57 protein-coding genes (1 of these 57 running past the window's edge) are annotated in these 57,671 nt (G+C 40.2%); 27 read left to right on the top strand and 30 right to left on the bottom strand.

The window, feature by feature from the left end; translation table 11 throughout:
- A protein-coding gene (locus tag KV40_RS36025) for an ATP-binding protein (protein WP_052055340.1) crosses the window boundary here: on the bottom strand, positions 1 to 2,449 show its 5' portion. 1,352 nt of this gene lie to the left of the window's left edge; the window shows 2,449 of its 3,801 coding nt (coding positions 1-2,449); it begins with the start codon at positions 2,447 to 2,449; its stop codon lies off the left edge, out of view.
- A gap of 167 nt (positions 2,450 to 2,616) precedes the next feature.
- Between KV40_RS36025 and KV40_RS04270 the strand changes: the two genes are divergently transcribed.
- On the top strand, positions 2,617 to 5,199 hold the full coding sequence (locus KV40_RS04270; protein ID WP_036478327.1) for a M1 family metallopeptidase: 2,583 nt from the start codon (positions 2,617 to 2,619) through the stop codon (positions 5,197 to 5,199).
- Positions 5,200 to 5,387: 188 nt separating this feature from the next.
- On the opposite strand, the gene KV40_RS04265 is transcribed toward KV40_RS04270, so the two are convergent.
- On the bottom strand, positions 5,388 to 6,032 hold the full coding sequence (locus tag KV40_RS04265; protein ID WP_036478326.1) for a phosphoribosyltransferase: 645 nt from the start codon (positions 6,030 to 6,032) through the stop codon (positions 5,388 to 5,390).
- 17 nt (positions 6,033 to 6,049) lie between these two features.
- Here KV40_RS04265 and KV40_RS34610 point away from each other — a divergent pair, with 17 nt between their 5' ends.
- On the top strand, positions 6,050 to 6,211 hold the full coding sequence (locus KV40_RS34610; protein ID WP_156113936.1) for a hypothetical protein: 162 nt from the start codon (positions 6,050 to 6,052) through the stop codon (positions 6,209 to 6,211).
- 17 nt (positions 6,212 to 6,228) lie between these two features.
- On the opposite strand, the gene tal is transcribed toward KV40_RS34610, so the two are convergent.
- The 3 genes from tal to KV40_RS04250 all read right to left on the bottom strand — a co-directional run bounded on the left by tal (position 6,229) and on the right by KV40_RS04250 (position 8,636).
- Positions 6,229 to 7,380 carry a transaldolase gene (tal, locus tag KV40_RS04260; RefSeq protein ID WP_036478325.1) on the bottom strand — a complete coding sequence of 384 codons (1,152 nt, stop codon included), beginning with the start codon at positions 7,378 to 7,380 and terminating at the stop codon, positions 6,229 to 6,231.
- 258 nt (positions 7,381 to 7,638) lie between these two features.
- Positions 7,639 to 8,121 carry a peroxiredoxin gene (locus KV40_RS04255; RefSeq protein WP_036478324.1) on the bottom strand — a complete coding sequence of 161 codons (483 nt, stop codon included), beginning with the start codon at positions 8,119 to 8,121 and terminating at the stop codon, positions 7,639 to 7,641.
- Between the two features lie 47 nt (positions 8,122 to 8,168).
- A complete protein-coding gene (locus KV40_RS04250) occupies positions 8,169 to 8,636 on the bottom strand; it encodes a hypothetical protein (protein ID WP_052055339.1) in 468 nt (155 codons plus the stop codon).
- A gap of 579 nt (positions 8,637 to 9,215) precedes the next feature.
- On the opposite strand from KV40_RS04250, the gene KV40_RS04245 reads away from it, so the two are divergent.
- Both KV40_RS04245 and KV40_RS04240 read left to right on the top strand, forming a co-directional pair.
- Positions 9,216 to 10,412: a site-2 protease family protein gene (locus tag KV40_RS04245; RefSeq protein ID WP_072013772.1), complete on the top strand. Its 1,197-nt coding sequence runs from the start codon at positions 9,216 to 9,218 to the stop codon at positions 10,410 to 10,412.
- Positions 10,413 to 10,475: 63 nt separating this feature from the next.
- Complete coding sequence (locus KV40_RS04240; protein ID WP_036478322.1) at positions 10,476 to 10,991, top strand: hypothetical protein; 516 nt, start codon at positions 10,476 to 10,478, stop codon at positions 10,989 to 10,991.
- Between the two features lie 162 nt (positions 10,992 to 11,153).
- Here the strand turns inward: KV40_RS04240 and KV40_RS04235 are convergent, their stop codons facing one another.
- Complete coding sequence (locus tag KV40_RS04235; protein WP_036478321.1) at positions 11,154 to 12,251, bottom strand: ATP-grasp domain-containing protein; 1,098 nt, start codon at positions 12,249 to 12,251, stop codon at positions 11,154 to 11,156.
- Positions 12,252 to 12,389: 138 nt separating this feature from the next.
- Here KV40_RS04235 and KV40_RS33085 point away from each other — a divergent pair, with 138 nt between their 5' ends.
- The 3 genes from KV40_RS33085 to KV40_RS04225 all read left to right on the top strand — a co-directional run bounded on the left by KV40_RS33085 (position 12,390) and on the right by KV40_RS04225 (position 14,682).
- Positions 12,390 to 12,551 carry a DUF2256 domain-containing protein gene (locus KV40_RS33085; protein WP_072013771.1) on the top strand — a complete coding sequence of 54 codons (162 nt, stop codon included), beginning with the start codon at positions 12,390 to 12,392 and terminating at the stop codon, positions 12,549 to 12,551.
- Positions 12,552 to 12,704: 153 nt separating this feature from the next.
- Positions 12,705 to 13,661, top strand: a complete 957-nt coding sequence (locus KV40_RS04230) for an isoaspartyl peptidase/L-asparaginase (RefSeq protein WP_036478320.1) — start codon at positions 12,705 to 12,707, stop codon at positions 13,659 to 13,661.
- Between the two features lie 211 nt (positions 13,662 to 13,872).
- Entirely contained in the window at positions 13,873 to 14,682 is an 810-nt protein-coding gene (locus KV40_RS04225) for a PhzF family phenazine biosynthesis protein (protein ID WP_036478319.1), read from the top strand.
- 69 nt (positions 14,683 to 14,751) lie between these two features.
- Here the strand turns inward: KV40_RS04225 and KV40_RS04220 are convergent, their stop codons facing one another.
- Together KV40_RS04220 and map are read right to left on the bottom strand one after the other, a co-directional pair.
- The gene (locus KV40_RS04220) at positions 14,752 to 15,528 is read right to left on the bottom strand and encodes a phytanoyl-CoA dioxygenase family protein (protein ID WP_081942753.1); all 777 of its coding nucleotides are present in this window, start codon (positions 15,526 to 15,528) and stop codon (positions 14,752 to 14,754) included.
- A gap of 22 nt (positions 15,529 to 15,550) precedes the next feature.
- Complete coding sequence (gene map / locus KV40_RS04215; RefSeq protein ID WP_036478318.1) at positions 15,551 to 16,405, bottom strand: type I methionyl aminopeptidase; 855 nt, start codon at positions 16,403 to 16,405, stop codon at positions 15,551 to 15,553.
- Between the two features lie 330 nt (positions 16,406 to 16,735).
- Here map and KV40_RS33080 point away from each other — a divergent pair, with 330 nt between their 5' ends.
- The gene (locus KV40_RS33080; RefSeq protein WP_036478317.1) at positions 16,736 to 16,894 is read left to right on the top strand and encodes a YqaE/Pmp3 family membrane protein; all 159 of its coding nucleotides are present in this window, start codon (positions 16,736 to 16,738) and stop codon (positions 16,892 to 16,894) included.
- A gap of 108 nt (positions 16,895 to 17,002) precedes the next feature.
- Here the strand turns inward: KV40_RS33080 and KV40_RS04205 are convergent, their stop codons facing one another.
- Entirely contained in the window at positions 17,003 to 17,257 is a 255-nt protein-coding gene (locus KV40_RS04205; protein WP_036478316.1) for a hypothetical protein, read from the bottom strand.
- A 236-nt stretch (positions 17,258 to 17,493) separates the two neighbouring features.
- Here KV40_RS04205 and KV40_RS04200 point away from each other — a divergent pair, with 236 nt between their 5' ends.
- Positions 17,494 to 18,090 carry a hypothetical protein gene (locus tag KV40_RS04200; protein ID WP_052055337.1) on the top strand — a complete coding sequence of 199 codons (597 nt, stop codon included), beginning with the start codon at positions 17,494 to 17,496 and terminating at the stop codon, positions 18,088 to 18,090.
- On the opposite strand, the gene KV40_RS04195 is transcribed toward KV40_RS04200, so the two are convergent.
- Positions 18,091 to 18,879, bottom strand: coding sequence for a glucosamine-6-phosphate deaminase (locus KV40_RS04195; protein ID WP_036478315.1), 789 nt, complete (start codon positions 18,877 to 18,879; stop codon positions 18,091 to 18,093). It lies immediately after the preceding gene.
- A gap of 162 nt (positions 18,880 to 19,041) precedes the next feature.
- On the opposite strand from KV40_RS04195, the gene KV40_RS04190 reads away from it, so the two are divergent.
- Positions 19,042 to 19,398, top strand: a complete 357-nt coding sequence (locus KV40_RS04190; RefSeq protein WP_036478314.1) for a hypothetical protein — start codon at positions 19,042 to 19,044, stop codon at positions 19,396 to 19,398.
- 151 nt (positions 19,399 to 19,549) lie between these two features.
- Here the strand turns inward: KV40_RS04190 and KV40_RS04185 are convergent, their stop codons facing one another.
- Positions 19,550 to 20,851 (bottom strand): phosphatidylserine/phosphatidylglycerophosphate/cardiolipin synthase family protein, encoded by a 1,302-nt coding sequence (locus KV40_RS04185; protein WP_253274162.1) that lies wholly within the window; start codon positions 20,849 to 20,851, stop codon positions 19,550 to 19,552.
- Between the two features lie 216 nt (positions 20,852 to 21,067).
- On the opposite strand from KV40_RS04185, the gene KV40_RS04180 reads away from it, so the two are divergent.
- The 3 genes from KV40_RS04180 to grxD all read left to right on the top strand — a co-directional run bounded on the left by KV40_RS04180 (position 21,068) and on the right by grxD (position 22,546).
- A complete protein-coding gene (locus KV40_RS04180) occupies positions 21,068 to 21,661 on the top strand; it encodes a hypothetical protein (protein WP_052055336.1) in 594 nt (197 codons plus the stop codon).
- Between the two features lie 138 nt (positions 21,662 to 21,799).
- Positions 21,800 to 22,048 carry a BolA family protein gene (locus KV40_RS04175; RefSeq protein WP_036478313.1) on the top strand — a complete coding sequence of 83 codons (249 nt, stop codon included), beginning with the start codon at positions 21,800 to 21,802 and terminating at the stop codon, positions 22,046 to 22,048.
- Between the two features lie 174 nt (positions 22,049 to 22,222).
- Positions 22,223 to 22,546, top strand: a complete 324-nt coding sequence (gene grxD, locus KV40_RS04170) for a Grx4 family monothiol glutaredoxin (protein WP_036478312.1) — start codon at positions 22,223 to 22,225, stop codon at positions 22,544 to 22,546.
- A 60-nt stretch (positions 22,547 to 22,606) separates the two neighbouring features.
- Here grxD and KV40_RS04165 read toward each other — a convergent pair whose 3' ends face one another.
- A complete protein-coding gene (locus KV40_RS04165; RefSeq protein WP_036478334.1) occupies positions 22,607 to 22,855 on the bottom strand; it encodes a DUF6761 family protein in 249 nt (82 codons plus the stop codon).
- A gap of 257 nt (positions 22,856 to 23,112) precedes the next feature.
- On the opposite strand from KV40_RS04165, the gene KV40_RS04160 reads away from it, so the two are divergent.
- Positions 23,113 to 23,886: a response regulator transcription factor gene (locus KV40_RS04160; RefSeq protein ID WP_036478311.1), complete on the top strand. Its 774-nt coding sequence runs from the start codon at positions 23,113 to 23,115 to the stop codon at positions 23,884 to 23,886.
- 17 nt (positions 23,887 to 23,903) lie between these two features.
- On the opposite strand, the gene KV40_RS04155 is transcribed toward KV40_RS04160, so the two are convergent.
- A complete protein-coding gene (locus KV40_RS04155; RefSeq protein ID WP_036478310.1) occupies positions 23,904 to 24,662 on the bottom strand; it encodes an ATP-binding cassette domain-containing protein in 759 nt (252 codons plus the stop codon).
- 104 nt (positions 24,663 to 24,766) lie between these two features.
- On the opposite strand from KV40_RS04155, the gene KV40_RS04150 reads away from it, so the two are divergent.
- Positions 24,767 to 25,510, top strand: a complete 744-nt coding sequence (locus tag KV40_RS04150) for a hypothetical protein (protein ID WP_036478309.1) — start codon at positions 24,767 to 24,769, stop codon at positions 25,508 to 25,510.
- 161 nt (positions 25,511 to 25,671) lie between these two features.
- Here KV40_RS04150 and KV40_RS04145 read toward each other — a convergent pair whose 3' ends face one another.
- The 8 genes from KV40_RS04145 to KV40_RS04110 form a co-directional block, all read right to left on the bottom strand.
- Entirely contained in the window at positions 25,672 to 26,160 is a 489-nt protein-coding gene (locus KV40_RS04145) for a pentapeptide repeat-containing protein (RefSeq protein WP_036478308.1), read from the bottom strand.
- Between the two features lie 330 nt (positions 26,161 to 26,490).
- The gene (gene rfbB / locus KV40_RS04140; protein WP_036478307.1) at positions 26,491 to 27,585 is read right to left on the bottom strand and encodes a dTDP-glucose 4,6-dehydratase; all 1,095 of its coding nucleotides are present in this window, start codon (positions 27,583 to 27,585) and stop codon (positions 26,491 to 26,493) included.
- A gap of 104 nt (positions 27,586 to 27,689) precedes the next feature.
- Positions 27,690 to 28,763, bottom strand: coding sequence for a glucose-1-phosphate thymidylyltransferase (locus KV40_RS04135; protein WP_036478306.1), 1,074 nt, complete (start codon positions 28,761 to 28,763; stop codon positions 27,690 to 27,692).
- A gap of 10 nt (positions 28,764 to 28,773) precedes the next feature.
- Positions 28,774 to 29,655 carry a dTDP-4-dehydrorhamnose reductase gene (gene rfbD, locus KV40_RS04130; protein ID WP_036478305.1) on the bottom strand — a complete coding sequence of 294 codons (882 nt, stop codon included), beginning with the start codon at positions 29,653 to 29,655 and terminating at the stop codon, positions 28,774 to 28,776.
- A complete protein-coding gene (gene rfbC, locus KV40_RS04125; RefSeq protein ID WP_036478304.1) occupies positions 29,652 to 30,197 on the bottom strand; it encodes a dTDP-4-dehydrorhamnose 3,5-epimerase in 546 nt (181 codons plus the stop codon). Before rfbC ends, rfbD begins: the two co-directional genes overlap by 4 nt.
- A 127-nt stretch (positions 30,198 to 30,324) precedes the next feature.
- Positions 30,325 to 30,714, bottom strand: a complete 390-nt coding sequence (locus KV40_RS04120; RefSeq protein ID WP_036478303.1) for a type II toxin-antitoxin system VapC family toxin — start codon at positions 30,712 to 30,714, stop codon at positions 30,325 to 30,327.
- Positions 30,711 to 30,938 carry a type II toxin-antitoxin system Phd/YefM family antitoxin gene (locus KV40_RS04115; protein ID WP_036478302.1) on the bottom strand — a complete coding sequence of 76 codons (228 nt, stop codon included), beginning with the start codon at positions 30,936 to 30,938 and terminating at the stop codon, positions 30,711 to 30,713. The genes KV40_RS04120 and KV40_RS04115 overlap by 4 nt, the downstream gene beginning before the upstream one ends.
- 79 nt (positions 30,939 to 31,017) lie before the next feature.
- Positions 31,018 to 34,200: an alpha-mannosidase gene (locus tag KV40_RS04110; protein WP_081942751.1), complete on the bottom strand. Its 3,183-nt coding sequence runs from the start codon at positions 34,198 to 34,200 to the stop codon at positions 31,018 to 31,020.
- 243 nt (positions 34,201 to 34,443) lie between these two features.
- Between KV40_RS04110 and cruF the strand changes: the two genes are divergently transcribed.
- The 6 genes from cruF (at position 34,444) to KV40_RS04080 (ending at position 39,772) form a co-directional block, all read left to right on the top strand.
- Positions 34,444 to 35,337: a gamma-carotene 1'-hydroxylase CruF gene (gene cruF, locus KV40_RS04105; RefSeq protein WP_036478301.1), complete on the top strand. Its 894-nt coding sequence runs from the start codon at positions 34,444 to 34,446 to the stop codon at positions 35,335 to 35,337.
- 3 nt (positions 35,338 to 35,340) lie between these two features.
- Positions 35,341 to 36,528, top strand: a complete 1,188-nt coding sequence (gene cruG, locus KV40_RS04100; protein WP_036478300.1) for a 2'-O-glycosyltransferase CruG — start codon at positions 35,341 to 35,343, stop codon at positions 36,526 to 36,528.
- A gap of 108 nt (positions 36,529 to 36,636) precedes the next feature.
- The gene (gene ebsA, locus KV40_RS04095; RefSeq protein ID WP_036478299.1) at positions 36,637 to 37,011 is read left to right on the top strand and encodes a type IV pilus biogenesis protein EbsA; all 375 of its coding nucleotides are present in this window, start codon (positions 36,637 to 36,639) and stop codon (positions 37,009 to 37,011) included.
- A gap of 29 nt (positions 37,012 to 37,040) precedes the next feature.
- Positions 37,041 to 38,126 carry a phosphotransacetylase family protein gene (locus KV40_RS04090; protein ID WP_036478298.1) on the top strand — a complete coding sequence of 362 codons (1,086 nt, stop codon included), beginning with the start codon at positions 37,041 to 37,043 and terminating at the stop codon, positions 38,124 to 38,126.
- A 128-nt stretch (positions 38,127 to 38,254) separates the two neighbouring features.
- Positions 38,255 to 38,452 carry a heavy-metal-associated domain-containing protein gene (locus KV40_RS04085; RefSeq protein WP_036478297.1) on the top strand — a complete coding sequence of 66 codons (198 nt, stop codon included), beginning with the start codon at positions 38,255 to 38,257 and terminating at the stop codon, positions 38,450 to 38,452.
- Between the two features lie 120 nt (positions 38,453 to 38,572).
- Entirely contained in the window at positions 38,573 to 39,772 is a 1,200-nt protein-coding gene (locus KV40_RS04080; RefSeq protein ID WP_036478296.1) for a murein transglycosylase A, read from the top strand.
- Between the two features lie 499 nt (positions 39,773 to 40,271).
- Here KV40_RS04080 and KV40_RS04075 read toward each other — a convergent pair whose 3' ends face one another.
- A complete protein-coding gene (locus tag KV40_RS04075; protein WP_036478295.1) occupies positions 40,272 to 40,616 on the bottom strand; it encodes a hypothetical protein in 345 nt (114 codons plus the stop codon).
- A 346-nt stretch (positions 40,617 to 40,962) separates the two neighbouring features.
- Between KV40_RS04075 and KV40_RS04070 the strand changes: the two genes are divergently transcribed.
- A complete protein-coding gene (locus tag KV40_RS04070; RefSeq protein ID WP_036478294.1) occupies positions 40,963 to 42,189 on the top strand; it encodes a glycosyltransferase family 4 protein in 1,227 nt (408 codons plus the stop codon).
- A 196-nt stretch (positions 42,190 to 42,385) separates the two neighbouring features.
- Here the strand turns inward: KV40_RS04070 and psbQ are convergent, their stop codons facing one another.
- The 4 genes from psbQ to KV40_RS04050 all read right to left on the bottom strand — a co-directional run bounded on the left by psbQ (position 42,386) and on the right by KV40_RS04050 (position 45,401).
- Positions 42,386 to 42,859, bottom strand: coding sequence for a photosystem II protein PsbQ (psbQ, locus tag KV40_RS04065; protein ID WP_036478293.1), 474 nt, complete (start codon positions 42,857 to 42,859; stop codon positions 42,386 to 42,388).
- A gap of 64 nt (positions 42,860 to 42,923) precedes the next feature.
- Positions 42,924 to 43,784: an alpha/beta fold hydrolase gene (locus KV40_RS04060; protein WP_072013770.1), complete on the bottom strand. Its 861-nt coding sequence runs from the start codon at positions 43,782 to 43,784 to the stop codon at positions 42,924 to 42,926.
- Between the two features lie 72 nt (positions 43,785 to 43,856).
- Positions 43,857 to 44,480 carry a TIGR04282 family arsenosugar biosynthesis glycosyltransferase gene (locus KV40_RS04055; protein ID WP_036478291.1) on the bottom strand — a complete coding sequence of 208 codons (624 nt, stop codon included), beginning with the start codon at positions 44,478 to 44,480 and terminating at the stop codon, positions 43,857 to 43,859.
- A 162-nt stretch (positions 44,481 to 44,642) separates the two neighbouring features.
- Positions 44,643 to 45,401, bottom strand: coding sequence for an SDR family oxidoreductase (locus KV40_RS04050; RefSeq protein ID WP_036478290.1), 759 nt, complete (start codon positions 45,399 to 45,401; stop codon positions 44,643 to 44,645).
- Positions 45,402 to 45,540: 139 nt separating this feature from the next.
- On the opposite strand from KV40_RS04050, the gene KV40_RS04045 reads away from it, so the two are divergent.
- The gene (locus KV40_RS04045; protein ID WP_036478289.1) at positions 45,541 to 46,464 is read left to right on the top strand and encodes a LysR family transcriptional regulator; all 924 of its coding nucleotides are present in this window, start codon (positions 45,541 to 45,543) and stop codon (positions 46,462 to 46,464) included.
- Here the strand turns inward: KV40_RS04045 and KV40_RS04040 are convergent.
- Together KV40_RS04040 and murF are read right to left on the bottom strand one after the other, a co-directional pair.
- Positions 46,461 to 47,111 carry a transglutaminase family protein gene (locus KV40_RS04040; protein WP_253274161.1) on the bottom strand — a complete coding sequence of 217 codons (651 nt, stop codon included), beginning with the start codon at positions 47,109 to 47,111 and terminating at the stop codon, positions 46,461 to 46,463. The genes KV40_RS04045 and KV40_RS04040 overlap by 4 nt on opposite strands.
- 40 nt (positions 47,112 to 47,151) lie before the next feature.
- The gene (murF, locus tag KV40_RS04035) at positions 47,152 to 48,504 is read right to left on the bottom strand and encodes a UDP-N-acetylmuramoyl-tripeptide--D-alanyl-D-alanine ligase (RefSeq protein ID WP_036478287.1); all 1,353 of its coding nucleotides are present in this window, start codon (positions 48,502 to 48,504) and stop codon (positions 47,152 to 47,154) included.
- 228 nt (positions 48,505 to 48,732) lie between these two features.
- Between murF and KV40_RS04030 the strand changes: the two genes are divergently transcribed.
- Positions 48,733 to 50,040 (top strand): hypothetical protein, encoded by a 1,308-nt coding sequence (locus tag KV40_RS04030; protein ID WP_036478286.1) that lies wholly within the window; start codon positions 48,733 to 48,735, stop codon positions 50,038 to 50,040.
- A 108-nt stretch (positions 50,041 to 50,148) separates the two neighbouring features.
- On the opposite strand, the gene KV40_RS04025 is transcribed toward KV40_RS04030, so the two are convergent.
- Positions 50,149 to 51,216, bottom strand: coding sequence for a TrkA family potassium uptake protein (locus tag KV40_RS04025; protein ID WP_036478285.1), 1,068 nt, complete (start codon positions 51,214 to 51,216; stop codon positions 50,149 to 50,151).
- 193 nt (positions 51,217 to 51,409) lie between these two features.
- On the opposite strand from KV40_RS04025, the gene KV40_RS04020 reads away from it, so the two are divergent.
- From KV40_RS04020 to KV40_RS04010, 3 genes are all read left to right on the top strand, one after another.
- Positions 51,410 to 52,687 carry an aspartate aminotransferase family protein gene (locus tag KV40_RS04020; RefSeq protein ID WP_216595520.1) on the top strand — a complete coding sequence of 426 codons (1,278 nt, stop codon included), beginning with the start codon at positions 51,410 to 51,412 and terminating at the stop codon, positions 52,685 to 52,687.
- Positions 52,688 to 53,079: 392 nt separating this feature from the next.
- Entirely contained in the window at positions 53,080 to 53,811 is a 732-nt protein-coding gene (locus tag KV40_RS33075; protein WP_052055335.1) for a lysozyme, read from the top strand.
- A 140-nt stretch (positions 53,812 to 53,951) separates the two neighbouring features.
- Positions 53,952 to 55,826: an EAL domain-containing protein gene (locus tag KV40_RS04010; protein WP_081942750.1), complete on the top strand. Its 1,875-nt coding sequence runs from the start codon at positions 53,952 to 53,954 to the stop codon at positions 55,824 to 55,826.
- Between the two features lie 220 nt (positions 55,827 to 56,046).
- Here the strand turns inward: KV40_RS04010 and KV40_RS04005 are convergent.
- On the bottom strand, positions 56,047 to 57,671 hold a 1,625-nt coding region (locus KV40_RS04005), incomplete at its 5' end, for an ATP-binding protein (RefSeq protein WP_156113935.1).

The raw sequence follows: 57,671 nt of genomic DNA, 5'->3' as shown, positions 1-57,671 counted from the left end.
GAATTGTCACGGTAAAGGTCGTACCGCGATCGACTTCGCTGCTCACCTCAATTTCACCCCCTTGAAGTTTCACCAGTTCTCGTACCAGAGATAAACCAATACCCGACCCTTCAGAACTACGTCCCTGTCTTCCCTGAATTTGATAAAAGCGATCGAAAACATGAGGTAATTCTTCAACATCAATTCCGATCCCCGTATCCCTAACGATTAGTTGTACTCGATCTTCTGGAGTGGCTTGCAAAGAAACAACAATAGTTCCCTCTTGGGTAAATTTAAAGGCATTAGAAAGCAGATTCAAAACAATTTTTTCCCACATCGAACGATCTATATAAACCAACTTTGGTAAGGGGGGACAATCGACCACAAATTCTAATCCTCCATCCTCGATCGCCGAACGAAAGGTGCTTGCCAGTTCTGCCGTATAAGTAGCTAAATCTGTAGGTTCGTAGTTGGCTTGCAGTCGTCCTGCTTCCACGCGGGAAAAATCCAGCAGAGTATTTACCAATTTAAGTAGGCGTAAACTGTTACAATGTGCTAACTGTAGCCGTTCTCGTTGTGGTTCGGGTAGGGGATAGTTGAGATCTTTTAAGGCATCTTCTAAAGGAGCGAGTAATAAGGTCAGGGGAGTACGGAATTCATGACTGATATTACTAAAAAAAATAGTTTTGGCGCGATCGAGTTCTGCTAGGTTTTCGGCACGATCGCGTTCTTTTTCCCGCTCTGCTTGTTCTCGAACTCGTTGAATTTCCAATTCCCGTAAAGCTGCTTCGGCTTGTTTGCGCTCGGTGATATTACTGGCTGCTCCGAACCACTCAATAATTTCACCTTGCTCGTTCAGCATGGGGATGGCACGCGAGAACGTCCAGCCGATCTTGCCATTCTGTTGAATAACTCGATGTTCTAACTCAAACTGACTCTTGGTTCGGATTGATTCTTGAATGGTAGCCCATACCAGCGATCGCTCTTGTTTGGGAATATAGGTTTCTATCCAGGTTTGGCTTGAGTGCTTGGTACTGACAAGGAAGTTTTTGCCTTCGAGGCTATACATCTCATGCCAATCTGCACTCATTTTGTAGATTAGATCCGAGCCAGCAGTGACTAATAAGCGAAATTTTGTTTCGCTCTCGTGTAGGGCTGTTTTAATTTGCCACCGTTCGATCTCATCGGCAGCTTGACGCGCCAGTAAATCGAGAAACTGTAATTCGCGCTCTGTCGGTCGGTGGTGTTTGCACCAATGAGTTGAAAACATCCCGATGGGTTTACCCGAACGGGAGATTAGGGGGGTTGACTGCGACGAATAAAATCCCGCTTCTAGGTGCATTCGCAGCGAGCCATCGGGGTCTTCGCTGGCTGGCACATCGAAATCTATAAAAGTGCGATCGCCCTCTGCCAGGGCAATGCCACAAGGAGTCTGGGAATTGGCGTTGACGCGATAGAAATGTTCGGTCATGGTGCGCTCAAAACCTTGAGTTGCTAGTAGCAGAAGATCTTCGGTTTCTTCATCCAAAATTTGTATCGTTCCCGCATCGGCTTTCGTTAGAGCAATTGCCGTTGCCACAATTTCGTCGTAAAGCACCTGAATATTATTTTCAGTAACCAGTCGCGTGCTTAAATCGTGCAGCAATTGTGTAGCTTCAAGGTCTGCCTTCAAGACTGCTTCAGCTTGTTTGCGCTCGCTGATGTCGTAAGAAACCGCAAGCACGGCATAAATCTCACCCTGTGAGTCACTTAGGGGAGTTCCACGAGAGATATAGGTAGAGCCATGAGCGTTGTGTTCCCAGGAGAATGTCTTCCCTGCTAGAACCTGACGATATAATTCCTCATATTTGCTGGTTAATTCGGGGGGAAGTGCCTCAAAAATTGTGCGCCCAACCAGATCTTCGGGTTTAAATCCCGCAGTGTAAAGAGCTTCGCCTTCGGCAAGTAAATAGCGCAGATCGCGATCGACAACAAACACTGCTCCGACTGGCAAATTCTCGATCGCCTGAAAATTAAATCCACTTTCAATTTGCCTTTCCGAACGCTGCTGTGTCTGACTCGTACTGTTGGCGATCGCTTCGCTGGTGGATTGCTCCATCGCCCCTTGCAAAGAGTTGCAGAGTTTATCTGGGGTAATTCGCTCTTTTATTAAGTAGTCTGCCGCCCCTGCTTTGAGAAAGAGTACGGCTATTTCTGCATCGTCAATACCGATAGCGATAATTGGCGGACAACTTTGCCCCATCTGAGTTTTGAGCCATTTTAGTACTTCCAAGCCAGAGGACTCTGGGCGATCGGACTCTAAAATAATAATATCGATCCGATCTGTCTGGCACAGAGCTAAAATTTGCTCGTCAGATGATGCGCTTAAAAAGCGATACTCAGATTTATCATCTTGCTGTAACGAGTGCTGGTACTCTTTAACATCTCCCACACCAGCGACGAGCAAAACTGTTCGAGCGGACTTTACCATTGCGGATACCAGTGCAAACTAGATGACCAAAATTGTTTTGGCTCTATATCAAATATTAGTAGGTAAACAAAATTGTATAAAAGTCAATTTATTAGTACGTAGCAATCGAACTGGTTTACTCGATATCTTTATAAGCAGTAGCTCTAATAAAAATTGCCTAAATATTTATGTCGCACAATTATTCTTATTTTGATGTTGAAGAACGTCCCTCTTTTGAACTCCCAGGGGCAAAACCGCACTATAATCCCGATCGCCCAGGACAGGTAAATCATATTAAATTAGATTTGGAGTTAGATATACCCCAGAAAAGTTTTGCGGGAACCTGTACCATTACTATAACTCCAATACGTTCTGGTATCGAACAGCTAACTCTCGATGCAGTAGATTTAGAAATCGAATCGGTTTTAGTCGATGAAGTAAGTCAGAATTTTGACTATGACGGCGAACAAATAAAGATTGACTTATCCCAACCGACCACTACCGAAGCAGTAAAAGTAGCGATCGCCTATAAAGTAGAACAGCCACAACGAGGACTTTACTTTATCAGCCCTACCGAACACTATCCCAACAAACCCACTCAGGTATGGACGCAGGGAGAGGATGAGGACTCCAGGTTTTGGTTTCCCTGCTTTGACTATCCAGGACAGTTAGCTACCTCCGAAATTCGCGTCCGCGTTCCCCAAGAATACATGGCAGTATCCAACGGGGAATTAGTCAACACCGAAACTGTCGGCAAAGACAAGATCTATCACTGGCACCAACAGCAGGTTCATCCTACTTATCTAATGACTTTGGCGGTAGGAGACTTTGCCGAGATTAAAGATAAATGGCGCGATATTCCCGTTAACTATTACGTAGAGAAAGGACGAGAGGCAGATGGCAAACGCAGCATGGAAAAAACGCCGCGCATGGTCGAGTTTCTCTCTAAGAAATACGGCTATGACTATCCCTATCCCAAATACGCTCAAGTTTGCGTTGATGATTTTATCTTTGGCGGGATGGAGAATACTTCCACTACTCTGCTTACCGATCGCTGTTTGTTAGACGAACGGGCAAAGATCGACAATATGCGTACGGAAAGTTTGGTGTTGCACGAATTAGCGCATCAATGGTTTGGCGACTTGGTAGTAATCAAACACTGGTCGCACGCCTGGATTAAAGAGGGTATGGCTTCTTATGCCGAAGTTTTTTGGACGGAAGCCGAATACGGCAAAGACGACGCGGCTTATTATCTGTTAAATGAAGCCCGTACCTATATCGAAGAAGACAGTTCGCGCTATCGTCGTCCCATTGTTACTAACGTCTATCGCGAGGCGATCGAACTTTACGATCGCCATCTCTATGAAAAAGGTGCCTGCGTCTATCACATGATTCGCGCAGTATTGGGAGATGAACTATTCGATAAAGCCATTCAAACTTTTGTAAACGACAATGCCCATCGGACAGTAGAAACCATAGATTTATTGCGGGCGATCGACAAAGCCACTGGCTATAATTTATCACCTTTATTCGATCGCTATGTCTTTCGCGGCGGTCATCCCGATTTTAAAGTAGCCTATAGTTGGGATGGGGATAGCAATTTAGCCTGTATAACCGTAACTCAAGAACAGGCTAAAAAAGAACTTTCGGGTAGCAACAGCGAACTATTCGATCTTAAAATTTCACTTGCTTTTGGCTATATTGGCGATAAAAAACCAAAACTACAACCTTTTAGCCTCCGCATCCATCAAAAAGAGCAAAGCTTCTATTTTCCTTTAGACAAAAAACCCGACTTTATTAGCTTTGATGTAGACAATAACTGGCTAAAAACCGTCAATTTACAGTATCCCGTTACCGAACTTAAAAATCAACTGCAACACGACCCCGATCCGATTTCTCGTATCTATGCTGCCGCAGCACTTACTAAAAAAGGCGGTTTGGAAATAGTCAAAGCTTTAGGTAAAGCTCTGAAAAGCGATCGCTTCTGGGGTGTAAGGGTAGAAGTTGCCAAACAACTCGGTAAAATTAAACTCGACCAGGCTACCGAAACTTTAATGTCTGGGCTAAATGATGCCGATGCCAGGGTGCGTCGCGCCGTTATCGAAGCTTTGAGTAATTTTAAGAATGCTTCTTGCTACAACACGATCGCCCAATGCCTAAATAAAGGTGATGCCAGTTACTACACTGAAGCTGCCTGCGCTCGTAGCATAGGGGGAATGGTAGCAGGTAATCTCAAAGAAAAACAGTCTGAGGCAATTTCCCTACTGCAACAAGTCTTAGAAAATCGTGGAGGTTGGAATGAAGTAGTACGTTCAGGCGCGATCGCTGGCTTGAGCAAAATGAAAACCGTTCCCGAAGCGGTAGATATTATTAGCGAATACACCAAACCTGATGTACCGCAGCCTTTAAGACTCGCGGCAATTCGTTCTTTGGGTACGGTTTCTACGGGTCAAACACCCGACAAAGTTGGGGCAATTTTAGAACGCTTAGAAGCCATTGCGGGGGAATCTTTCTTTTTAACTCAAGTAGCAGTAGTTTCGGCTTTGAGTCAGATGGAAACTTCTGGCGCGATCGCGATTCTCAATGCCCTGGCAGCACAAACTCCCGATGGTAGGGTACGCCGTAGGGCAGAAGAAGCCGTTACCAAAGTGCAGAAAAATTTGGGTTCGGATAAGGCAGTTAAAGAGTTACGCCAAGAACTCGATTTGCTCAAACAAGATAATCAGGAATTGAAAAGTCGTTTGGAAAAATTAGAAGCAAAAGAACAGTGAGCAATGAACAATGAGCAATGAGCAATGAGCAGTCAGCAATGAACAATAAAGTTTAACTACTTATTGTTAAATATTAATGTTTCAATGTTCGTAGAGCGTGAAAACAAAAAAAAGTTTGTATCAACATTTTCTGTTTTCACTGCTTTCACTGCTTTCACTGCTTTCACTGCTTTCACTGCTTTCACTCTTTAACTTCTTGCTGCTGCTCGTTCCAGTAGATCGATAATTTCTGCATCTTCTGTGGGTGAAAACTGCTTGTAGCAAAGCCCAACGGCAAAAAACTGCTCTGGTGTTTCAGCACAGACGACTCGATCTGCTCCAATTAAATGTTTATCGCAAGTTTCGGGAGCCGATACCGCTACAGCAGCTACAATTTGTTGGGGATGCTGCTGTCTTATCGCGGTTACGGCAGCACGCATAGTAGCACCAGTTGCCAAACCGTCATCAACCAAAATTATAATTCGTCCTTCGACATCTAATATAGGGCGATTGTGTCGGTAAACTCGTTCGCGACGTAGTAATTCTCGTTCTTCTATAGCGATTACTTTAGAGATTGCCTCTTTACTTAAATTTTTTTGGGCGATTAGTTTTTCATTTAAAATACAAATGCCACCACTGGCGATCGCGCCCATTGCTAATTCTTTATTTCCAGGAACGCCTAATTTACGTACTAAAAAAACATCTAATGGTGCATCGAGTGCTTTAGCAACCTCAAAAGCAACAGGAACGCCACCACGCGCCAAACCAAGTACCAAAACATCACGATTGTTGGCATACGCCGTCAACTTTTCAGCTAGCCGTTGTCCTGCATCGGTTCGATCTTGAAATAACATGATAGTTTTCGCGTGATTTGACAGGCGACGATTGGTTTTTGTCTACCGAATATATACTTCCAAACAAGTCAAACTTCAACGATTTAATTTTACCAAGAGAAGATAAAGCTGGCGATCGACAAAATCCCACCTTTAGTAAAGATGGGATAGTTAATGTCTGCTTTGCTAACTGCGTTTAACAGTCAAATTAAAGAAACTAAACTGGAGATAGCTGCTTGACTTTACTTTCTAAAGTTTGTTGCAGAGAATCAAAGGGTTTGATAAATTTATCGATTCCTTCTTCGAGAAGTTCGTACATCACTTCGTCTAAATCAATCTCAACGTCTGGGTCTTTAAGACTTTCCAGCAAGCGATAGGATTCTTCTACGTTAATTTCAATGCGATTAGCAGCAGGATCGCAGTGGTCGGCACAGGCTTGCATAGTATCGGGTGGCATGGTGTTTACCGTATTGGGTGCAACCAACTCATTGACGTACATCACGTCACTATATTTGGGATTTTTGGTGCTGGTACTCGCCCATAAAAGTCGCTGTAGGTTCGCGCCTTTCTCTTTCAAGGCTTGCCAGCGATCGCTTTTAAGAATTTCTTGCTGCTTTTGATAGGCTACTTTAGCGTTGGCGATCGCAACTTTACCTTGTATTTGCTGCAAACGAGATTCTTCACCTAAATTTTCTGTACCAATATTCTTTAGCCTTTCATCGATGCGATCGTCGATTTTAGTATCGATGCGGCTGAGAAAGAAGCTGGCGACTGAAGCAATCTTATCAATCGGCTGGTTTTTAGCCACTCTATCTTCTAAACCTCGAATATATGCCCAGGCAGCATTTTCATAGCTCTCTACTGAAAACAATAGAGTAACGTTGACATTGATACCTTGAGAAATTACTCTTTCCACTGCGGGAAAACCTTCGGGTGTTCCAGGTATTTTAATCATTACATTGTCGCGATCGATAGCTCGATAAAAGCGTAATGCTTCTTCTACCGTACCTGGAGTATCTCTGGCTAAGCGTGGAGAAACTTCAATACTTACATAGCCGTCGAGTCCTCCCGTCTGTTCGTAAATCGGACGAAACAGATCGCAAGTATGGCGAATATCGTCAAAGATTAAAGACTCATAAATTTCGCTTACCGACTTACCTGCTTTAACACCTGCTTCAATGTCGGCATCGTAAATTTGATTGCCAGCAATTGCTTTTTCAAAAATGCTGGGATTGGAGGTAATTCCCCGTATTCCGTAGTCTTCAATCATCTGTTTTAGTTCTCCAGACTCAATCAGACTGCGGTTGAGATTATCCATCCAAATGCTTTGTCCGTAGTTATCGATTTCTAAAAGTGGATTATTAGTCATGGTTTATAATTTTTTAAAGGGAATAGGCAACAGGCAATAGGCAATAGGGATTCGTGACAAGTTAAGGGACTACGCTGTCTGTCAATCGGTTCGTAGCTATAAACAGTAATCTTTTGTAAGACATTATTTAATACGCAACGCCTATCGCCTTTTTATTTGGAAAAAGTTTAAGGCTGTAAGTTTAATTTCTTGCTCAAAAACTAGAGCCTCAAACCTATAAATTCAAGTAGTGGCATTTCTACTCAAACGACTATCAAACTACAGTTTGGCTAATACTTTTTCGGCGGTGCTGGCTTCTACTTCGCCCATTTTGTCTACTTCTAATTCCTTCACTACACCATTTTCTACTATAGCTGCATAGCGTTGCGATCTAATGCCAAAGCCCATATCACTCATGTCGGCTTCCATACCCATCGCTTTTGTAAACTTAGCGTCGCTGTCGGCAAGCATCATTATTTTGTCGTTGGCATTTGTAGCTTTGCCCCAAGCATCCATTACGAAGGGATCGTTGACAGAAACACAGGCAATAGCATCTATATTATGCTGTTTAATCTGTTCTGCTTGCCGAACGAAGCCTGGTAAATGATCGTTGGAACAGGCAGGAGTAAACGCCCCCGTAACTGCTACCAGCACTACTTTTTTATCAGAAAATAGTTTGTCGGTAGATATCTCTTCTGGCTCTCCAGAACTTAGCAATGATAGGTTTGTAGAAGGAACGCGATCGCCTACAGAAATACTCATTATTGTTGCTCCTAAATTAAATTTATGTAAATGTAATTGCTTTTTGTTTATGATGCTTTGTTGTCCAAACCAATGTTAAAGGTAACTTCGCGAACCCCTGGTATAGATTTTGTTTGTTCTACTAGATCGTGTGCGGTATCTTTATCTTTTACTCTTCCTGTCAGTCTTACCGAACCACTAGCCACACCAATCGTGACACTATCACCAGCGTAATCTCTAATGCTTTGTTCGATGGTTTCATTATCGACGGGCATTTGTTCGGCAGTGGTTTGCTCTACATGCTCCAAACCGCTATAGTGACTGCCATCGGGAGTTAGTTTGAGATCTTCTTCAAACTGTTGCTGTTCTTCTGTTAGAGCGCGATCGTTAGCTCCTAAAGCTGCGATATTGGTTGTTGCTAGGGCAGGTAAACTAGTAAAGTAAGTTATTAGAGTTACTGCTATTAAAACTGCTAGAGAACTTGTCAAACGTTTAATATTACCAAAACGGTAAATTGCCGCGATCGCTACAGTCAAACAAATAAATAGATAAAAGTCATTTAATATCTCTCTCCAATTTTTACTCTTTTTTTATTACTCAAACAACTACTGCTCTAAATCGAATATTTTCAAAATTTGGCAGCATAAAATCTTTGCTTGAATAAAACAAATAATTTTATAAAAAAGTTTTAGTCTATTTATTTTTATTGCAGAATACTTACTGAGATTATTCATCCTTCGGAAGATAGGGAAAACAGCGAACAACGAACAGCGAACAGAAATAACTGATAACTGCTTATTGATATTTGCTCACTGCTCATTGCTCATTGATGAATCCACCATAAGGTAGACGAGAAGTAAATCCAAATTCAGTTAGCTTGAACTTAAGAAAAGTTAATTCAAATTAAACTGACAAGCGATTGCAAAACTTATTTATTTTATTTATTGGTGTGTCGATATATACCTCGTAAAACTTATTAGCAAAGTTTAAAATTTAACTTTTAAGTTTAATAACTAGTAATTTAATTAATTGGCTTTTAATAGCGCGATCGCTTCGATTAACAAAAAATAAGTATTAGCTTTAAAAGCACTGAAAACTATTTATATGGAGGAATAATGCAAGGATTTAGATTAGCTTCGATTTTCGGTTTTGAAATTCGTGTCGATCTCTCATGGCTGCTGATTTTCTTTTTAATCTTATGGACTCTAACGGCAGATTTGTTTCCCTTTAACTATCCAGGATTAAACAACAGCACTTACATAGTCATGGGTACGGCAGGAACGCTGTTGTTTTTCACCTCTTTATTACTACACGAAATTTCGCATTCACTGGTAGCAAAGGCTAAAGATATTCCCGTAGAAGGAATCACTTTGTTTGCCTTTGGCGGTGTATCTCGCACGCGGATGGATGCCGAAACCCCAGGAGATGAGTTTCAAATTGCAGTGGTAGGTCCATTAACTAGCCTGGCACTATCTGGGTTGTTTGCTCTAGTTTCTTATTTTGGACAGAGTAACGGTTGGAATATTGCCGTAACAGGAGTAGCTTCTTACCTTGCCTGGATCAATCTGGTTCTGGCTATTTTTAACCTCCTACCAGGATTTCCTCTCGATGGCGGACGGTTGTTTCGTTCGACGGTCTGGAAATTTACCAATAACCTGAAAACTGCTACTCGCGTCGCTTCAATTGGCGGTAGAATCTTAGGTTTTGGCTTAATTGCTTTAGGCTTCTGGCAGTTATTTAGTCCCGTACCTAATTTGATTGGTGGACTATGGCTAATTTTGATTGGCTGGTTTTTAAACAATGCCGCAGCAACCAGTTATCGAGAATTAGTACTTCGTACTATGCTAGAAGGTTCTCGCGTCAAAGAAGTAATGACCCTGCAACCAGAAACAGTACCAGCCGACCTAAACTTAGAAGAATTAATGGATAATTACTTTTTCAATCGTTACTATCAATCTTTTCCCGTAATCGAAAGCGATCGCGCCATTGGTATGATTACTCTCAATCAGGTAAAAGGAGTAGCGAGACAAAAATGGACGCAGCACACAGTAAAAGAGATGATGATTCCCATTGAAGAAAATATTGCCATCGAACCGCAAAAAGACATGACTACTGCTTTAACTCAAATGCAGGAAGCGCGATCGCGTCGGTTATTAGTTATGGATAATGGCAACCTGGCGGGTATTATCTCGGCAACGGATATTGCTAACTGGCTACGGCGACAGCAAGAATTTGGCGATACTCTACCGAAAAAAGTCTTTAAACGACCTCAAAGACAAGAAGCCAGTCAAATTCCCTCTAGCCAAACATAAATTTTTTAGGCAACTATCTTAATAAATTTCAGTTTACTCTCGATCGCAAATCTCATTATGATTATGAATTATCTCATTGCAGTTTTAGAAACCAAACAAGAAGCAGATTCTGCTTCTTATGCTTTAGAAAAAGAAGGCATACCCAAAGAAAAAACAACTATTCTCGGTGAAGGTTATCAAAGTGCCGATGAATTTGGCTTAATTAATCCCAATCAACAAGCTAAAAAGGGAGCAAAAAAACTAGTTTACTGGCTCATTCCCTTTGGCTTTGCCGCAGGTTACGCTTTTAATGTGTTAACTGGCATTCAAATTTTCCCAGGAGATAACTCTTTAATCGACCATATAACTGGTGGCGTTTTAGGGGCGGCTTCTGGTGCCTTCGGAGCTTTTGTCGTCGGTGGTGGCGTAGGCTTGACTACAGGTAGCGGCGATGCTCTAACCTATCGCAATCGTCTCAATGAAGGTAAATATATAGTTGTCGTTAAAGGTACGGATAGTTTGGTTCGTCAGGCAACTAGAGTCTTGCGTCAATTTGAACCCGAATACATTCAGGGATACGAAGAACCTGTAAATGCTTGATTTCCCTCTGTTTGAGACAAAATAGCCAGTAAATTATCAATGAGCAACGATCGTTTGACAACGAACAATGAGCAGCGATCGATAAACAATTGTTATTTAGCGTTTGAACTATTGAGTTTTAATCGATTGTTCCCTGTTCATTGCTCATTGTTCATTGGTGAATTACTCCAATCTTTCTTTTAAACCTTGTCTTAATTTGTCTTGTTCGTCGAGGGAACCTGCAAGCAACACGGCAATTTTGCCTACTAGTATGCTGCCCCAGTTAACTAAAATTACCCCAGTTTTTTGAGCGGGATCGTATTCCAAGCCTTTAAGATTTAAATCTTCAAGAGATTTGTGATTGCTAGTAAATGTCTCGCTAGACCAACTATCGATGTTTAGCTTTCGCGCTATTCCCGTAGGATAACTCGCGCCGTTAAATCGCGGGTTGCATTCGATCGCATAGTACTGTGTTTTATCTTCTTTATCTATTACCGCCACGTCAAAAGCAAATATTTCTCTCATGCCTTTTTCTGCCATCCAGTTTGCCATCGGCTCGACTATATCCCAAGGTTGATAGGCTGTAGGATAGCGATTGCCTTGATGGGCAAAACCATCTAGTATTTGCTCGGTTGCGACTAAAGGTTCGACTCCTGCTTTGGTAATTTGATATTGAAGATTTAAAAATCTCGGTGTAACTACTTCTTGTTGCAACTGTAAGGGTATATCGTCAGCTAGATTTGTAAGTGCTTCATCTAATTCCTGGCGATCTTCGCAGCGATAGATACCTACCCCGTCAACGGATACTGCTGGTTTGAGATAGCAGGGATAGGGAATTTTATCGTTACTCAATAGCTGCGCTTTAGTTGAGGCACAAATTGTGAGTGGTACGGGTACGTTTAATTCTTCTGCCAAACGAATAAAATTGTTTTTAGAATTAATAAATTCAACTACCATTTTCCACTCTAGATAGCCATCGCTAGTCTCTCGGTCGGAATCGAGCATTTCATCACAAAAAATAAATACCGAGGTTTCGCGATCGGGGTAGTCTTTAAATTTCTGAAATGACACATCCCAAATTGGGTTTTGGCTATGACTCAAACCAATATTGTCATAGTGAGAAGTAATTGCTTGCCACTGGCTTTTTAACTCTGGATGAAGTTGAATTATATCTTCTGGTTCGGTCATACCTAGCACTCTACCCGAATAAAGATAGTTGCCTGAAACGGCATCATGGGTACAGTGCATGATGTCGTGATTAAAAATTTTCTTTCGAGACATTATTAAAATTGAAATGAAATAATACTAATATTACTATTTCAACTTCTCTTAGATATATTACGTAGGTTGTAGCGAAACAAACACTTTAAATCGTTTCTATTCTATTTATAAGTCCCAATCAAATTTTAGTTACTAAATATGGCGCGACAAGGTTCAAAATCAGATTTACCAAGCAAAGTTTGTCCCGTTTGCGGCAAACCCTTCACCTGGCGCAAAAAATGGGAAAAATGCTGGGATGAAGTGAAATATTGTTCGGAAAGATGTCGTCGCCGCAAATCTGGGAAGGTCGATCGCGCCTAAAAATCATTTTTGCTGGCAAGCAAGTAGTTATTAATACATCAAATATTGCTAAAATCGAAAACTATTGTAAAGATAGTCGAGCAATATTATTTTAGCTGACATTCAATTACAACAATATATATACTCTATTGATTCAAACTTAGAAAATTAACTATGTCCGATCGGATACAGCCCAAATTAATTATTCATGGTGGCGCAGGTGCTCGACTTCAGAGTGAAGAAGGTGAAATTGTAGTTCGCGAAGCACTACATTCTATTATCGAAAAAATTTATCCTATGCTACTCGACGATGCTAACGCTATGGATGTAGTAGTAAGAGGATGTCAATTATTAGAAGATAGACAAATATTTAATGCTGGTACTGGTTCTGTGTTGCAATCTGACGGACAAATCCGTATGAGTGCTTCTTTAATGAATGGGATCTCACAGCGTTTTAGCGGTGTGATTAACGTCTCTCGCGTAAGACACCCGATTGACATTGCTAAATTTTTGCAAACCGATGACGATCGCGTGCTTTCCGATTATGGCGCGGCAGAACTATTAAGAGAATTAAATACGCCCATTCACGATCCTCTAGTAGATATTCGCCTTAAAGAGTGGATGCAGGAAAGATACGACCATTTTCAACATGAAATGGCGGGTGTAGTAGCAGAACCAGAACTGACAATACCCCACGAAGCGAGAAAAGGTACTATAGGCGTAGTAGCTTTGGATTCATCGGGGCAAATTGCCGCAGGTACTTCAACTGGAGGTAAGGGTTTAGAACGAATTGGCAGAGTTAGCGATTCGGCAATGCCAGCAGGAAATTACGCCGATGCCTTGGCAGGGGTTAGCTGTACGGGAATCGGTGAAGACATCATGGAAGAGTGTCTGGCGGCAAGAATCGTGATTCGCGTTACCGATGGTCTATCTCTAAACAAAGCGATGAAAAAATCTTTGCAAGAATGCCGCGATCGCCATAGAGAGTTAGCTGCAATTGCTCTAGCTGCCGATGGTACGATTGCCTGGGGTAAAACCAGCGAAGTTTTACTTGCGGCATACCATGACGGCGAAAAAATTGGCGATACTCTTAAGTGGAGCAAAAAGAAAGAGCTTATTGGTTATCTTTAACTGCTTCGCTTCCGAAGGCACCTTTAATTAATAGTTCATAATTACTCATTATTCGTTATTAATTAGGTCTGCCTTCTTTTATTACGTCTAATGTGAATTTAAAATTATGGCATTGTTGAATTGGAATACTGCGATCGCATTTTCAGAGCTCATCATGAGATAAACTTTCTACTTATAAAGCTAACGGCTAATAGCTAACCGAAGGTTAATAATGGGACAAAAAATAATTCAAGTTGACGCTTTTAGCGATCGCGTCTTTAAGGGAAATCCTGCCGCAGTCTGTATTTTAGAGCAACCCGTAACCGAAGAATGGATGCAGTTAGTCGCCAGAGAAATGAATCTTTCCGAGACTGCTTTTTTAAGTCCCGTCCGAGATGGTTATAATTTACGTTGGTTTACCCCTACTACAGAAGTTCCTCTCTGCGGACATGCAACTTTAGCTAGCGCACACGTAATTTGGACAGAGGAGAAGCGAGCGAGCGATAGTTCGATTCATTTTTATACTAAAAGCGGTTTGTTAACTGCTAATTACAAAAATAAATGGATTGAGTTAGATTTTCCCGTCAATCATTCTCAGAAAGTAGCAACACCTCAAGAATTAGCTACAGCTTTAGGACTCCCTGTTAAAAACACCTTAATTAATTCCCTCGGTTATTTAGTCGAAGTCGAGTCACCAGATTTGGTTAGAAATATCCAGCCCAATTTTGCCTTACTTAAAACTCTGACTACCTCCGATGTTATCGTCACCAGTAAAGCAGAAACCGATACAGAATACGATTTTGTTTCGCGCTTTTTCGCACCTGGTTTGGGCATTGATGAAGATCCCGTAACGGGTGCGGCGCATTGCTGTCTGGCTCCTTTTTGGCGCGATCGCCTGGGAAAAGACGAATTATTAGCATACCAAGCTTCTAGTAGAGGTGGTACGGTCAAAGTTAAGTACAGTGGTGGCGAGCGTGTGTTACTTGGCGGACAGGCAGTTACCGTAATGCGCGGTGAGTTATCGATAAACAATGAGCAATGAACAATCGAAACCAACTTTACAAATAGTGCATGGAAACAGAAATTTTAACAACGGAGAATAAATCATTTATTAAAAGCGATCGAATTGAGGATGATACACTTCGCGAAAGAAATGCCGATGTTTGGGAGCTAGTTTTTTAATAACCTCTGGTGGAACATCTGGTTTATGGTGGCGTACATTAATATGGTTGTAGGCGCAAAAAATTGCCACTCTAGGATTATGAGGATTTTGCCATAAGTCAGCCGAATGACGCACTGCTTCTGAAAAAATAATTAAAGATCCAGGAGGGCAACTATAGCTTTCCCACAGTCCCGAATCTCGCGCATCGATACTAGCTAAAGGACTGCTACGGATGTTGTAGTTAGACTTATGACTGCCAGGAATAAAACAAGTCCCTCCTTTGTCTGGTAAAACTTCCGTAAGTTCCCAAACTACTCGCGTCATCCCTGCATAAATACGCCCGTGTTGAAAGTTATAAGCATAATTAGGATTGGTAGTGAGTCCTCCAGCATGAGGCTTCCATTCTCCTTCTCCCCGTTCTCGATAGTTAAGAAAAACATTTTCCAAACGAATTTTTTCTGTATCGCGATCGATAACGTCACGCAGTACGCTCATTACCGCAGGATGGTCGATTAGTTCGGCAAAAGCACCCCCAGGCAAACAACGCTGATGTGGTGGTAGAGAATCAGGATCGTTTCGCTGTCGCAAAACAAATTTTTTAAGTTTCTCTACCTCCGCTTTATTTAATACAGCAGGCTTGACTAAATAGCCTTTGAGATCGAAAACAATGCGATCGTGTTCGTTGGTAGTTTCTTTTTTAAAAGGATTTAAGTTAGAAACTTTCATTATGGTTTTTCTAATTTACTATTTAAACTTTATTGCGATCGCTCAAAATTTCGTAGCCGTTAGCGGTAACTAATACGGTATGCTCGAACTGAGCAGAAAGATTGTTGTCTACAGTAACTACCGTCCAGCGATCGCGCAGAGTTCTAGTATGTTTCGAGCCAGCATTAACAATGGGTTCGATCGCCAGAGTCATTCCCGCTTTTAATTTAACGTTGGGGATGCGATCGGTACGAAAGTGAAATACGGAGGGAGCTTCGTGTAAATTTTTTCCCACTCCATGTCCTGTAAAGTTTTCCACGACGCTATAACCATTAGTTTTGACACAATCTTCGATCGCTCCCGCAATATCGAGTAAATAATTACCCGCTTTTACCTGTTCGATCCCCTGATAAAGAGCTTCTTCAGCTACTCTAATTAATTTCTCGGCACTTGCAGACACTTTTTCTACACCAATAGTAATGCAGGAGTCTCCATGAAACCCTTCGTAATAAGCACCCGTGTCAACTTTTAACACGTCTCCTTTGCGAATGACTCTTTTGGGACTGGGAATACCGTGTACGACTTCATGATTGAGAGAGACACAAATCGAACCTGGGAAACCATAGTATCCTTTAAAACTTGGAGTCGCTCCCATGTCGCGAATGCGACCTTCGGCATAGGTATCTAAATCTGCTGTTGTCATTCCTGGTTTGACGATGTCGGCAATTTCTTTAAGAACAGTGGCGACAATAAAAGATGAATATCGCATCTTCTCAATTTCTGAAGCTGACTTGAGATAAACTCGTCGGGGATTGCGATCTAGAACTGGCAGTCCGTACTGCTTGGATTTTGTTGTAGAGGTGCGTTTGGGAAATAGCAAATCGGTAAAAATGTTCATTTAAAGCTTGCTCCTATCAAAACCTAAAAGTATCAGGAAGGGATTTTGTCGGTATTTAATAGTGTAGACTCGATTGCTGCTGGTTCTCGATCCGAGCTAGCGATATTATCGATCTTTAAATATAAATACAGTAATGTTCTTAGCGATTGCCAGGCTTGTTTCTCGACCGACGCAGACAAAGCAAGATACGTATTTTAGATGAAAAGTATTTTTAAATAGTAAGAGAGCAAAAAAATACTCTATCCTTAAGAGTGATGGAAAACAAACTCAAATCGGCTAAGATCGCTGTATAGTTTCCTATAAATTGTAATTTACGGAGCAAATACGATCGTGGATATTGTTAGAATCATTCTCGCCATTATTTTTCCACCTTTAGGAGTATTTTTGCAAGTAGGAATTGGTACGGATCTATTACTAAATATACTTCTAACTCTATTAGGCTATATTCCTGGAATCATTCACGCCGTTTGGATTATTGCTAAAAAATAAACTTATCGGGTACAAACATTTAACATTTTAGTTTTCTACTAGCGATCGCCTGAATGCCAAGCTTGTGAAAATAGCTAATGTTTAAAAGGCGTGGGGCGATCGCGTTACCTATAATTCTGAGGTTGTATCGGGGCTTATGGTGCTTCTCGCTTGTTCTGCTGGTAGTTTATCATTGTCAACCAAATCGCTCAGTTGTTCGATTTCAACTCCAATTTTTTGACAAGCTCGAACCAGGTTTTGTTTGAATGCCTCGGTATCATCTCCATATCCGCACTGTTTGGCTGCCACGGACAAACCGCTTTCAGCATTGGCTTTAGCACAGTCAATTAGTTCTACTCCCTGAAGCTGTTCTGGTGCAGTCATGTTTTTAAGCTTGAATATTTATCTTAAGAATTTTATTTTAACTATAAAAGAGACAGTTTGAAAATTGAATATAATTCATTATCGGATTGAGATCTTACTCAACCCGATCGCTTGTTTTATTTCATATTTTTATAAGAAATATATCTAGCAATAGATGGAGAATTATATATATTTCATGCAAAATACAAATAGAAACAATAGATATTTATCAAATATTTAAAGCGATTATTTTCCTTATGAATACTAATAAACCCAAAAATATTAGCCACAAAGTTTCGGCAATAGCTTCTGCTACTACAATTTTATTGGGTGGATTTTTGCTGACTGCGCCTACAGGAGTTGCCCGAGAAGCAGAGCAAATAAAATTAGCTCAAAATAATACTGTTGTAGCTAATAGCGCCCAACAAGAAACTTTATATCTCAATAACGACAAGACATACTCTTATAATTTAGTAGCTGCTGAAAGAACGACAATTGATGGTGTTACCGTCCCTGCGGGAGCAACTATTGTTGGCAAATACGTTCCAGCAGACGGCGGTTTGCAATATGTTGCCGAAGCAGTAACTTATGACCAGTACAGCTACTCAATTAACGCGACTTCCCAGGTAATTGAAGACGTAAAAGATCCGCGCGATCGCTCTGCTGGCTCGATCGCTAAAGATGCTGGTATTGGTGCCGCAGGCGGTGCGATATTAGGAGAAGTTTTAGGCGATGAAGCTAACGTAGGAGAAATTGTTGGTGGTGCAGCAGCAGGTGCGGCAGTAGGTAACGTTACTGCTGATAGAGTTGTGGTTATCGAACCAAATACTCCAATTACTCTCTACAGCTATTAATTATAATAAGCTTGCAGCATCGCGGTCTAACAATAGCGTTGCCTGGGGTTGCTGCCGTAATACTGTAGCGGGAACGGAGGTAGAAATTGGCTCCTGTAGCATGGTTTTGATAATTTTAGCTTTTCTTTTTCCTCCCGCCAGGCAGATAATTTTCTTCGCGGCGCAAATTGCAGGAATAGTTAGGGTAAAGGCGTAGCGAGGAACAGTTTCACTACCAGAAAAATAACCGCTATTAAGCTGCTGTTGACGAGTTTGAGATTCTAATCTTACTAGCTTTATAGTTTGAGAGTCTTGAAAATTAGCCACCGTCGGTTCGTTAAATGCTAGATGTCCGTTCTCACCAACGCCTAAAATACAAAGATCGATCGCCTGTCGTGCGATTAACTGACTGTAGCGATCGCATTCAGCTAACGGCTCTAGCGCATCCCCTCGAATGTAGTTAAACTGCGCCTCCTTGACTTTTTCGTCTACTTCTCGACGTAAATAATAACGAAAGCTGCTCCGATGCTCCGCGCTAATTCCCAGGTATTCATCTAAATGAAAAAAAACTACTCTAGACCAGTCTAGTTGGGTAGAGTTAGTTAAGCTATCTAAAAACTGTAGTTGAGAATTTCCCGTAGCTAAAATAATTCTGACTCGTTCTTGTTTGGTTAAGAGCGAGAGTAAATAATCACGGACAAAGTTAGCAGCATCGGTAGCCAGGTCTAAAGAAGAATTATAAATTCTTACAGAAAGCTTGTTAGCTTGAAACTGTTTGATGGTGAGAGATGAAGCGGCAAAATTTTCCATACTCAACAAAGTTAATTTTTAAAACAACCAAACCACGACTGCCTTCTAATAAGCGCAGCCTAAAATGCTACTAAAGATAATGTTGTTTGGATAAGATATAGGTAATTATTGTAGCGATCGGCTTTAGATTATCTCAAACTTCTCAAACAAATTTTTTATAAGATGGCTATTCTTTACGAAGACGAAAGTGTTATCTGCGACGATGAAGCAATATCTATTAAGGGGTATTATTCTCCCTTTGGAGAAGATAGAAAAATTCCTTATAGCGAAATTCACAATATCAAACTGCAAAAACTGAGTTTTTGGTCGGGTTTGGCACAAATATGGGGCAAAGGTAGCGGAACTATAAAAGGCGATCGCGCCAATCGTACCTATTGGTCTACTTTCGATCCCAAACGTATATTTGGTGGAAAAGCGATCGCTATCGACGAAGGAAGTCTGGTCAAGCCATTGATTACCCCTGAAGACCCAGATGAAGTTTATCGTATTTTAAGAGCAAAAACTCTGGAGCAAGCTTAAACGAGGGAAGAAGGAAGAGGTTCGATGGAAGAAGTTTGCTCGCCGTGACGAAATAAATAATTTTAAAGAATCAACCGCACTTAAGTCGCTGTCTGGCTATCTGGTTTTCTACTTTTACAGGTAAACCTAAAGTAGCCGAGTTGTATAGACGCTAGAACTCTTGCTGAAACTGTTTGGCTACTGTGGGATTATTAATAATCAGCACCGTTTCGTCATTAATAAAGTTGGCACTAGGCGACCAATTTTGCGAACCAGTAATAACTATTTTTTCATCGACTAGAGCAAATTTATGGTGTAGCTTATCGCCTAAAGCCAGTTGTGGTATGCCAATAGATTGGATGGAACTTTGCCAGGGACGATTATCGACTTGCGGTTTGCAGCCGTTTCTCAGTTCGACACCGAGCATATCTAATGCCGAACTATAGTAACGAAAGGCAAATCCAGGATCGAAGACGGTTTCTATATTTACTCTTTGATGCAGTGATTCTAAAATATTAGCTAGTTTTTGGTCGCTGAATACAAACAAGGCTAAGTCGATTGAAGATGTAGCTCGTTCCAGAGTTTTACCAATTAAACCGTTAGTAGTCGAACTCCAATCTTGAGTCGGTGAAGTCGGGGAAAATTGTACGATCGCCTGAGTATTTTCCCAGTTTAAAGTTTGGGGCAATCTTTTAGGCTTATCCAAACCAAATTTGCTATCTCTACTTTTACCCATACCGTCACCCCACATATAGTCAAATTCTTCGACAAACAAATTGGCTAATGGCGCATTATCTATGGTTAATAAATGATTGACGTTTCCCTGAGTTTGAGGATTGGCAAAATCTCCGTGAATGCCGCTTAGGGTAAAGTTAGCCGAACCAGTAATAATTTTTTGGCGATCGATAATTACCAGTTTGTGGTGCATCAAACCACTACCTTTCGAGCCATCGGCAGTATCGTCAATAACAGGTATACCTGCCTGGCGCAGAACGATCAAAGCATCTCCCGTAGCAATTTCTTTCTCGCTCAAACGTCCATTTTTATCGCTATCGGCTAAAGCAATAAATTCTTCATAGCTACGGCGATCGCGTCCGTCCAAACGATTTATTTCAGCTTGGCTTATTTCACTTAGGGGACGACTGTAATTATTATCTAAAATTACTCTCACCCGAACTCCAGAACGCTGTTTGTTTGCCAGAGCTAATGCAATTTGAGGCAAGCGAAATTCTTGAACGGCAAGATCGATTGTCGAACGAGCCGCATTGATTTCGTCAATTACGATTGCTTCTAAATTATCTCCCTGACGCTCTATCTGACGATAGGGATCTTGATAATGAGTGCTTTCTCGATGATTGAAATATACTCGAATAAATTTATCTTGCTTGAGATTGTTAGATAGTAAAGTTGTTTGTTGACAACCAGCAAGCCAAAACGCCAGTATGCAGAGAATAGCTGTCCGATAGAGATACATTAGATCGGTTTTGTCTATTTGTCGGTTATTGACTTTACCAAGATAACCTCAATTTAGAAGCGATCGCAGATTCTTTATAAGAAACAAAACTATCTTTTTATCGTCTATCTTTGAGCCAATAAACAAATGAAAGCTATCTTCAAGATTCGGTGATAAGATACCTGAAGTTTTTAGATTCTGATTTTCACAATCGAAAAAAGTAGTAGAGATAAGTATATGTCAAATTATAAGATTTTTGGCTGTGGTATGGGTTTTTTGGGGATTTTGACCGCGCTATTTCTAGCAAATCCTCTTTTGGCACAAGAACCTGCTGCACCAATAGAAGAAACCGCTCCTCCTAGTACTTCTCCAGAACCAGCAACTCCTCCAGTAGATTCGACCACCGAGCCTCCCAAAGACAGTATCCTCAGTTTGCAGGGAGGTCAAAAACTGATGAGCGAAGCAGATGCAGCTATAAATGCCCAACAATATGATGTAGCAGCAGATAAATTACAGCAGGCTCGTCAGGTTTTCAATCAGCTATCTAATTTCTATTTGCAACTATTTGATAGCTTTTCGGGTATTGATAACCGTATAGCCGAATCTCAGCGTCAAAAAGCTTTAGAAACGGGACAAATGCGAGATAATGCCACTTATCAGCTAGCTTTAGTCCATCGCGCTCAAAACCAAGCCGAATTGTCAGTTCCCTTATTGATTCAGGTGATAAATTCCCAAAACCCCCGTAGTGAATTAGGAGCCAAAGCCTATCAGCAACTGTTTGAAATCGGCTTTGTCGAAGAACCGCCATCTGGTTCCGAGTCTGGTAGTTAATTGGCGACATTTTTGAGTCGGCAAACCCATACAATAATTGAGTCACCAGAATATAGGTTGATAACTATTGCGATCGCAATGCAACAAGTTTATTGCGGTCATTAAAATAATAAAAGTAATTATTATAGGAGTTAACCCGTGATTAGCCCGCAACAGGTAGAAGCTACGATTAAAGAAAAGTTACCAAATGCCCAGGTTAAAGTAGTTGGAGACGGCGAACACTTTGAAGCAGTTATTGTTTCTGCTGATTTTGAGGGCAAAACTAGAGTAAAACAACATCAAATGGTTTATGCAACTTTAAATGAGGCGATGGCATCAGAGGCTATTCATGCTCTCTCTTTAAAGACCTATACCCCTAATGCTTGGCAAGCTGTCAGTCAGGTTTAACAATAAACAATCAACAGTGAGCAATGAACAGTGTTTGCCGAGCGTTGCTAACTGCTCATCTAAAATGCTCTTGGCGCATTCCATCGTCAAATTCTATAAACTAAGACAGTTCGATCTTAGTTAAGATCGAACTGTCTTTTTATTTAACAAAGCTAATAAATAGGTACAAACACTATGACACCTGAATTAAAATCCAAAATTGATAAGCTGGTCAACGATAATAAAATTATGGTGTTCATGAAAGGTTCCAAGTTGATGCCACAGTGCGGTTTTTCTAACAATGTGGTGCAAATGCTTAACTCTTTGGGCGTTCCCTACGAAACCGTAAATGTCTTGGACGACCAGGAGATACGTCAGGGCATCAAAGAATATTCTAACTGGCCTACAATTCCGCAAATCTATATTGATGGTGAGTTTGTTGGTGGTTCCGATATTGCGATCGAGCTTTATCAAAGTGGTGAATTGCAGCAAATGGTAGAAGTAGCTTTAGCTTCATAAGCTAAGTATTCCCACGTTTTAAGCAAAAAACGTGGGTTGCAACAAGCTTCTGGTAATTGGCTAATAAAAGTCACGTTTTGTTTGGGGTGAAGATAATTCAAAGTTAGAAGGATCTCTGAGAAACTTTAAAGCTTTTTCTTCTAGACGATGAATATGATATGGTTCTATATTATTGGTATGTCGCAGACAAGAAATATAACCATTCATAAATAGTCTAATTTCTTCAAAGCTGTAACGTCTCTCCCACAGATCGACCATCGAATCTGTAAGTTTTTGATAATGGCGAATTGTTTGGCTGTCTTGGAGAATCATGGTTCTAATCTCAATTAGGCGGTGTTTCGACCGTTTATATTTTTTAGCTAGCTTTTGGCTTAGGTATTAACAACAATTAAGTTTTATTTTTGTTACGTTTTAGCATATAACTCTATTTTATCAATCTCTATACTAAGTATTTACACTAACTTTAGTAGGATTTTAGTGGCAAAAAAATCTTCGTAACCAGTGTTACAAAATATTGACATTGGCTTTGGTAGGTTTATAGTTAAGTTCTCAATTTTACCAAAGCTATGGTAGGTACGATATGCATTTCTATTGTCGAGGGGAATCCTCACCTACGCTCTCTGTTAGGCTGGCATTTACAGCAGTCTGGCTACATCGTCAAACAGTCTGCTAACTTTCAGCAGGGAATAGATGTGTTTAATCGATATCAGCCTACTCTGGTAATTATAGATTCTAATCTGCCTGATGGAGATGGTTTGGAGCTATGTCGCTGGCTTTACCAACAGCACAAACCTCTAATTTTGTTGTTATCGGCACGGGATACCGAACCAGATATTGTAGCTGGATTAAAAGCAGGTGCTGATGATTATTTGACTAAGCCGTTTGGAATGCAGGAATTTTTAGCAAGAATTGAAGCTCTAATTAGAAGGATGCGAGCTAGTTCAATTCCCCTCTATTTAGATTATCACGAGCTAAAAATCGATTTAGTACAGCGTCGCGTTCAGGTTAGAGGCAATTTTATCGAATTGACTCCTCAAGAATTCAGCCTGTTATACGTTCTCGCTCAAGCAGAAGGAAGTCCTCTCAGTCGTTCGGAATTATTGCGCCGCGCCTGGCCCGATGCTATAGACAATCCTCGGACAATTGATACCCACGTACTTTCGCTACGCAAGAAAATTGAGTTTAATCCCCGTCAGCCAGATGTAGTTCAAACCGTTCGTAATGTCGGCTATCGTTTAAATCCCAGTATTATTAACGGAGATAATCGCTCTTTACTCGATACTTCTAAAACTAGAAATGGTAAAAATCATCAAAGCTTGGCTGAAGTTTCGGTAAATTAAGAGCTAGAACCACAAAATTAACTCCATTCTTCGGTATTTTGTCTCTGCGTCTGTAAAATTTGCTGCTGCAATTTCGACCAAGCATCGGCAGAAGCCGTGATATCGGTTGTTAATCGTCCAGTAGACAGATGTAGTATGCGATCGCAAAAATTGTGCATTAGTTCTAGTTGATGGTTGACCATAAATATAGTGGTGCGATCGCTACGATTTAACTCATTAAGAACATTTAATAAGCGATCTGCCAAACCGAGGTCTAAGGCTGAAGTTGGTTCGTCTAATAACAGGATTTTTGGCTGCATCATTAAAGCACGGGCGATAGTAACTAACTGTCGCTGACCTTGAGAAAGCTGTAGCTCGTTTTTATCTAACCATGCTTCTGGCAGACGCAAGCGATGTTGCCACAAGTCTAATCGCTGTTGAATGGTTGCTGGAGGTAGCTTTTGTAGTTTTAAAGGATAGACAAGAGTTTCTCTAACTGTCATTCCCAACAGCTTCGGTTCTTGAGGAACCAGCACGATTTGTTGTCGCAAGCGAACTGGAGAAATTTTGGCTAGAGACACATCTTCAAAGTAAATTTTTCCCAAATTTGGGCTATTAAGGCGATTTAAAAGTCTCAGTAAAGAAGTTTTACCCGCTCCCGAAGCACCTGCAACCGCAATTTTTTCTCCTGGCTGAACCGCAAACGAAATATCTTGTAATAACAGTGCCGAACCAATTGAAGCCTTTAAATCGACCCGCTCTAACAGCAGAATTGAATTGTAAGTGCGATCGCTCATGTTTGATTATTAGTTCCTCGTGTAGATTCTGACATACTGTGCATCGATAATTGTTTGAGATAAGATTTAGTTGCAGCGATCGAACATCTCGTGGGAGTAAAGATTTGAGTTGGCGATTAAAACTTGCTAATTGGCTATCTGGAGGAGCGTTAGATAAATATCGCGAACGGGCAAAATTAGCTACGTCTGAAGCAGAACAAATAGAATTACAAAAGAAAAGCATACAGAGTCAGCTAGAGCGAACTCAGTTAGAGCTAGTACAGGCAAATGCCCAACTACAAATTAGCCAAGGACTACAAACGGAGTTAGGAGAAACTCAATTTCAACTCAAGAAGATCCAGGATGAAAACCGTAGCTGCCAGGAAAGCTTGTCGGCGACAAAACAACAGCTAGAGCGATCTTATAGCAAACTCCAACAAACTACTTCAGATTTAGCCAAATCCCAAGATTGGCTGCAACAAATTGATACTTCTGTAGAAGTATTAGAGATTAAAAAGACTTTGCCCAAGCAGGAATTTAATAGTCTGTGGGGGTTTGGTATTAGCTCTCCCCAATCCCAAACTTTGGCTACGGCTGGTTCGATAATCGTTCGTGGCTGGGTATTAGGCAAAAGAAATGCAGTCGAAGGAGTAAAAGTTACTTATGGAGAGCAAACTTTGCTAGAAGTTGCTGCCAATCTTCCCACTCCTATAGTTACTCAACAGTATCCAGATATTCCTCAAGCTGCCAATAGTGGTTTTGAATTTCCCCTAATGGTTGCCGGTATTCCTGCTGCAACAGAGTTAAATTTGGTTGCCGTTTTAGGCGACGGCAGTACAATTCCTCTATGTGCTTTAACCTTCGGTTAGCTATAAGCTATAAGCCATAAGCCATAAGCCTTTATTTAAGATGATTGGTTGATTTGGTGGGCAATGAGTTATTCCTGAAATGCTAATTAATTCTGATTATTATTTGCCCACCTTACAAAGGCGAGATCGCTCTAAGTACTGAAAATGATAGTATAAATAGCTCAGTCTTCAACAGGATGGGGTCCTTCCAAGAAAGTTCCATCGGGCAAAGTAGTGTCACAAAAGAAAGCACTTTCGTACCAAGCCCCTTCATCGTTAGCTCCAGTCATATCGGCTCCCGTCAAATCAACCCCAGTCATATTAACCCCTCTGAGAGCGGCTTCTCTAAGATCGGCTCGGATCAACTTGGCTCCAATAAACTCGGAATCTTTCAAATCGGCACCAACAAAACGAGTTTTGGTCAAGTTAGCAAGAGTAAACTGGCATCTAACCATTTTGGAGCGACTAAAATTACAGGCTCGCATATCGTTAGCACTGAAGTTAGTCCCACTGAGATCTCCTTCTCCCAAAACCGTTCCAGTGATGGTTTGTCCAATGGGATTGTTCTTTTCCCATCCAGTAGCCCTACTCAAGTCCGCATCAGTGAGTTCAATTCCGAAGAAGTCTCTTTCTCCAGCAGCATACCGAGTAAAGAATTCGTCAGCAGTCATCTTCATGATTTAACACAAGAAACAATAAATCGATACAATAAATAGCGTAACCAGTATCTGGTCAGAATTCACCGCTCAAGATACAGACAGTTACCTACTCGCTGCTGCGGAATCGGAAGCAGGGTGCAAATACGATCTATGCAACTTCAACCAAACCTTTGTTATTACCGTGGATAATGTCCCTAATTTTTAAATGTAGTAATTTCAAATAAGAATTGTAGGAATAAATTTTGAATGAACTCTCCCTAATCCCCAATCCTCAGTTCCTAATTCCTCGAACCCATAGCGAGAGAAGGTACAAAAATCAATTAAAACGACTATAACTTTTATTTAAGAATAAACCTGCTGGTAGTAATGCTGATATTCTTCAGACAGTAATGGTTGCCACCAATCGCGATGTTCGAGATACCATTTAACCGTCTGCCGCAAACCTCCTGTTACCGTTTCTTGTGGACTCCAGCCTAATTCGGTTTTAATTTTACTGGCATTTATAGCATAGCGGCGATCGTGTCCTGGGCGATCTTTAACAAAGGTAATTAGTTTTTCTGCTGGACTTATAGGTAAATCGGGGGCTAATTCGTCCATTAACTGGCAAATTTGGCGTACCAGATCGATATTTTTAACTTCGTTATTACCACCAACGTTATAAGTTTCTCCTGGCTTTCCTTGGTGAATGACCACATCTAAAGCGCGACAGTGATCTCCTACATAAAGCCAATCGCGAATATTTTGTCCGTCCCCGTAAACTGGAAGGGGTTTACCGAGCAAAATATTGATGCACATTAAAGGAATCAGCTTTTCGGGAAAGTGATAGGGACCGTAATTATTAGAGCAGTTGGTAATAATAGTCGGCATCCCGTAGGTATGATAGTATGCCCTGGCTAAATGATCGCTGCCTGCTTTAGAAGCCGAATAGGGGCTGTTTGGGGTATAAGGAGTGGTTTCAGTAAAAGCAGGATCGTTTGCGCCGAGACTACCGTATACTTCATCGGTAGATACGTGCAAAAAGCGATCGCTCTGAGGTTTATCTCTTTGCAACCATCGCTGGCGAAAAGCTTCGAGGAGAGTAAAAGTGCCCACCACATTAGTTTGCACGAATGCTCCAGGACCTAAAATCGAGCGGTCTACATGAGATTCGGCAGCAAAGTGAGCCATCGTATCTATATCTTCTGTCGCTAGCAACTCATCTACTAAAGCGCGATCGCAAATATCTCCTTTAACAAATTTAAAATTATCTCTATCTTCTAGACTGGCAAGATTACGGCGATTGCCCGCATAAGTCAGGGCATCTAAAACCACCACGCGATCGCTATTGTAATTATTACACCAGTGATGGACGAAATTAGAGCCAATAAATCCCGCTCCTCCCGTAATTAGTATCCTACGGGGTTGTCTTTCTGAAACCGATTCTCTAGCGTTAGTCACGTTGCTTCGCTCCAGTCCATAATAATAAATTAAAAATTAAAAATTTACAGTTACTTGCTTTTTATCGCCTAGTGCCTAGTGTCCAGTGCCTAGAGCCTAATACCTTAAATAATTTCAATATGCGAATCATCACCAATCATAAAGCGCATGGCTTTAGGTCGTTGGGGTGCAACCTGTAAAGTCGCTCTCGCACCAATCAGACTATCGACAATACGCTGCTGAATACCCACAACTTTTGCACCTTGAAGAATTACGCTGTGTTCGATATCTGCATCAACTAAGGTAGTGTCGTCAGCAATACTGCTATAGGGACCAATAAAACAGTTTTTGATCGTACAGTTATTACCAATGGTCACGGGACCTCTAATAGTACTATTAATTATGCGCGAACCAGAACCGATATGGACTCTACCGCTTACCTTACTGGTAGCATCGATTTCGCCTTCAATGGTTAACTGCGAACAGCTATCTAAAATAATTTGATTGGCTGCCAAGAGGTCATCTTTTTTACCCGTATCCAACCACCAGCCTTTTAGCTGAAAAGACTGTACGTTTTGCTGACGATCGATTAAATACTGAATGGCATCGGTAATTTCTAGTTCCCCTCTGGCGGATGGCTGGATGTTGGCGATCGCCTGATGAATTTCCGCAGAAAACAAATATACTCCTACCAGTGCCAAATTAGAAGGGGGATTTTTGGGCTTTTCGATTAGCTGCAATACTCTTCCCTGCGCGTCTACCTTTGCCACACCAAAGGCTGTAGGGTTTTCTACCTCGCACAACAAGGTCAGCGCGTCTAGCTGTTGAGATTGAAATTTACTGAGAAACATATCTAACTGGCTTTCAACCAAGTTATCTCCCAGATACATTACAAAAGGAGAATCTCCTAAAAACGGCTGTGCTACTTTAACTGCGTGTGCCAGACCTAAAGGTTTATCTTGCATGATATAGGTAATTCTCGCACCGAAGCGATCGCCGTTGCCAGTTTTGGCTTTAACTTCTCCTCCCGTTTCGGGACTGATAATAATACCAATTTCGGTAATTCCTGCGGCGACAATCGATTCAATACCGTACCAGAGAATTGGCTTGTTGGCTACGGGAACTAGTTGTTTGGCACCAGTATAGGTAAGAGGACGCAAACGAGTACCTTTACCGCCAGAGAGAATAATTGCTTTCATCTTGTTTACATTAGGTTAAAGAGTACCATTGAGCTAACATCTGTCGCAAAGACTCCCGCCAGTGAGGGGGATAGATATCTAACGCCTGAGTTATTTTAGTTTTTGCCAGTACGGAGTAGGCTGGACGCTGTGCGGGGGTGGGATAGTCTGCGGTAGTAATTGGCAAGACTCGCTTTACTTTTAAAGGAAAACCCAACTTTTCACCTTCGTTAAAGATCGCCACCGCCAAATCGTACCAGCTAGCTACGCCACTGTTGGTATAGTGATAAGTTCCAGAAGGAATGTTTGTAAGTTTGGATAGCAAAGAAGTAATAATATAAGCTATGTCGTAAGACCAGGTAGGACTGCCAATTTGGTCGGCAACTACCCTGAGTTCTTCTCTATCTGCACCCAGTCTTAACATGGTCTTGACAAAGTTGCCATGTCCGTAAGAACCATATACCCAGGCGGTACGTAAAATAATATGGCGATCGCAGGCTTCTCTAACTCCTGTTTCTCCTAATAGTTTTGACTTTCCATAAGCACCCAAAGGATTGGTGGTATCGGTTTCGGTATAGGGAGTATGATTTTTACCATCAAAGACATAATCGGTTGAGATATGCACCATCGTCGCGCCGATTTTTTGTGCCTCTGCCGCCATGGTTTTTGGTGCGGTAGCGTTAATTGCCATCGCCAAATCGGTTTCGGTTTCGGCTTTGTCTACCGCCGTATATGCTGCGGCATTGACAATAATATCTGGCTTAATTATTGCGATCGCTTCTTTTATTTGTTCTGGTTGAGTTAAATCTAAAGTGGCGCGATCGACTCCAACTACTTCACCTAATGCAGTCAAAGTCTGCTGTAATTCGACACCAACTTGTCCTGTAATACCCGTTAGTAAAATTTTACTCATGTAAATACCTCGGCTTCACTTAGAGGTTTGGCGGCTTCATCTTTTGCCGATAGTAACGGCTTTTCATTTATTTGCCAATCAATACCAATTTCGGGATCGTTCCACAGTATCGAGCGTTCGTGTTGGGGTGCATAATAATCGGTAGTTTTATAAAGGCACTCTGCGGTATCCGACAGCACCACAAATCCATGAGCAAAGCCTTCTGGTACCCAAATTTGTCGTTTATTTTCCGCACTTAACAGACAACCAGTCCACTGTCCAAAAGTCGGAGAGCTTTTCCTAATATCTACTGCGACATCAAAAATTTCTCCCACAATAGCCCTGACTAACTTACCCTGAGTTTGTTGAATCTGATAGTGCAAACCCCGTAGAACATTTTTAGCAGAACGCGAATGGTTATCTTGCACGAACTGTGTTTTTACTCCAGTTTGTTCTTCAAAAGCCTGTTGGTTGAAACTCTCAAAAAAGAAGCCGCGATCGTCGCCAAATACTTTTGGCTCGATAATCAACACGTCGGGAATATTAGTTTTAACGATCTTCATCGAGTTTATAAAACGGTTTTTATTACAGTTTAAGATTGTATGTCAGCCAGGGAAAATTATTAGTTAATATCAGAAATGTTGAATTAAAAGTAAAGAAAGACGGAGCTTGCTCTGACCGTTTGTCAATCTAACTATTGATTAGAGTTGTAGAATACTTATCAAAGGCTATGTCTATAGTTACGATAGGTATTTCCTCTATTATGGATTGAGCAATAATGAGACGGTCAAAGGGATCTCTGTGGTGGAAAGGAAGCGTAGCATTAATTCTTAAATGCTCTAATTCAATATTGAGTAACTGTATAACGCTTGTAGTTACTTCTCTCTCTACAAATTCTTTATAGTTGGGATCTAATGTTAGTTTACCTAAATTATATTTAATCGACATTTCCCAAAGGCTAGCAATACTTAAATAACTTACATTGTTTTTATCTTCAATTAGATCTTTGAGGCGGTTACTGAGTTTGGGATTATCATTTACGAACCACAGAAATGTATGTGTATCTAACAGAAGTTTCATTCCATATATTCCTGAAAATCTTCTAAAGGTTCATCAAAATCGCTACTCATCCAAACTTTACCTTTAGCACTACCTCTTTTTAAGGGACGTAATACCAAGGGTATGGGCGAGATCTTGGCTACTGGCTTGTTATCTTGGGTAATTATAATTTCTTTGCCTTTAATGGCTAGGTCTAGAACCTTTGATATATTTGCCTTAGCTTGAGTTATGTCTAGTTGAGTCATAGTATGAATTTAACTTTCTATTTCTTATTTCAACTCTATCGCTGATTCAATCAATTCTACTCTAAAGACCCCACGCAAACTAATAATTATAAAAAGATTTTACAGTCTTGAAAGTCATTATCTGCCAAGGAATGACGACTACTTCTCGCGCTTTGTTAGAATCTTCAATAACTTCTTCTAAAATATTAGTTCGACAGTCAAAATTTAACTCAAGTTCATTTTGTAGAGATAACTTTGCTGTTTTACCGCAACACTCATAAAAGCGAATCACTACTTCTCTGGTATTTCTTTCATTAGGCTTCAACGCAGTCAAAATTAAATTTTCTGCTGATAGATTTAGAAAACTTTTTGCGACAAATAATTGTTTTTTATCCAAGCGAGCTTTGTGTTTGTTATTATCTATAAATATTTTTTGCAACGGCACATTTAATTCATAGCTTTTTTGTACGGTTTTAGCCTCGCGCCAGTCGTTTTGATGGGGATAAATAGCGTAAGTAAACTGATGTTTGCTTCGATCGCAAGTAGGGTCGGGCCATAAAGGAGAACGCAATAAAGTTAGACGTATTCGGTTGGAGTTAAAATCGTGACCGTGTTTGCAATCGTTGAGTAGACTAACTCCATATTCGCTACTATTATCTGTTAAATCGACCCACTTCAAAGCAGCAACTTCCCACTTAGCCTTTTCTAGTTCTGTTTCTGGCTTGGTAGGATGCTCGATCGCGCCACAGGCAATTTCTCGCGTAAAGCGATCGCTTTCTATGTTTAAAGGAAAAGCAGTTTTGACGACAACATTAGTTTCCTGCCAGTCTACATAGTTAGTTATTTTTAAAATTGGCGAGTTTATTTGCAGTATGTAGTCTTGAACAAATTGCGATTTGCCTAAAGTTTTAATTACTCGAATACGCTGCTGTAATTTGCCTTGATCCAGCCATTGAATCGATTCTAATTTTGCATTGGGCAAGGGATATTGCTCGTAATCAGGGTCGATATTCCACGCATCCCAATATTGTCCTTTATCTGTAAATGCCTGTAGTTTATTTCCCGCACCGCTTAATATTTCTCTTTGGTTAACCTTGTCGTAAGTACTGTCTAAATCTCCAGTCTGAGAATTTACAGCCACCTTTAGATATTCGTTTTCTAATCTGTAATCTAAATTAATATCTAAATTAGTTTCCGTTTTTTTTTCTTTGGCATCTACTAACCAAAAAAGTCGATAGCCAACGGAAGGAATATCTTTAGCTAAAAATAATAATTTGTTGCCGTCGATAAATTGCGATCGCAATTTATTTCCTTCATAATCGTACACTTGGCAATTTTTACTGGTTTCTATTTCTACAATTTCAGAACGCTTCCAGTTTAGAGAATTAAAAATTACTAGCGGTTTGCCATCAGGGTATGGTGGAGAAGGTAAGGCAATACATTCGGCAACTGCTTTTAAAGCTGCTGACAAGGTATTTTCACCAATTTCTATTGCCGTTTCCCAATCTTTATTAGCTTCGGTAAAGACTTCGGGAATAGATGTGCCTGGTAAGATATCGTGAAATTGATTGAATAAGACTTTTTTCCAGGCGGTTTCTAGATGTTGCTGCCAACCTTGACAAGAAGTTTTTTCAACTGTATTATACATAATGGAAAATATTGCTTGCCTTGCGAACCAGTCAGGATTTACCAAATTAGCTATAGTTGCCCACAACTCCGCCTCATACAGTAAGGTTTCACAGTAACGATTGAACTTCTTCTGATCGGCATGGGTAGTATAGCAACCGCGATGCAGTTCTAGATATAGCTCATCTTGCCATAGAGGAAGCTTGTCAGCATTCCGATTAATTTTTGCCAAATATTCACTGGCAGTAGTAAATTTAATTTCGGGAAAAAATGGTGACTCATCCCACTTTGCCGCTACATCCAGCATATCTTTAGTCGGTCCTCCGCCATGATCGCCGACTCCAGGTAGCCAAAAGATCTCCTGCAAACCAGTCTGGCATTCCCACTCAACAGCATAGTCGCTCATAACCATAGGGTTAGTATCCATCACGCCAGTAACATTTGGCGGAGACATAAGCGTAAGTAACCTCGTCCCGTCGGGAGACTCCCACCAAAAACATCCCAAAGGGAACTTATTAGTATCATTCCAGTGCAGTTTTCCCGTAACAAAATAATCGATACCGCTTTGCTGAAAAATTTGTGGTAGTTGCCAAGTAAAGCCAAAGCTATCTGGTAGCCAGGCAACTCTAGTAATATCCCCAAACTTATCTTTAAAATATTTCTGCCCGTAAAGTAATTGCCTGATTAAAGACTCGCCACTAACCAAATTTAGTTCTGGTTCTACCCACATTCCCCCCAACACTTCCCATTTTCCCTGTTTGACTGCATCTCGAACAGCCTTAAACAGTTCGGGACGATGATGTTCTAGCCATTCGTATAAGGCAGGGGTAGTATGTCCAAAGGTAAGATGAGGATAATTTTGTTGTAAGTCCAAGACAGAATTAAAAGTACGCTGAGCCACTTCGTAGGTTTCGGCAGTAGTCCATAGCCAAGCCATATCTAGATGGGCGTGACCTAGTAGATTAAAACGGCGTTGCTTAATATTTTTCGCTAACGGCAATAGTCGCTGTCGTAAAGCTGCTAAATCGCGATCGAACCTGTCGGCATTGGTAATATTGTTCCAGTCGAGCTTATTTATCTCTGTCGCTAATATTTCCAGGTTATCTGGTTCAAACTCAAGCGTATATTTAAGTAAGACGGCAAGTTCGTCTGCAACTAAACCAGGATCGAGGTTATTAACTCGTTCGTAAATTAAGTGCGATCGCATTAATGCCCCAATGTCGTGCTGGGGAGTAAGCAAACGAATGGCGATCTTATATTCATTGTTGACTATAGCATTGTCAGTAAGCAAAATGCGAGCGGAAGAATCAAATAAATCTCCCTGTTGTTTTAGTTCGCCATTGACAAATATTTGAGCATCTTCTGCCCACCAAGTTAGTACCAGCCTCAAACTCAATCCCGCTAGCGGATAGCCTGCTATTGTTTGGGGAATAGTAATCTTTTGCTGTAACCATACGGTTTGCTTGCCTTGAGAAAAAATAAGGTAGCCTTTTTCATTCGGTAATACCGAGCGAGCGTTTTCTAAATTTACTGTATCGAAGTTGTTTTGAATTCCTGTCTCGGCAAGAAAATACCAGTGATGCTGTATATCCAACTGAACTAACTGGCGCAACGAAGTAATTACTTTTTCAATACCGACAATTAAAGTTTCAGACACGATTATTAAATAAAGCGAAAGATAAAAACTAAACTCATACTAAATCCGATTGTTGTAAGTCAACAGGCGATCGCGCAAAATCCTTTAAACCTCCTAAACTAGGAGAATATGGCGATTATGACGATATCGAATGCTATTTGCGGTTGACACGATCGCTCAAAAACTCTTCAGTGAAAGCTAACACTAAATTAATTAATATTTGTAAACTAATAAAGAACTAATTTCGATCCACTTTATTTAGTAATGAAACAATTGTTTAGTGCCGAACGCTATTTCCTAATCGGTCATATTTTATCTATGGCTTTTGGCTTGGCAGGAATTATTTTAGTCTTACCCAATCCCGATTTTCTCGCTCGACTGTCTCAATTTGAATGGGGACAAACCATTTTTGGCTGGTCGATGGCTGGCGGTGGTGTAGCTTATATGCTTTTAGGAACGGCAGCGATCTCAGTTTATGGCTATCGTACTTTAGGCAAGTGGCATCTTTTAAGCTTTATGATTCCCGCGATCGCGCTATCTTTGGGTAGCGAACTTTTAGGTACTAGCACTGGTTTTCCTTTCGGACATTATCGTTATCTCAGTGGATTGGGTTACAAAATTGCGGGTTTAGTTCCCTTTACCATTCCCCTATCCTGGTTTTATGTTGGTTTTAGTGCCTATATCATCGCCCGTGCTGGCTTGGCAACTATAGATATTAATGAGGGATGGCGACAATTTGGCGCGATCGCGATCGGTGCTTTGTGCCTTACCTCCTGGGATTTTGTACTCGATCCAGCAATGAGCCAAACAGCCATTCCTTTCTGGATTTGGGAACAACCAGGAGCGTTTTATGGTATGCCCTATCAAAACTTTGCAGGTTGGTTGGGTACTGGCATTCTGTTTATGACTGTTGCTGCTTACTTGTGGAAAATTAAACCTACAAGCTTACCTCAAAACCATCTAACACTACCCCTATCTATATATCTAGCTAACTTTGCTTTTGGTGCTATTTTAAGTTTGGCAGCAGGTATTTATCTACCAATCTCTTTAGGATTTATTTTGGGAATCTTGCCGTTACTGATTTTATATGTAATGGCTAGCAATCGTTCTACACCTCAAACCAAAGAATTAGCTACCGCTAGTCTCCGTTGGGAGTAATTTGTGAATTTTCCTATCTTAGATGTTGTTTCTCTGGGACTGTTACTGTCTCAGGGAGTAGCAACTTTAATTTTATTATCCCGTTTGCTAAAAGGTGCGTTCCGTCGTTCTCCTCTAAAACCTAAAACAGCTAACCCCAACATAATCGGTAAGGTAAGCGCGATCGTTCCCACTCTCAATGAAGCCGCTCGAATTTCTCCCTGCCTGGAAGGCTTGAGTTCTCAAAGCTACGAACTGCGAGAAGCCATCGTCGTCGATAGTAACTCTCAAGATGGAACTCAAGACATTGTCAAAGCCACTGCGTCTCAAGATCCCAGATTTCAGTTAATAACCGATCCCCCCCTGCCTCAAGGCTGGATCGGTCGTCCCTGGGCTTTACACACGGGGTATTTACATAGTTCGCCCAAGAGCGAGTGGATTTTGGGTATAGATGCCGATACCCAACCACAGCCAGGCTTAGTCCCCAGTTTGATTGCCGTCGCGGAAACTGAAGGGTTCGATCTTATCTCCCTTGCACCCCAGTTTATTTTGCAATACTCAGGAGAATGGTGGCTGCAACCTGCGTTACTAATGACATTGCTCTATCGTTTTGATTCTGCTGGTGTCAGTGCAGCCAGTCCCCAACGAGTAATGGCAAACGGACAGTGTTTTTTTTGTCGTCGTGAGGTATTAGAAGCATTAAATGGTTATACGACGGCAGCAAGTTCGTTTTGTGACGATGTAACTTTAGCCCGCAACATTGCCGCAGCAGGCTATAAAGTTGGGTTTCTAGACGGTGCCAAAGTAATCAAAGTCAGGATGTATGAGGGAATGTCTGAAACCTGGCAGGAGTGGGGGCGATCGCTCGATCTCAAAGACGCAGCTTCTACCGCTCAGGTTTGGGGAGATGTAGCTTTTCTTGTCTGCGTTCAAGGATTGCCTTTATTTATCTGTGCGCTCGGCATTTATTTATTGTCAGCAGGATATTTTAGTCTACCCGCGATCTTTTTATTAAGCCTAAATGTATTTTTACTGTTATTGCGGTGGGGAATGCTAATTGCGATCGCGCCTTCATATTCAGGACTATCGCTATTTTCTCCAGCTTCATTAAGCTTTTGGCTATCTCCCCTTGCAGATCCTTTAGCCGTCTGGCGAATAGTTCTCTCTTGTTGGCAAACTCCTACCAAGTGGCGCGGTAGAAGTTATCAATGAGCAACTTTTCAATGAGCAATGAGCAATGAGCAACACTAAAAAACTGATGTTATAACGTAGGAAGTTAAATATTAAATATTTGCTAAATTTAATTACTTATTTTTATTTATGCCTACGCTCGAACAGTTAAAGCCTGCCAGTCGTGCAGAGACGATCCTGTATATACCTTACTATGCAAAAAATAAACATAGTTTGCTGCCTCAAGCAATTGCACTCTATCAACAGGGAAGTTTAGAAGGAGATCGAAACATAGAAGGTGGAGAAAGCATACCCTTTGTTGCCAGTTGGTATGTATCCAAACTACCCTCAGAATTAACTCGCTGTCGGCTTCAGTTTGACGGGCAGGCAGAATTAAGCTATGAAGTTACTCTGTCTAATTCAGAGTTTATCGATTACTTAATTGATGTCATTGTTGACTTTCAAAGCTCTAAGTGTACGGATTTTCCCAGAGGCTTTTATCGAAAACTGCTACGCTTTGAATAGAAATAAATCAAAGATTAAGGAGTCTAAACGTGGCAGATGCCAAATATTTGTTGGTGGGTTCGACTGAAGAACATAGTGGTAAATCAACAACCATACTTGGTTTGACTCATCTTTTTCTCGAACATCAAATAAAGATCGCTTATGGCAAACCATTGGGAACGTATGTGAGCGAACAGTCGGGAGAAATTGTCGAAGAAGATCTAAATTTTTTATCGACTACATTAGGACTATCAGACGATCGCGTTTGTCCGCCGTTATTATCTCTCGATCGCGAAACGAGCGAGCGGCGTTTAAAAGGTGAAGACACCCAAAATTATGCGGCTACTATCCAAGAGCGTATCGGACAAACTGATAGTGATTTGATCTTATTAGAAGGTGCTAAAGATCTATCGCAAGGTAGTTTGTTTAATCTTTCGGTGTCAGAAATCGCCGAGGCGGTAGATGCCTCGATTCTATTGGTGGCTCGCTACAATTCTCTATCTTTAGTTAGTAGTTTGTTGACTGCTAAGAAATTTTTAGGCGATCGCCTGATTGGAGTATCGATCGCTGGTGTTCCTGTCTCCGAACTACAGTCGGTTAGAGAAACAATAAAACCTTTTTTAGAACGTCAGGATATTCCCGTATTGGGCATCATTCCACAAGATAATTTACTTAGAGCGGTAAGCGTAGGTGAGTTGGCTCGCAGGCTCGATGCTAAAGTACTCTGTTGTCACAGCCATTTAAATTGGCTGGTAGAAAGTCTGAGCATTGGTGCCATGAACGTCAACTCGGCTCTAGAATTTTTCCGTCAGCGAGAAAACATGGCGGTAATTACAGGTGGCGATCGCACCGAACTACAGTTGGCGGCTTTAGAAACTTCGACACACTGTTTGATTTTAACAGGGCGCACTCCGCCTCAGTCTTTGATTCTTAGTCGTGCAGAGGATCTACAGGTGCCAGTTTTGTCTGTAAATACCGACACCCTAACTACAGTTGAAGTTGTCGATCGCTCCTTTGGTACGGTTCCCATCCAAGAACCAATAAAAGTGCAGCGGGTTCGAGAGTTAATGGAAAAACACTTTGATATTGAAAGGTTGATTGACAAACTAGGATTAAAATCGGCTGTAATAGCTTAAAATAGCTAACGACAGAGTTTAAACTCGAATTGTTATTGACTACCTTAAAGAAAATTTAGAAAGGTGGTTGATTTGGAGTGCCGATAATTAAATTATTTGACAAACTTATTAAGTGAGAATTCTAAACTATGGCTGAAATTAATTTTAAAGTTCCTAGTATGGTGTGCGAAGGTTGTGTAGATACGGTTACTAAGGCAATTGTTACTGAAGAACCACAGGCTAAAGTAGATATCGATCTCGATACCAAACAGGTAAAAGTAAACACAGAAGCTTCTGAATCTTCAATCAAACAGGTAGTTGTGGCATCGGGACATACTGTCGAGTAAACTATTGGTCTGTCATATTTAACTGATGGGTTGAGATAAGCAGGGAAGATATTGTCCATTACCAATTATTTACCTTTCATTAATTAAATAGACAAAACACCAAAAGTTATCGATCGGATTATGAAAAATTCACTTGCGATTAAAATTTCTAGTATCAGCGTAGTCGCGACTGTTTTTTTCAGTTCGATAGCAACGGCTGCTCCTTTAAAAGCGGTACGGTTTGATGAAGTAAAACTCGGACTAGACGAACGGCTGTCCTCAGATTGCGAAAGCGAGCGTTGTTCTCTAGTTCGAGATAATGGCTTATTAGATAATAAGTGGAACGAGGTTAGCCGCAACAATCTGAAACAGGCAATCGATAATAGCCTCTACTATTTAAGTACGCCCAAAGCAGCTAAAGATTACCATCAATCACAATCGAAATTTGATTTGGCAAGAGTGAGGCGGTCGCTGGTTCGTTTTCGCCAACTACTTTTAACTAGCAATTCACCAGCGGACTTGGCGCAAGCCGTAGAAGCTGAATTTGTTTTATATCAATCTATTGGTAAAGATCGTCTTGGCACTGTAGAGTTTACGGGTTATTTTGAGCCATTATTTAAAGCCAGTCGAGTTCCTACCGCAGAATATCGCTATCCTCTATATCGTTTACCAACACTTGCTGAAGGAAACCATCCTACTCGCATCGAACTAGAAGGCACAGATGGTTTGGGTAACGCTCGCAGCATCTTAGCAGGTTACGAATTAGTATGGTTGCGCGATCGCCTGGAAGCCTATCTGGTGCAGGTACAGGGAGCAGCAAAACTACAGCTAACCGACGGCACGATTATGAGTGTTGGCTATGGCGGCAGTACTGATTATCCCTACGTTAGTATCGGTGGCGAACTGGTTAAAGACAGCGTTTTTGCTAAAGAAGAATTGAGCTTACCCAAGCTGATAAATTATTTTAAAGAGCATCCCGATTTACTAGATAAATATATTCCTCGTAATAACCGCTTTATTTTTTTTAGAGAAACTAACGGTGCAGCACCGACAGGTAGTTTGGGCGTTCCCGTAACTGGCGATCGCACGATTGCCACCGATAAATCTTTAATGCCTCCTGGAGCGTTAGCTTTAATCGTAGCACCCATACCTAAAGCTATGCCGACAGGAGAAATTGCTACCAAAACCACCAGTCAATATGTATTGGATCAAGATACGGGGAGCGCGATAAAAGGAGCGGGAAGAGTCGATATTTTTCTCGGCAGTGGCGCGATCGCTGGCGAACGTGCGGGAAGACTTAATGGTACTGGCAAGCTATACTACTTGCTTTTAAAAGAGTAACAATACAACTATGAATGCCGTGCCAAAAAGATTTTTATCTTTAGAAATAAACAACTATAAAACTTACCGTTGCCTAATATCTAATGTTGCAGCTTATAGCAATAATGCTCTGGCAAGATGAGTTCATTGTCCAATGGTAAACAATCGACCAATTTGTTATGGTATGTATCTAGATCTGTAAAGTATTGCTAGAGACAATGAGTTTAATTTACATCCGTATGTTAAATATTTTGATGAGTTGTCTAAAAAACTAAAAACAAATGTAACTAAATTGAGAAAAACATATTTAGCTCATTAACGTGAAATTCTGTTGCGAATGATTTTAGATAAATCCTATCCCGAAGATAGAGAATCGGCAAAAAAATTACTAGATTAGATAATTAAAGTCGAACAAACGTGTTAGCGAACTTAACTTGAGACACCATTATTAATGCACGACATACAAGCTAAAAAACTTAAAGTTAGAGCAAAAAAGCACTATTTATTATTTCAGTAATTACTAACCATCATCTTTATTTTGTTCAATTTCTATAATATTATTATCTTCGATTTCGTCTGGCGAATTAGCTATAATAACTTCAGTCAGTACATCAGTAAGATTGTAAAAAGCAGAATTTATATTCATTGTCCATATACGTAAGTATACAAGTAATTCGATAATTTTTTCAGAATCATTTGAATCTATATTGTTTATTAGTTCTTGTGTCAAATCATTAAATTTGCGAACGTCGTCTAAATAACTTCGATTTATAGACTCTGCTTCTTCAATTAATTCAGAAGAATTAGTATCGTTTTTTATCTTAATAAGTGCATAGTATAATTCAGAAAGTTTTGGTAATGTCATTTTTCTTACAGTAGCTTTAAAATACTTTTTGTTTGACAGCTTTATTTGCTTTGTTAAAGTCTATAACAATGTCAACTTTAGATGTAATTTATCCTTAAAACTACGAGTTGCTACAAAAATTACTATAGCTAACAAAATCCACACATTTGAATTGGCAACCTAGCATAGAAACAAGTCTTTAGTTGTCAAAAATCATCATCGTATAGCGATCGCTACAAAAACTAATTTTTAACTCGCCGCAAATTGAGTTTGCCAACTGCCTCATAAGTAGCTAGGATTCTAGATACTTCTTAACGATTGATGCTTGAGGTTTGGTTTTATTGTCATTTTCTATCAGTAAAAATTCATGAATATTCTCATGCTTTGTTCTACCTTCCCCTATCCTCCAACCAAAGGTAGAAAACAACTAAGAACGTATCATTTATTACAATATCTAGCCCAACGACACCGAGTTACACTTCTGACTCAGCGCAGTCAAGAAGTTAGCGATGAAGAAGTAGAAGTTCTTAGAGAACAAGTAGCAGAACTAGCAATTTTTACGCCCGAAACAACCGAGCCTCCTCAAAAACTAATTGATAAAGCCAAACGTCTGCGAACTTTTCTTCAGGAAGGTACGCTACCAAAAGTTCTTAGTTCCTATTCTGCCGACATAGCCGATTGGGTCAACACGGAAGTTACTAACAGTACCTTTGACTGTATCGTCTGTGAAGATAGTGCCGATGAAATATATATCAGCCCCAACTGGCAAAATTTCTTTGGAGTTGTCTTAAATCTTCATTGTTCTGAATACAGTGTTTACAAACAGCAGCTGGAAATTGGCGACTCGAAAAACGAATTAAAAGACCAAATCAACTTGGGCTTTAGACGACGATACGAACGAAGCTATTTGGGTAAATTCAGCGCGATCGTCACTGTTACTGAAATCGAGCGACGTATTGTTAAAAAACTAGATCCAGAAAGTCGAATTGTTGCTATAGCTAATGGTGTCGATCTTAAAAAGTTTCCCCGTCGCGTGACCAATCAAGGGGGACAACGCATAGTTTTTGTCGGCAATATGGAGCGACCATTTAACATTGATGCTGCCAGAATGTTAGCCTTAGAAATTTTTCCTGAAATTCGTCAACGCTATCCAGAAGCAGCTTTAGAACTTGTAGGTGCTAATCCCGTACCAGAAATTTTAGAGCTAAAAAATTTACCAGGAATTAAAGTAACGGGTAAAGTTAGAAACGTGGTTGAGTATTTACATTGGGCAACGGTTTGTGTAATTCCCATTCGTCAGGGATTTGGTCTAAAAAATCGCACTCTCGAAGCAATGGCTGCTGGAGTTCCTGTAGTGGGAAGCGATCGCGCTTTATCGGGATTGCAGGTTGATGGTGCTAGTATTCCTTTACGAGCTATGCGTGCCAATACTATTGAAGAATATGTATATGCGATCGCCCGTTTGTTTTCCGAATCAAAGCTAAGAGCCAAACTTTCAGAAAACGGTCGCAAACTAGTTGAAACCGAATATACCTGGGAAAAAATCGGGCAGAAATACGAACGTATATTAATTGATGCTTGCGTCAAAAAATAATAAATCGCCAAATAGATCGAAATCTATTTGGCGATTGTAACTATAACTTTAAGTTACTAGTAGACATAGACTTAAATAAGCCTACCAAAGAAAAACTAGCAACCAACTTAATTTAAGTAACAAGTAACAGATAGCAGATAACAATTAACTCTCTGCTACTTTGAAACTACTTTCTACTTCCGCGTAGCGGTAATATTTAAGCGTTGCCTGTTTTTTCGGCAACAGTCGCCTTTTGAGGAATTAATTCGGCATAATTATCGAGGTCGGAAATTACCTCTTTGTACTCTTCCATAGCCTGAGTGTAGTTTTTATTTCTGGCTGCTAGATCGATATCTTCAAGATGTCTGAAAATGTCTTTAGCCATTACAGTTGCTTTTTCTTGCTCCTCTGGTAGCAAAAACTTGGATAGAGAAGACATGTCACTACGCAAGAAACCTAAAGGACCGTGAATAAAGTTAGAAACATCCGCCCATTTCTCTTGACCGAGCGCTTTTCCTAGTTCTGGCATTCTTTCTCTTACTTGGTCTATGGGTATGCGATAGGTATTAATTTTCTCAATTTTTTCAGGAGTATATGTAGGTGGTGCTGATGCTTGGGGAGAGCCGCAACTAACTACAAGAGTTGCTACTAGCACTAACATTAACGATAAAATAGAGCGAAAAATATTCATGTTCTTTCAAAAAGGTACTTCTTTCTTAATTATTTATTTATAATTTTCTCAAGAAATTGGTTTTTTAGAAAACTTTACGACGAAAAAACTGTACTATAGCCCGTGCAATCTCTTTTGACCAGTGTTCTTGAGGATAGTGCCTGGCTTCTGAAAGCTCTACAAATTGAGCTTTGGGAAGAGAATTGGCTAGCTTTTGGACTTCGCTTGAATCTAACCAAGGGTCGGACATCCCCCAAACAAATAATATTGGCTGCTGCCACTGCCTCAAGCCTGTCTCAATCGAGGCGGTAGTATTAGTCAGGTCTAGCTTTTGAATTGTAGTTCTCAATGCTCTACCAACAGCAGAGGTTTTTAAAAATGGTTGGCGATGAATGGCTAGTTCGGCATCGCTAATGACAAAACCGCTGCCTTTTTCCAAAGTGCGATCGACCATTAGCGGATCTTGTACCATCATATCGCCTGCTATAGGAATACTTAGTTGCTTCATCCTCCAGGGAATTTTGGCAGTATTGACAGGAGTATTAAGAATAATTAATCCTTCAATAGCTTCGGGATGTTGCAAGGCATATTGCAAACCAACCGAACCGAGATAACCCTGCACTACCAGATAAAATTTTTTTAATTCTAATGCAGCAATAAAATCGCTCAAGGCAGTTAAAAAGGCTTCGGGAGTGTAGGCAAACTTGCGCTTGTTGGGTTTATCAGAACTGCCAAAACCAATCCAGTCAGGAGCGATGGTAGGAAGGTCTTCCGCAGCTAGCATGGTCATTAACCCTCGCCAAGTGTAGCTATGAGTGGGAATGCCGTGTAATAACAGTACGGGTGGGCGAGCGCCTGCTACTTCTGTATAGCGATAAAACCACTGCAAATTACCAACCTGAATTTTTGCTTCTTGAATTGACACCCTAACTACTTCCCTCAACATGCGATCGTATCACTCGATCGTACGGCAATTCGGACTTCAATTTACGGTCGGCAAATAAATAAGTAACCGAACTTAATCGTTTGCCCGATTCTTATATTTTTGCCAAACAAACAAGTCTTCAGGGCGATCGACATCTATTAGAACGGGTAAATAACCGATATTTAAACCTAAACTAGCAGCAGTCTTTTTAGTTTGCGCTAATACTCTGTCGGTTCCCCAATCAATATTGACAAATAACTGAGGAATAGTACGATTTAAACCGATTAAATAATAGCCGCCATCTTCGGCAATACCTAAAACCAAATCTCGTCTTTTTAAAGCTTCAAATGCCTCTGACAAAATAGATGTATCGATATCGGGACAGTCGATGCCAATAGTTACTACGCGATCGCTATCTCGCTTGAAAGCGCGATCGAATGCCGAGCGCATTTTTTGCCCCAAATCTCCTGCTACTTGTGGATAATAATCAAACTCATTACCCAACCACTCAGACATTAATCGTTCGTTACCTCCTGCAAAGTGAATTTCTAAGTTTATCGAACGAAATTTACTCAGTTTCCTTACGGTAGCGAGAGTATGTTCGGTCATTGCTTTTTGCAACTCGGCAGCACCTTCAGCACCAAGGGCGGGGATCATCCGAGTTTTAGTTTTACCTGCTTCGGGATAGCGGCTAAAAATAATTAGAGTTTCGCTCATTCATTAGTTGGACAGAGTAGTAATAGTTAAATTGAGCAGTTTAACAAAACAACGAATGTTTGAACACCCACTTAGAAGCTAATGCCTCTGCCATGCTTCCATAGCCAACAAATCCAATCTTCTTAGTTGTCTTCTAATATTAAATTTTGAATTTTATTAAAATTAAATTGCCGTAAATCCACCATCGATCGCGATTCCCTGTCCCAGGACAAAAGCCGCCTCATCGGAACACAACCAAACCACCGCATCGGCAATTTCATGTGGTTTACCTAATCTTCCAATGGGATGCAAAGATTCCAGATACTGACGGGTTGAATTATCTCCACCAGTGAAGTTTTCTAAAAGTGGAGTTTCAATTGCTCCAGGACAAACAGCATTAATGCGAATTCTTTGTTTGGCATATTCTAAAGCAGCAGTTTTAGTTAAACCCAAAACGGCGTGTTTGGAAGCTACATAAGGTGCATGACCTGGAAATCCAATTAAACCAGCGATCGAAGAAGTATTAACAATTACTCCGCCTCCATTGGCTAACATGTGCTCGATTTCGTATTTCATCGAGTACCAAACACCTTTGACGTTGATATTCATGACTAAATCGAAGGTATCTGCGGTTTGTTCTGGTGTCATTGCCTGAGGATCGTCAACTCCTGCATTATTAAAAGCAACGTGTAACCCACCATAGCTATCGACTGTATGTTTAATTAAATCTCGAATATTTTCTGGTTTGGTAACATCTGTTCGACAAAAACTAGCTTTGCCACCAGCTTGTTCGATTAAATCTACTGTTTCTCGACCTGCTTTTTCGCTGCGATTGCCAATAACTACAGATGCTCCTTCTAAAGCAAATTTGAGTGCCGTAGCGCGACCGATACCAGAACCACCACCCGTAACTAAAGCAACTTTACCTTCAAATCTACTCATGATTTTAATCCTGCTCCAGAGATTTACCTGAATTGCCGAAAAATTAAAGCTGTATTTGTAGATTAGTAAAACTATTAATATTAGTCAAACAAATGTCATAGATAATATATATCGATGATATTGATATACAATTTGTTCGGTGAATATTGACTACACTAATCTTCGTCAAATAGACCTAAATTTATTAATTGCTCTTGATGTTTTAATTGCAGAAGCCAGCGTTACCAAGGCAGCAGAAAGACTTAACATGAGTCAATCGGCGATGAGTTATTCTCTAAAACGATTGCGAACTATTTTAGGCGACGATATTTTGGTTCGCACTTCTAGGGAAATGGAAGTTACGCCTTATGCTCGTCAGATAAGCGATCGCATCCGTCAGATTTTGACAGAAATTCAGCTAACCCTGCTCGAACCAGATGAGTTTAATCCTGCTACTGCTAGCGAAACTTTTAGAATTGCTGCTAGTGATTATGTTGAAGCTACGCTCGGAATTAATCTCATAAGACAGCTAACTACTCAAGCACCAGGTATTCGCATTCGCATTAGTAATCTAGACAAAGAAACCATTATGGATGCCTTGGATGAAAATCGGATCGACATAGCAATCAATCCCGAATTACCTCTTAAAAGTTGGCACGTAGCAGAAAAACTGTATCGAGAAGAGTTTGTTTGTGTAATGCGAGGTGATGATTCTGCTAGTGAATTATCCGTTGCCAATTATTTAGAGCGATCGCATATTCTGGTATCATTGCGGGATGATTTTCAGGGAGCTTACGATAAAATTTTGGCACAGCAGCAACAATCTCGACGGGTAATTTGGTCTACACCTCACTTTATGGTTGTCTCTCTTTTACTAGCAAATTCTGACTGCATTGCCTTGCTTCCCAAACGTATGGCACAACAATGCGCTAAAAACATGAACTTGAGTTTGTTACCACCGCCTATTCCTATTAAAGGCTTTACCGTTTCGATGGTTTGGCATCAACGAAATACCAACAACCCCGCTCATCAGTGGCTGAGACAGCAGATAGTTGCTGCCGTACAAAATCTCGCTCGCCTTTAAAAATTACTGGCAGCTTCTAGTTTTATTAAACTGGCGCGTTTGAGATCTGGTAAATTACTTAATACTTCATCCCAAGTTTTGTAAGTCTGTAATGTTTTAACAACTTCTGGTAGTGGTTCGCTAAAAATATACTTACAGTCAATTTCTTCAGGAAAGTTAATTTTAAATGCCAAATTTTCTTGCGGTGGTGTAAACCGAGTATTCACGCCTGGTTTATTCCCTCTAGGATCGAGGCGATACCAATTGTGTTTGGGTAAATAAACGGCATTCAACCCATGCAAACAGTAAGGCGCACCATTATCAAAGACGCTCAAACGCTGATAACATAAACCTGCTGGAATTGAATTTGCTCTTAGTAATGCCGCTAGTAAATGACTTTTAGCATAACAGTATCCAGTCTTATATTTGAGAACCTCAGAAGCTTTACAGGTAATGGGGTTCAAATGATAATCGCTGCTGTGATAGATGTTGTCTCGCACCCACTCAAAACAATTCTTTGCTATTGCTTCTGTATCGTTTTTATCTGCTGATAGCTTGGCTGCTAGGCTTAAAATATCGGAATGTTGCCAATCGATTATTTCTGTTGCCTGTAGATATTTTTGCTTCATTAATAAATTTCGATTGTTATTTTCAGAAAATACACTCATGTACGGGCAAGGCATTGCCTTGCCCGTACGGATTCAGAATTCATGTCGATTGATGCTCTTTGATTTTTTCGATCGCTTTATTTAAACCTACAGAATTGGAAGCTTTAAACAAAATGCGATCGCCCGATCGCACTACTGATTTTAATCGATCGATTAAGCAGTCGCGATCGCTAAAACATTCAGACATAACACCTACTGCACCATCGGCTATAGATTTAGTTGCAGTTTCGTCGGCTAAAACTAATAACAAATCTATTTCTAATTCCCTAGCCTTTTCTCCTACCCGATAATGAAATTCGGCTGAATGTTCTCCTAATTCTTTCATCGTTCCTAAAACGGCAATGTGTCTGTTTCCTTGGGTTTCTTTTAGCATTTCCAAGGCTGCCAGCATTGACTCCAAACCCGCATTATAGGTTTCATCTAACAATACGATATCGTTAGCCAAATTGTAGCGGCGCGCTCGCCCTTTTGGTAACTCTACATCTAAGCCTGTCGTTAGCAGTGTAAGATCGATTTCTAGTGTCTTGGCTGTGGCAATTGCCGCCAAGTAGTTACTGGCGTTATGAACTCCAGGTAACGGTAACGGAAACACTTGGTTTTCTACTTTTAAATTATTATTGTCGGTTAATTCTCCGCGAACATTTCCTCCTGTCAAGCCGTAGGTAATTGTTTCTCCCTGCCAGACTTTAGCTGCGGTTTCCATGAGTAAAGAGTTGTCATAATTTAAAATAGCTATGCTAGAAGTAGGCATATTTTCTAACAGTTCGCATTTGGCTTTGGCGATCGCTTCAACCGAACCCAATCTGCCAATATGAGCCGTACCGACATTAGTTATCACACCAATTGTAGGACGAGCGATATTGGTTAATAAAGCTATTTCTCCCGAGGCTCGCATTGCCATTTCAATTACGGCATAGTTATCTTCGGGAGCGATCTCCAATAAAGTTTTTGGTACGCCAATTTCATTATTAAAATTAGCCTGAGTTTTTAATACTTTTCCTTGAGTTTTTAATACCGCCGCAATCAACTCTTTGGTAGTAGTTTTGCCAACAGAACCTGTAATGCCAATAACGGGAATAGCAAAGCGATCGCGCCACCAGCGAGCGATTTGTTGATAGGCGTATAGCGTGTCTTTAACTACAAACTGCGGTACGTTAAGCTCATTTATCGGTCGTGAAACAATTGTTCCTACTGCTCCTTTGGCAATTGCTTTAGAAACAAAATTATGACCGTCAAATTTTTCACCAGTCAAGGCAATAAATATTTCTCCCGTTCTCAAAGTGCGAGTATCGGTAGCCACACCCTCAATTACTGCCAAACTTACATTAGTAGTATTAATTAGATTGTTATTTAAGATGGTATGAAGTTCGTGCAAAGAAAATTTGAAGTTCATTCTTTTAATAATTCAGAAAATAAATAAAGTTAACTTTTGTAAAGCAAAAGTCTAGTAATTTAGATATATTTACCAATATTTTAAAGCTAAAAAATTGATTTTAAGTTTATACATTTTATTACAATTAAAGTTTAAAATATACGCATAATACGCAAAAAGCTTCGATCGAAAATTATATTTTAAATTTATTTTTACTTAGCTTTTTTTATTTTTAACTGGGAGCGGTTGATGATAAGAAATATTGGCGTTCTCGACAATTTGCAATTTGTTAAAAGAGCGGAGCAGCAGGTATATAGACATTTTCTATATAGTACGAAGACAGAAGATCCCGATCGAACTCTGCGGCGTTTTCACGATTTGTTTATCAGGGGAACTGGCTATGAAAACAATGAAATTCGCCTGGCAGTAGAAAATATCGTCAATTCTGCCCATGCTGAGACAGAATTTGCCTTTTTTCTCAACCGCTGCTGTCATATTATTATCAATCGCTGGCAAATGCATCCCCAGTTTAAAACTGAAATCCCCAATTTGGTAGCCAAACTAAAAACAGCTTTACCGCCAGGAGGCACTTCTTCTCGTAGTTCTAGAAAAATAAGGCAGCTAGTTGGAAATTTTCAAAGTACCGAACATTATTTAAAATTACAGCGTTTAGTTCGTTTGAGCGATCCAGATGGAGAATATAAAAGCAGTAGATCGGTAGATGTTGTAGAAAACTCTATAGGAGATTCAATCCAGCGTTATCCTTACTTACACCAACACTGTTTGTTAAGCGAAGATAGCGATATCGAACTAGAGCAAACCATTAAAACAATTCAAAGCGATCTACAAAAAAATTACGAATTAAGCTTAGCTCAGTATATAACCGCTCGCGTTTGTTTGAAGCAGTTGGTTCGCGAGTATAAAGCCAAAAACCAAACTAAGATTCCTAAAAGTCTAGTTAAATCGGTTAAAAATCCAACTTTACTGAGCGATCGCGAGTTGGATTACTCACTACGCCACTATATGGGTAAAGTCGAACAAAACTTTACCTACCGCGATCTATCTCTAAATTTTATAAATTATAGTTCCGAACTTCGTACTTATAAAACTTTTAAGCAAGAATTAGAAGATTACCTGGTTTCGGGAATTGAAGGAAACTATGGCAGACGGTTAAAATCTCAAATCTCTCGATGCTTGTGGCGTACATTGCCAGATTTTGACGTTCGACAGCCAGATGAATTTTTAAAACTCCGTACCTGTTCTCAGTTGTTTAAATTTTTGGTAGTTGATGGTAAAAATAATCCCAATCACAATTTGTATTTAGATTTAATTGCTAATTTAGGTGAAACTCAAACCATTGGGCTATTACTCAAGTTGGTTCTTCCGTATTACAAAGTAAAACCATATTTGGAGCAGCGATTTTCGCTGTTGTTTTCCTATTACGAAAATGAGGCAGAAGATACAGCTATGTGGTTGGTCAAATCTTTAGAAAACTTACAGGTTGCTTTTAGCGTTCACTTTGGTGACACTGACTTTTCCCTGATCAAAATTATCTAACTTTATTTTTGCCGCGTAAAACATATCCCACACCTCGTAAGGTTTGATACGTAAGTAGCAGACGTAGACTTTTTAAAAAGTCAGTAAAACATAGTATGACTGTAATATCTACTTTTGTTTGGGCAGTCTTAGCGATTTAGAACCAATCGGACCGAGAATTTGATTTAACTCTCGTAACTGTTCGGCTGTACCCATACAAATTAAAGCATCTCTTTCTAAAATCAGGGTTTCGCCAGTAGGTCCTGCAATCAGGTTGCCATCATAGCGGCGAATTGCCAAAACCAAAGCCCCTGATTGAGAACGCAGCTTGGCTTCTCTCAAGCTTTTGCCGACATAAGGACACACTTCCGAATCGATCAAAAATTCTTCTAGATAGTAAGAGCGATTCGATCCTGTAATAATACCATCGACAAAATCCATTACCTGGGGTCTTAAAGCGGCGGCTGCCAACCTTTTTCCTCCAGTAATGTAAGGGGATACTACAGCATCTGCTCCCGCACGCTGGAGCTTTTGTACCGCTTCTTCGGTACTGGCGCGGGCGATCGCTCGAATGCGAGGATTGAGAGTTTTGGCAGACAAAATTGTATAGAGATTTTGCGCGTCAGAAGGCAGTGCCGTTACCACACAAACGGCAAGATCGATTTTTGCTCGAACTAAAGTCTCGTCTAGTGTCGCATCACCAAAAATTACCGTATAGCCTAACTGTTTGATTTCTTCAACCTCTTCCAAATCATCGTCGATAATCACGAAAGGAATACCTTCAGCCGCAAATTCGCGGGCGACATAGCGACCAGTACGCCCAAAACCGCAGACGATGTAGTGCTGTTCTAAAGATTCGATAACGCTTTTCTCCTGTCTTAACTTGATACCTTCTTGAAAATATCCTTGTATTAAAGCTTCGGTAAAACGATTTACTATATAACCAATGGTAATCAAACCCATCAAAATTAAACCAATAGTAAATATACGTCCTCGCTCGCCCAACGGTCGTACTTCTGAAAAACCTACAGTAGAAAGAGTAATAATGGTCATATATGCCGATTCGGAAAAAGACCACTTTTCTACCAACCAATACCAGAGAGTACCAATTAGCACGATTCCTGCTAGAGCGACACCTCCTGCAACTAATTGTTGGCGCAAACGCCCATATTTTTCGATGAAAGTATAGTTATACATTCAAAATTTTTAGTTATTACGAAGTGAACGCAAGCCCTGCCGTTTTACGGCAGGGKACTGTTCACCAACAATACTTTGGTAATAAATTAACTAAATTAGAATTAAATTTGGTTTAAACTTAAATATTTCCAGACGGTAATCGTAATTTTAATTAGGATTTTCCATAGATACTAACTTTTCTTAGGAGTAATTTGTGACACAATCTACACTATTAGAAACCTCTATTGACTCTATTAATAGTTCTGCCGATTTTAGCAGCGATCGCTTCGATCGCTACGTGATGAATACCTACGCCCGTTTTCCCATCGCGATTGAAAAAGGAAAAGGATGTCGTCTTTGGGATACAGAGGGGAAAGAATATCTCGATTTTGTGGCGGGAATTGCCACCTGTACTCTCGGTCACGCTCACCCCGCCTCGATCGAAGCAGTAAGCCAACAAATTCAAAAGCTCCATCACGTTTCTAATTTATACTACATTCCCGAACAGGGAGAATTAGCAGAATGGCTCGTAGAACGTTCTTGTGCCGATCGCGTATTTTTCTGCAACTCTGGTGCCGAAGCTAACGAAGCGGCAATCAAACTAGTACGAAAATACGCTCATACGGTTTTAGATTTCGTCGAACAGCCAATTATCATTACCGCCAAATCCAGTTTTCACGGCAGAACTATGGCAACGATGACAGCTACGGGACAGCCTAAATATCATAAAGGTTTTGAACCGCTAGTAGATGGTTTTGCCTATGTACCCTATAACGATATTACCGCTATTGAAGATGCAATCGCCGATCTCGATGAAGGGACTTATCGTCGGGTAGCGGCAATTATGCTCGAACCCTTACAGGGAGAAGGAGGAGTCCGCCCTGGCGATTTAGATTATTTCTTGCGCTTGCGGAAAATCTGCGACGAGAACAATATTTTGCTGGTATTCGATGAAGTACAGACTGGCGTAGGCAGAACGGGCAAACTTTGGGGACACGAAAATTTGGGAGTCGAACCCGATATCTTTACCAGTGCTAAGGGTTTGGCTGGTGGTATTCCCATCGGCGCGATGTTGTGCAAAGAATCTTGTGCCGTATTCGAGCCTGGAAATCACGCCAGCACTTTTGGCGGTAATCCTTTTGCCTGCGGTGCTTCTCTGGCAGTTTTAAAAACTCTAGAATCAGAAAATATTTTACACAACGTTGAAGCCAGAGGCGAACAGCTAAGAGTCAAGTTAAGAGCGATCGCTAGCGAATATTCCAATCTATTTACCGAAGTTAGAGGATGGGGTTTGATTAACGGTCTGGTATTGCGATCCGATCTCGACATTAAGTCCATCGATTTAGTCAAGGCAGCGATGGATGAAGGTTTATTACTAGCACCTGCGGGAACTCAGGTTTTGCGTTTCGTACCGCCTTTAATAGTTTCGGAAGCTGAAATAGACGAAGCGGCAGCAATTTTAGAACGGGCAATTGCTAAAGTTAGCAGCTAATTGGAATTCGATCGCAGTTAGCAGTGACAATCGTTAAACTGTTATGCCATCGCCTATTTTTTACCAGTTAATAAGCCAAAATACAGAGTATAAAACGCTAAAACGTGTTTGGCAAGCGGGCGATCGCATCCGCTTTCAGCATGGCTGAGGAGTGAACGCCTAGAATAAAGCTTTTGGGATCGCAACACGGACAGAACCCCAAAAGCTTGAATTCTAGGAAATTTAATTTAAATTCAATCGCTAAATTAGGGAGTTTGTTAAGAAACGACTCTCTAATTTTTTTGACAATCTAACATAATAGTCTAAAAAAAAATCTTTCTCCAGGTTGATTTATTTTCCAAAATCGATTAAAAATATCAGTTGGAAATGAGAGATAGTGTTGAGAGGAGATTTTGAAAAGATACATAACTACGACGATCGCTTGTTCGAGTGTCTGCACTTTTGGTTTAGTAAGTCTTGCCAGTGCGGCAAACAAATTGACAACAGAGCCTCAAAGACAGTTAGAAAGAAAAGATATCGTAAACATAGACAGCACTATTTCTACAAATTTGGCAACAATTACCGATGAGCTTCCGCCAATAAACTTTGAAGCTCCGACACCCGTAGAAACTAAAAAAGTAGCTATTAACAGCAGAACGGCTAACACTAATCCCCAGCCAGCAACTCAAATATCGGCAAAAACTTTAGAATTGATTCGCGAATTTGAAGGATTTCGCGATCGCGCCTATTATGATACCGATGGTACTCCTGTAATCGGCTATGGTCTATCTAAAATTAATGGTAAACCAGTAGCTATGGGCGATAGTATTTCTGTAGAGTCAGCGGAACAAGCTTTAAGCCAGCAACTAAAGGTAATTCAAAAACAGCTAGATGAGGCGGTAACAGTCGAACTCAATGAAAATCAGCTGGGCGCACTTAGTTCGATTGTTTTCAACGTAGGCGAGGGATTTATTCACCAAAGCACTCTAATCGAAAAGCTCAACGGAGGTGATTATCACGGTGCGGCAAATGAATTTTTGCGTTGGGATAAAGCTAATGTTGGCGGTAGTCTAGTGCAGCTTTCTGGTTTGTCTAGAAGAAGACAAGCTGAAAAAGAGTTATTTTTAACCCCTGCAAATAAATAAAAGAGATTTAATTTTTTTGTTAGCAAACATGCTTGAGAAATGGGATAGGTTAAGTTTACGACCGTTTGCCGCTACTTTATAGTTATTTAATATGCTAACTTAACTAATTTTTGTGGGAAATATAGCAAATGTAGTCTTATTTGATTTTACATTTGAATACTCTCAATCGCATTACTCAAGTAAATATTCTCGCCGTAGATGATACGCCTAAAAATTTAGATTTACTGTCTACGGTACTTACGCAGGAAGGATACAATATTCGCTGCGTAGTCAATGGCTCTACCGCATTAAAAGTAGCCAAAAAGGGTTGGGCAAATTTAATTTTGCTAGATATTAGAATGCCTGAAATGGATGGTTATGAAGTTTGCCAGCAGCTTAAGGCTTCCGAAACAACTTGCGATATTCCCGTGATTTTCTTGAGTGCTTTAAACGAAACGTTTGACAAACAAAAAGCTTTTAGAGTTGGAGGTGTTGACTACATTACCAAACCTTTTGAAGTAGAAGAAGTATTAATTCGGGTAGAGCATCAACTAAAGCTTCAATCGCTGATGCAGCAGGTTTTAGAAGCAAATCGAGAATTAGAAGCAAAAGTAAAACAGCGCACCTGCGAACTAGAAACAGTCAATCAACAACTCAAACAAGAAATAGAGCAGCGGCGTAAAGCACAAGATCGATTATTACAGCAGGCACTAACAGATGCGTTAACTGGTCTGGCAAATCAAAATTCTTTTATTGGACGTTTGAAGCTGGCATTAAGCTCGATGCAAACTAATAATAATACTGATTTCGTCGTTTTTTTGCTTGATTTTAATCACTTTCAAGAAATTGAACCTAAATTAAATCGGTTTCAAAAAAAGGAATTACTAATCGCCATTGGTAATCGACTGACATCGTGTTTATCTACCAATAATGCTTTAATTAGTCGCATAGAGGGAGACGAATTTGGAATTTTACTAGAAAATGTTGAAGATGTTCGAGTTGCTACCGATATCGCTCAAAAAATTCTACAGAAGTTGGCTATGCCCTTTTTTCAAGAACGAGGTGAGATCTTAGTTAATTCTAGTATAGGCATTGTAAAGAGCGGGCAAAATTATCAAAATGCAAATGACCTGTTGCGTGATGTTGAAATTGCCATGAAACAGGCAAAAGAAAACGACAGTAATTATCAAGTTTTTGACGATAATTATCTTCAACATTCTAGTGGTTCTCAGGTTGTTGCTTCCAGTCAAAAACTAGACATAGAAAGAGCTATAAAAGAAAACAAATTTGTAGTTTACTATCAGCCAATTATTGACCTGGTCACCAAAAAAATTGTGGGAATAGAAGCCTTATTACGTTGGAACCGTTTCGATAATAGGTTGGCTCTGCCAGCAGATTTTCTAGAAATTGCCGAAGAAACAAATTTGATTTTTGCTTTAGACGATTTAGTCATAAAAACAGCTTGTCAACAAATATCAGCTTTGCTGCAAGAAGATGAAAAACTAAACGATCTTAATCTTTGTATTAATGTATCTACAAAGCAATTTTCCCAACTCGATTTAATTAAAAAAATAAACCGAATTATCGAGCAAACAGAATTTCCCAGTCAAAATCTTAGTATTGAAGTTCTAGAATCAGCAGTTGTTAATAATTCTGAATTTAACTCTGAAGTAGTTAAAGAACTTAAAAAACAAGGTATAAAGCTTTGTATAGACAATTTTGGCATTGAAGATACTTGTCCGAGCTATCTAACTCGTTTTTCAATCGATCGCGTAAAAATAGATCTTACTTTACTCAAGAATATTTCCGCTCATAGTAAAATAGCAAAACAAAGTAAGGCTGCCAATAAAACTATAATCGAATATCTTGTTTATATAGCTCGTGAAAAGAATATAACTGTTACTGCAAAAAAAATAGAGACATCACAACAGTTAGAATATTTAAAATCGATAAAATGTAAATATGGACAAGGTTTTATCATGTCTCAACCATTATCTTACCAAGAACTAGAAAACTTTTTAGTATGGGCTATGTAAGTCATGCTACAGCAATTATCGAACAGAACCGTTAATCGTGCAGCGTATATTAAATCCACGTTCTTTTAGCATAATTGAAAGCAGCTTCAGATTTTTGGGAGTATTATTAACAATTAATATGTTTGTCTTTAATATTCAAAATCCTGTAATTAAAAGCCTAAAGATTTATATTTATAAATTTCCCCAAAAATAAGCTGAAGCTAACATCTAAATTTAAAATTCACATTTTTTTATTTAAAGCTTGTTGGGTTAAATCGGTGATTTTATCAACTCGATATTGACTCAGCCAATTTTTAAGAGACGTGGCTAAATCGTTAATTTCTGGAGGAATTTGTTCGATGAGACTGCTTAAAGAAAGATTGTCAGCGATTTCTGCTGCTTCATTTAGTTGAGTTAATAATTCGGTAGATAATCGTTCTAACTGTTCTAAAGTTTGTCGTTCTGGATTGTTTTTTTTCTGAAGTGTTTTTTTATTAGTCAGAGAAGAAGCTGGTGTTTCGTAAATATAGCGCACTCCTAAATGCTGGCTTATTTTTGCTAATAAATCGTGAGCGTGTAAGGGTTTACGTACGAAATCATCGCAACCAGAAGATATGATAGTCGCTCTTTCTTCTTCAAAAACGCTAGCAGTTAAAGCAATAATGATAGTTTTTGGTTCTTTCATTTGAGCTACAATCCTTTTAGTAGCTTCATAACCATTCATTACGGGCATTTTCATATCCATCCAGATGAGATGTGGTTGCCAACTAGACCACATTTCCACCGCTTCTTTACCATTAGAAGCTTCTCTAACCACAAAACCCAGTGGGGTTAACAAATGAACCAAAACTTGGCGACTCTCATGGCGATCGTCTACGGCTAAAATCCGATATTGGGGTTGACCGGGTTCTAAGCCAATAACTTTGTACTGGGAAGGAGAAGAATTGATTTTATTTGTTTGAGCGATCTCGACAGGAATTTTAAAAGAAAATATACTTCCTCTACCGATCTGGCTTTCTAACTCAATTTTCCCTCCTATTAACCGCACAAACTTTTGACTAATTGCTAATCCCAGTCCAGATCCTTCTACCGACTGACGACCTGCCGCCGTCTGTCCAAATGCAGTAAATATTTGCTCGATATCTTCTGAGCTAATGCCTATACCAGTATCCTCAACTTCAAATATCAACTCGATCGAGTTGTCAAAATTTAGATTAGTGGCTCTTTTGATTCTTAAAGTAACATCCCCCTCTTCGGTAAATTTGATGGCATTATTCAGAAGGTTAATTAATACCTGGTTGAGCTTTCCTTCGTCAGTTGTAATGTACTGAGGAACATCAGAAGCTATTTTCATCGATAACTGTAAAGCTTTCGATTGTGCCTTGAGGTAAAACATTTCTTCTAAATTATTCACCAAAAGATAAAGATCGAAGCTGACTCGATTAAAAGTTGTTTGCCCCGCCTCAATCTTTGACATTTCGAGAATATCGTTAATTAAGTGCAATAGATGTTTGCCGCTTTTATCGATCGTATCCAAAAATTGCTGATGTTTGGTTTCTAGAGAAGAATCGCGCTGCAATACCTGGGTAAAGCCTAAAATAGCGTTGAGGGGAGTCCGCAGTTCGTGACTCATATTAGCTAAGAAAATGCTTTTTGCTTGATTGGCTTTTTCTGCTGCTTTTGTAGCTTCTTGTAGCTGTAAATTCTGTTGGTTTAATAAAATGCGCTGTTGTTGTTCTCGTTCCAGTAGTCGGGCTTGATAAACTCCAACGCTTAGTTGAGTGGCAATTTTTTGGACGAACTGGATTTCTCTGGGTTGCCACTCACGAGGGGCGGAACATTGGTAAATACACAATAATCCCCAAA

The organism is Myxosarcina sp. GI1 (assembly GCF_000756305.1).
GTDB lineage: Bacteria > Cyanobacteriota > Cyanobacteriia > Cyanobacteriales > Xenococcaceae > Myxosarcina.
The sequence above is the reverse complement of the archived record's forward strand: the minus strand, read 5'-3'. Positions and strand labels throughout refer to the sequence as shown.

Bases quoted from the DNA above. Each gene is read 5' to 3' on its own strand.
- KV40_RS04270 (WP_036478327.1), top strand. From the start codon at position 2,617: ATGTCGCACAATTATTCTTATTTTGATGTTGAAGAACGTCCCTCTTTT.
- KV40_RS04265 (WP_036478326.1), bottom strand. From the start codon at position 6,032: ATGTTATTTCAAGATCGAACCGATGCAGGACAACGGCTAGCTGAAAAG.
- tal (WP_036478325.1), bottom strand. From the start codon at position 7,380: ATGACTAATAATCCACTTTTAGAAATCGATAACTACGGACAAAGCATT.
- KV40_RS04255 (WP_036478324.1), bottom strand. From the start codon at position 8,121: ATGAGTATTTCTGTAGGCGATCGCGTTCCTTCTACAAACCTATCATTG.
- KV40_RS04245 (WP_072013772.1), top strand. From the start codon at position 9,216: ATGCAAGGATTTAGATTAGCTTCGATTTTCGGTTTTGAAATTCGTGTC.
- KV40_RS04240 (WP_036478322.1), top strand. From the start codon at position 10,476: ATGAATTATCTCATTGCAGTTTTAGAAACCAAACAAGAAGCAGATTCT.
- KV40_RS04235 (WP_036478321.1), bottom strand. From the start codon at position 12,251: ATGTCTCGAAAGAAAATTTTTAATCACGACATCATGCACTGTACCCAT.
- KV40_RS33085 (WP_072013771.1), top strand. From the start codon at position 12,390: ATGGCGCGACAAGGTTCAAAATCAGATTTACCAAGCAAAGTTTGTCCC.
- KV40_RS04230 (WP_036478320.1), top strand. From the start codon at position 12,705: ATGTCCGATCGGATACAGCCCAAATTAATTATTCATGGTGGCGCAGGT.
- KV40_RS04225 (WP_036478319.1), top strand. From the start codon at position 13,873: ATGGGACAAAAAATAATTCAAGTTGACGCTTTTAGCGATCGCGTCTTT.
- KV40_RS04220 (WP_081942753.1), bottom strand. From the start codon at position 15,528: ATGAAAGTTTCTAACTTAAATCCTTTTAAAAAAGAAACTACCAACGAA.
- map (WP_036478318.1), bottom strand. From the start codon at position 16,405: ATGAACATTTTTACCGATTTGCTATTTCCCAAACGCACCTCTACAACA.
- KV40_RS04205 (WP_036478316.1), bottom strand. From the start codon at position 17,257: ATGACTGCACCAGAACAGCTTCAGGGAGTAGAACTAATTGACTGTGCT.
- KV40_RS04200 (WP_052055337.1), top strand. From the start codon at position 17,494: ATGAATACTAATAAACCCAAAAATATTAGCCACAAAGTTTCGGCAATA.
- KV40_RS04195 (WP_036478315.1), bottom strand. From the start codon at position 18,879: ATGGAAAATTTTGCCGCTTCATCTCTCACCATCAAACAGTTTCAAGCT.
- KV40_RS04190 (WP_036478314.1), top strand. From the start codon at position 19,042: ATGGCTATTCTTTACGAAGACGAAAGTGTTATCTGCGACGATGAAGCA.
- KV40_RS04185 (WP_253274162.1), bottom strand. From the start codon at position 20,851: ATGTATCTCTATCGGACAGCTATTCTCTGCATACTGGCGTTTTGGCTT.
- KV40_RS04180 (WP_052055336.1), top strand. From the start codon at position 21,068: ATGTCAAATTATAAGATTTTTGGCTGTGGTATGGGTTTTTTGGGGATT.
- grxD (WP_036478312.1), top strand. From the start codon at position 22,223: ATGACACCTGAATTAAAATCCAAAATTGATAAGCTGGTCAACGATAAT.
- KV40_RS04160 (WP_036478311.1), top strand. From the start codon at position 23,113: ATGGTAGGTACGATATGCATTTCTATTGTCGAGGGGAATCCTCACCTA.
- KV40_RS04155 (WP_036478310.1), bottom strand. From the start codon at position 24,662: ATGAGCGATCGCACTTACAATTCAATTCTGCTGTTAGAGCGGGTCGAT.
- KV40_RS04145 (WP_036478308.1), bottom strand. From the start codon at position 26,160: ATGACTGCTGACGAATTCTTTACTCGGTATGCTGCTGGAGAAAGAGAC.
- KV40_RS04135 (WP_036478306.1), bottom strand. From the start codon at position 28,763: ATGAAAGCAATTATTCTCTCTGGCGGTAAAGGTACTCGTTTGCGTCCT.
- rfbD (WP_036478305.1), bottom strand. From the start codon at position 29,655: ATGAGTAAAATTTTACTAACGGGTATTACAGGACAAGTTGGTGTCGAA.
- rfbC (WP_036478304.1), bottom strand. From the start codon at position 30,197: ATGAAGATCGTTAAAACTAATATTCCCGACGTGTTGATTATCGAGCCA.
- KV40_RS04120 (WP_036478303.1), bottom strand. From the start codon at position 30,714: ATGAAACTTCTGTTAGATACACATACATTTCTGTGGTTCGTAAATGAT.
- KV40_RS04115 (WP_036478302.1), bottom strand. From the start codon at position 30,938: ATGACTCAACTAGACATAACTCAAGCTAAGGCAAATATATCAAAGGTT.
- cruF (WP_036478301.1), top strand. From the start codon at position 34,444: ATGAAACAATTGTTTAGTGCCGAACGCTATTTCCTAATCGGTCATATT.
- ebsA (WP_036478299.1), top strand. From the start codon at position 36,637: ATGCCTACGCTCGAACAGTTAAAGCCTGCCAGTCGTGCAGAGACGATC.
- KV40_RS04085 (WP_036478297.1), top strand. From the start codon at position 38,255: ATGGCTGAAATTAATTTTAAAGTTCCTAGTATGGTGTGCGAAGGTTGT.
- KV40_RS04080 (WP_036478296.1), top strand. From the start codon at position 38,573: ATGAAAAATTCACTTGCGATTAAAATTTCTAGTATCAGCGTAGTCGCG.
- KV40_RS04075 (WP_036478295.1), bottom strand. From the start codon at position 40,616: ATGACATTACCAAAACTTTCTGAATTATACTATGCACTTATTAAGATA.
- KV40_RS04070 (WP_036478294.1), top strand. From the start codon at position 40,963: ATGAATATTCTCATGCTTTGTTCTACCTTCCCCTATCCTCCAACCAAA.
- psbQ (WP_036478293.1), bottom strand. From the start codon at position 42,859: ATGAATATTTTTCGCTCTATTTTATCGTTAATGTTAGTGCTAGTAGCA.
- KV40_RS04060 (WP_072013770.1), bottom strand. From the start codon at position 43,784: ATGTTGAGGGAAGTAGTTAGGGTGTCAATTCAAGAAGCAAAAATTCAG.
- KV40_RS04055 (WP_036478291.1), bottom strand. From the start codon at position 44,480: ATGAGCGAAACTCTAATTATTTTTAGCCGCTATCCCGAAGCAGGTAAA.
- KV40_RS04050 (WP_036478290.1), bottom strand. From the start codon at position 45,401: ATGAGTAGATTTGAAGGTAAAGTTGCTTTAGTTACGGGTGGTGGTTCT.
- KV40_RS04040 (WP_253274161.1), bottom strand. From the start codon at position 47,111: ATGAGTGTATTTTCTGAAAATAACAATCGAAATTTATTAATGAAGCAA.
- murF (WP_036478287.1), bottom strand. From the start codon at position 48,504: ATGAACTTCAAATTTTCTTTGCACGAACTTCATACCATCTTAAATAAC.
- KV40_RS04030 (WP_036478286.1), top strand. From the start codon at position 48,733: ATGATAAGAAATATTGGCGTTCTCGACAATTTGCAATTTGTTAAAAGA.
- KV40_RS04025 (WP_036478285.1), bottom strand. From the start codon at position 51,216: ATGTATAACTATACTTTCATCGAAAAATATGGGCGTTTGCGCCAACAA.